The sequence below is a fragment of the Polynucleobacter paludilacus genome, assembly GCF_018687595.1.
Classification (GTDB): Bacteria; Pseudomonadota; Gammaproteobacteria; order Burkholderiales; family Burkholderiaceae; genus Polynucleobacter; species Polynucleobacter paludilacus.
Map to the genome: position 1 here is coordinate 967155 of NZ_CP061298.1, position 57671 is coordinate 1024825.

Genomic DNA, 57671 nt, shown 5'->3' on the forward strand with positions numbered 1-57671 from the left:
GCGTGAAATTTGTCGGGTAAACCGACAAAATTACTACTTAGAGTCTTGTACCAATCTAAATCCAAGGTGTGACATTGGACTATATGGATCTGCGCCACGTCTTGCACTTGGACGATAAGACTGGCAGTAATCTTCATTGCATAAAAATGATCCGCCTCGGATCACCCTCTTGGGTGCGTTTACAGGCACACCATAATCATCTGGATCATATGAGCTGCTTGGGCCTTGAGGGTTATTGACTACAACATTACCAAACTCCTTAGCTTGCATAGCAAAATAATCTGAGCGATACCAATCGGCAACCCATTGCCAAGCATTGCCAGTCATATCAAATAGGCCAAAGCCATTTTGTGGAAAGGTTCCTACTGAACTGGTACCGATTGCACCTCCCGCCTTAGGACTTAGGACTGGATTAACTACCGGAAATGCCTGCTTCTTTACATCCCAAATGTTGGCCGGTAACTTTCCTTCTTGCTCTAGTTGATCACCCCATACATAGGTTGCTTGATTCAAACCACCGCGCGCAGCAAACTCCCATTCCGCTTCGGTAGGCAATCGCTTGCCTGCCCACTTGGCATATGCCAAAGCATCCTCGTAACTCACTTGAACTACCGGATGATTCCCCTTGCCATCAATATTGCTTTTTGGGCCGGTTGGATGCCGCCAATTAGCACCAGGCACATAGGCCCACCACTGTGAGTAATCATTGAGATTGACCTTTGCTTTAGTGCCAACAAAAACCATGGCGCCAGCTACAAATACTGAAGCAGGCGGCTTAGGTGTTCCTGGTGGAAGTTGTACACGAATGGTTTCCCAATCAGGAACTTGCTCTGCAGTTGTTTTGTAATTGGTTTCTTTAACGAATTGTGCGAATTGATCATTAGTAACATGAGTGGTGTCCATCCAAAATCCAGATACTTTCACTTTATGAGTTGGCCGCTCATTGGCTTGGGATTTTTTATGATCACTGCCCATAAAAAATTCACCTCCAGGAATCCAAGCCATTCCTTTGGGCCCCTTTATCCCGTCACCCAGAAGAACTTGAGGGGCTGCCTGCTGAGGTTTTGAAAAGAAGTTACTCCAGACCAGATATGCGCCGATTCCTAAAACTGCAAGTACTGTAATCAAAACACCTGTGCGACGCATATTCATCGTCTTGCTACTTTCCCAATGGAATACTGATGGTTGAAATCATGGCATATCCCTCAACCCGATTTTGAGCCCAGAACTCTTTATATGCCCGCAGATTGATATAAGCCTGCTTTTTACCGATATTAAATAGATACCCAACTTGCGGACCAATAGCTGCAACTTGGGACTTGAAGGCACCCAACCTAGCGCCACTTCCAGAGTCAGCAGTAAGCTGATAGTAAACATATCCGGCAATGCCAACCTGCCAGTTTTGCGATACAAATTGAGAGAGTGACCAATCCATATGGGAGTCGATGCCATTCTTATAATTGGTTTGATTATTCATCCAGTTATAGGTTGCGCCCACTACGCTAGAGAATTCAAGGCCGGTAGTGTTGTTCAGATAAGTGTAGCCACCACCTGCGTCCATTGCAGCGTGACCAATACCAATACTAGAAAGACTGCTTGCACTATAGGTGCCCACTGGTATATCGCCGGTCACATAGGTCATGAAATTATTATTGCCTTTATTCCACGCCAAACTGGCCAGGGGATATATATCAGTACTTCCTGTTACCGAATTTGCTTTATTAAATTCAGTATTTAGACTTGAGACGCTTGTAAATGCTGTAGTGGTATTGGAACCAGGACCCCAGCCCACTCCAACATAGGGCTGCCCGCCTAAGATCTTTTCCTCTGCTGAGTATCCCAACTGAAATAAGAAAATGGATTCTCTGGCGCTTAAGCCAGCATTAACACTTTGGCCATGTTGAAAGTTTTTTGATTTATCTGCACTACCACTATAGACATAAGGCATCAATACCAATGACCAACCAGGTTGTGATGGAACTGCAGCCATACTAGCGTATTGACCAGACATCCAAAAGGGAACTCCACCTTCATCTGCCAATACCGATTGCGACGAAAAGAAGCTGAATGAAATCAAAAGAAGTTTAGAAAAAATTCCTAAACTTCTTTTGCAAAGCTGGCTATGCACTCAACATTCCTTCTTAACGCGCATTAAAGTTGGTTAAGTTAGCAGGTGGTGGGTTGGGGAACTTCTTAACCGAGGCAAGATACTCTTGAATTGCTTTGAATGCGTTAACTGAAATTGATTCGTAATTTACTAATTGTAAATCTTCATGCGGATCCATTTCGATGTTGTAAACCTTTGGGTAGTACATTGGAACTGAATTAGCAGCTATGCCGCCAAGCATTTGCTGACCAGTACCCGTACGATTCATATCCCTAAAATACATTCTCCACTGCTTCCAGCGAACCGCTACTAAATCTGCGCCAATAAATGACATTAAATGTTCGCGATTACCTGTTTTGCTCATACCAGTAAGCATATCTAATTGATTGACTCCATCAATGGCTCGATCTGTTGGTAGCTTAGCGCCCAAGATAGCGGCAAAGGTCGGCATAAAGTCCATGATCGAAAACATGGCATATGAAGAGGTATTTGGAGCGATATGACCGGGCCAGCGAATAAAGCAAAAAGTACGAACAGCTCCTTCCGTGGCCTCGCCTAGATCCCCTCGAAACGGCCCATTTGATCCCATGTCAGGAGCACCAAGACCCAATCGATCATAAGTCATCATGTATTGTCCGGTACTGCCATTATCAGAGGCAAAAACCAAAATAGTATTGTCCTCAATATTCATTTCTTTGAGGGCATCCATGATTTGGCCAACGTGATAATCCCCCTCCATCAATTTGTCACCGTACTGACCAATGCGGGACTTTCCAGCGAACTGCTTTGAAGAAAGATTCGGTGAATGACCCATTGAGAATGGCAGATAAAGAAAGAATGGTTTGCCAGCGGCATTCTCCTGCTTCATGAATGCAATAGATTTATCAGTCAATTCATTATCAATCTCTGCTCTGACCTCCATCGTAAATGGCTTTACACGCTCAAGCGGTCCATTTCCCTTTTGCTGAGTAACCCAAGGCCCCTTTTCATATAAAACCTTATCGGGCACATTTGGATAGGAATGTGTTTGTAAAGCTTGTGCAACGTAGGTGGCAGAATCCCAAGAGACATCCGGCGGTAGACCGTAATACTGATCGAATCCGTGAGCACCGGGCAAACTCTGAGGTGATGCACCTAAATGCCATTTTCCAAAAATTGCGGTTGCGTAACCTGCATCTTTAAACAATTGACCCATTGTGTAGGCCTTGCCCGGTAAAGTACTAGGAGTGCCAGCCTCTGCAACAAGTGACAAACCATTCCGAATGGAGTATTGCCCGGTCATTAATGCAGCACGAGATGGTGTGCATGCTGGCTCTACCAAATACTGGGTGAGCTTTAGCCCATTCTTGGCTAATTCATCAGTGCGTGGTGTAGGGGCGCCTCGTAATTCACCGCCACCGTAAGGCCCCATATCTCCATAGCCAACGTTATCAGCAAGAATAAAAACAACGTTAGGTTTCTTTTGAGCAGGAGCAGTTTGTGCAAATACGGTTGGTGCAGCCACTGAAATCGACACGAACCCGATCAGTAATCTTCGTAAAAACATTTCAATTCCTAAGCTGTTATTAATCCAACTACCTATTTATTTGCGTAACCTTTGAAATCTTCGCCAACCTTGATATTGGGATATTTTTTAATACTTGCTTCATAGCCTTCAATCCACTTAAAGCTTGGGGCATAAACCCAACCCAAGGTTAGATCGGTGTACATCAGATTATTGTCTTCATGGGGATCGCTACTCAAGTCATAAATCATTGGAATCTGAGGTTTTACATAAGGCTTTCCAATGGACTCGGGAGATTCTGCGTACCTAAAGATCGTTTTATAGATCTTCCATTTAATTGACATCAACTCCCCATCAATACCAAAGAATGGATATAAGTCTCGGCCAGTCGTTTTACTCTTCCCAAGCATGAAATTCGAGGCATCAACCCCATCGATCGGACGATCTTTAGGAACCAAATTGGATGAGCCAACCATTCCAGCAATTGTTGGCATCCAATCCACTGCGGCAAACATTTCTTCAGTAACCATGCCCGATGGGACGTGGCCAGGCCAGCGAATCATCGCAGGTACACGCATGCTTCCCTCAAATGGTGTGTTGAAGAAATTGCCACGAAATGGTCCATTGGTTGCGCCACCAATCTGAGGACTCGCACCACCTCCAGCGTTATCACTACTGAAGATAAAAATAGTATTGTCTTCAACGCCTGCATCCTTAACAGCTTGCATCACCTGCCCAACGCGATAGTCCATTTCAGCAACGAGGTCTGCAAAGAGTCCACCACGTTGTGTAGACTTACCAGCAAAGTTCGGATTAGCTATTGGTGGCTCATGCATTTCTGAATAACCAACATATACAAAAAATGGTTTATTTTCTGCAGCATTTTTCTTGATGTATTCAACCGTCTTGGGAATAATGTACTTCTCATCAATCACTGGACGAATCTTTAGATCAAGTGGCATGACGGGTTTAGATTTTTGCCCTTTCTTGCCTTCCCAGAGCATTGGAACAGGAACTCCACTCTCTTTAAATAGAGGCCACTGTGTATAGCCAGCTTGATCCCATGTATCGGGGGTACCCCACCATTCATCAAAACCCTGATCATTAGGCATACGGCCTTGCGTGTTACCTAAGTGCCACTTACCGTATAGAGCAGTGGCATAACCAGAATCGGAAAGTAGCTTAGCGATGGTGTATTCCCATGGGGCCATTCCCGCCTTTCCTTGACCGGGCCAAGGAACTGAAGTGGTTCCTGATCGTACAGGGTGACGCCCGGTCATGATTGCAGAACGAGATGGCGTGCACTGAGCTTCAACGTTGTAGTTATTAAAGCGAATGCCTTGACTTGCTAACTTATCAATATTTGGAGTTGGCACTGTGCCGCCATAAACACCAAACGATCCCCACCCCGTGTTGTCAACCAGGAAGTAAACAATATTTGGCTTTTTTTCTTTTGGGGCAGAATCGGATTGAGCAAATACTGGTCCCGCAATTATTGACATTGAAAAAAATCCAATCAAAAATCTTTTAAAGAACATTGAAGATCCCATTCATTTAATTACATATATTAATTAGATTAATTATCGTTATACAGGAATCGGTTTACGGTTCATGTGAGGCGTAGTTACCCTAATGAAAAAGCAACAAGAAACTGGGATTAAAGTGCTTTCCAAGTCAAAATTTGTCGGTTTACAAGACAAATTTACTGATCAACCTACGCCGGCCAAGCTCAGCAATGATTAGCCACAATCGAGCCAATAGATAAGCCTGAAACACTATTAATTAGGAGATTTGGCCTGCCCAGCACGATTCGAACGTGCGACCTACGCCTTAGAAGGGCGTTGTAGACCCAACGGGTCTAGGCAAAAGAAGCAACGAAAACAATCACTTAGGGAGAAATACAAATTGAGATGACGTCATTTGGTCAATTTTTGGTCAACGGAGTCATTTGTGGCAGCCATTCAAAAACGTGGAAAGAAGTACAGAGTCAGAGTTATACGTAGAGGTTTTCCCACTCAATCTAAAACTTTTATTACCCATGCCGAGGCGCTACGCTGGAGCAGAGATATTGAAATTCAGATGGATCGGGGAGAGTTCAAGTCACACGAGGCGGAGAGATCTCGCATGGTGGATAAAAGCATACCCTTTCAACAAGCCGCCCACCACTACCAAAAGACACACTCCATTCACAAGAAGATAGTGCGTTGTGAAACTTCCAGACTAAACATCCTCATTAAACGCTGGGGAGACCTAGAAGTAGGCAAGGTGGATAAACAAAGTGTCATTACTCTGCGAGATGACTTATTAAAGATGGGTCGTTCTGGCGAAACAATTAACCACTATTTCAACACCATTTCAAAGCTCTTTCAGATGCTAAAAGATGAATGGGACATAGATATTGCGAACCCTATTAAAGGCATCAAACGAATGCCGCCATCACAAGGTAGAACTAAACGAGTCAATGTTGAATTAGAGTGCCTACTTTTATCTGGTTGCGACCAACTATCACTCCCCCTACTTCGATCGATTATTCAATTTGCAATCTATACAGGAATGAGACGAGGTGAACTGATGAGACTTACTTGGGCGGATATTGACTTGCCTAATCGCAAAGCATATCTACATCAAACAAAGAATGGTGAGCCACGCCAAGTACCACTTACAAGGCAGGCAATAGCTGTTTTAGAAGCTCTTTCAAAAGATGAAGAAAGAGTATTTCCAATGGGTATGGACGCCTTACGCAGTCAATTTGGACACCTTAAAGAGTACGCAAAAGGTCGATGGAATGGTATTGGAGTAAATCCTTTTTATGACCTTCGTTTTCATGATTTAAGGCATGAAGCACTAAGCCGACTATCAGATGCTGGCCTAAATGTAATTGAGCTTTCTCACATAAGCGGACACCGAACTTTAGGAATGTTGAAACGGTATACACACCCTTCTCACGAAGCTATATTTTTGAAACTAGAAAGAGAATAAGGCTGGGATTTTATATAACAAATCTATCTAAAGATCTAACTTCATGATTTAAATAGATAAGTTCTCCATAAGATGTTTTGAGAGTATTTCTGATTTTTTACCTGGCAAAGAACAGGATAAAAATTTAAGATCTATATCGTGATGATTTATATCATATGACCTATCAAAAGGGGTGGCTGTCCCAGAATGCGTATCGCATAAGAAAAAGCCAGCGGTAGCTTAGGTGATGATGCCGAAAGCAGCGATAAAAAGATTGGTCTCCAACATGCGTTGGGGGTCGACTATTGCCTGCTGATCTCCAACATTTTTAATAATGTTTTAGGAGATTTTGATGTCTTTTGTATATTCACGGGGTATAAACAAATTTGATAATGCCCCCACTCAATTAACAGTTGCCAGCTTTAATGAATTCGCTGATGCAGTAGCAAATGATAAAAGTCTCACTAAGGGACAAGCCTATATATGCGCAGCCCTATCCAAAGGCGTGCACTACGAAAGACCTAATGACTTCATTGGAGTTGAGCACTGGCGACTTGCTAACTACGGACAGCCCCGTCGATTCCTAGCCTTTGATTTTGATGGTTTTGAGAGTCCCAGTGTATTTAACAATACCTGTGATTTTTTTAGTCAATTTAATTGCCTGATTTATACAACTGCCTCTCATACGGAAGATTCACCCAGAGCTAGAGCACTCGTTGAGTTAACCCGGGAAATTCTTCCGGCGGAGGGCGAGCAATTAGGGGCGGCGGCAGAAAAACTTATTGAATCAAGCATTGGAATCCTATTAATTAATTTCGACTCATCTGTGTATCGTGCAACTCAGCCCATATACACACCTCTAATAACATCCAAAATTATTAGATTCAAAGGAAGCTCACTATCAGTTGATGAAATATTAAAAAAATACTCTTTAAATGTAGGACCTACATACAAAAATTTAACGCCGGTGCTAGATGTACATTCATCCACTCCAGAAACCCACGAAAATATCGAAAGATTAGAATCTGCACTATCCGCAATTCCAGCCGATATTGATAGAAAAACTTGGTGCAATATTCTTTACTCTATAAAAGCGCATGGATTTCAGTGCGGAGAACAAAGGGCAAGGGATTGGTCAAAAACTGCTGGTAACTATGATAAAAAAATAAACCCACAGGGATATAGTGAAAAAGCATTTGATGACGTTTGGAAATATTCACCACAATCAATGGGCACTGGAACTCTATACCACCATGCAAAGCAATATGGCTGGAGCGGGTATCAGAAAGAATTGTTTCCATTAATCCAAAAATCCAATGATTTAGATACATTTGGCGACGTATTTAATGGGCGCTTTTTTGCAAATGAGTTTAGAGGAAAAATGATCTATTGCTACCCAAAGTCTAAGTGGCTAAAGTTCAACGAAACTCGATGGGAATGGTGCGAAAAGGGAGAGGCGCTGCAGGCAGCAAAGAATATTGCCTCAGAAATTGCTAAGCATGCGGGGATAGTATTTGGCAAAGATCCCGCTAACTCAAACTCAAAGAAACTAATCCAACACGCACAAAATTCTCAGAACATAAATCGTCTAGAGGCAATGCTACAAACTGCGGCGTCTGAGCCAGATATGGGGATTGGTAGCTTAGGAGAGCTTGATAAAGACCCAATGTTATTGGGCTGTAAAAACGGTGTGATTGATTTAAAAAGTGGTGCTCGCCTGAAACCAGTTCCCTCGATGCTCATCACAAGAGAAGTATCGGCAAATTACGATCCTAGTGCCAAGTGCCCAACATGGCTAGACTTTCTAAATCAATGCTTCCTTGGTGATGCGGATACGATCGACTATATACAAAAAGCACTTGGGTACTCTCTAACAGGATTGGTATCTGAGGAAGTTCTGCACTTTTGCTTTGGAATGGGGCGTAATGGTAAATCAGTTTTTGCAAATGTTCTAACCAAGATTATGGGCGACTATGCAATGACTGCTCCAGCAGAGATGTTGATGAGACGAGATAGAAGTAGTGCAACTAATGATATTGCCAGGCTTTGTGGAGCAAGACTTGTTTTGGCAAATGAGACCAGAAGCGACCAAAGATTTGATGACTTAACCATTAAAACCTTAGTAAGCACCGAAAGGATTTCGGCGCGATTTTTACATCAAGAATTTTTTCAATTTTGGCCAACTTTTAAAATTTGGATCCGAGGAAACCATAAGCCCGTAATTACAGATGACTCTAATGGGGCTTGGCGAAGAATCAGACTAATACCCTTTGAAAATAATATTCCAGAAGAAATGGCAGACCCTAATCTAGAGGAAAAACTGCTTGCTGAAAGGGATGGGATTTTGCTCTGGATGGTTCAGGGTGCATCCAAATGGCATGCTGAGAGACTAAAACCTTCGGCACAAATTAAAGTTGCCAGCAATCAATATAGAGCGGAGTGCGATATTTTGGGTGAATTTATTTCTGAAAAATGTATTCTCGATCCCCAACAAAAAATCTCACAGCCTCATCTCTGGGGTCAGTGGGAGGTGTGGGCACAACAGAACGGCTGCTTTCGTGGGAGTAAAAAAACATTCACTAAGCGTCTGAAAGAACGAGGTATAGGGGCAGATGGGTATATAGCTAAGGAGAGGGCTTACACAGGAATTGCAATGATTTAGCCACAACAACCACAGGATATAGGGTTATTTACATAAAACACTCTAGAGAAATAATCTTATGAGGAAATATGGAACCCCCTCCCTATCCTGTTATTTCAGTTGCCCGGCCTTTATATGAGGTGAGCGATAAATTCACTATTTTGTGCATGTGCAAGGGAACAGCAGCGCAAATTAAATACATAGGATCTAAGATGCCATTACCCAATATAAGAAACAACTGTGCTTTACAGTGTCACGCAAAGGCAAAACATACTGGAAACCAGTGCCTTAACTTAGCCGCTTATGGTGGACGGGTTTGCCGATTTCACGGTTCTAGAAAACCAAAATCAATACTAAGGGGATCCCAGCACCCAAATTACAAGCACGGGAGGGAAACGCTTGAAGCTAAAGCCAAGAGAAGCGCTGGTTTAACTCGGCTACGAAAAATTGAAGACGTTATTGTTGAAGGTAGCTTTTACAAGATCCCCCGCTCCAAAGGACGCAAACCAACCGGGTACTAACAAAAGGTCTATCCGTGTTTTAGTAAAACATCTTGAACTTTAGCCATATCCGTTACAACCTCAAATTCCCATTGACCAAAGGACTTTTGCTCATTAATTGCAGCAATTAATTTTCTGGTTACGGACCATTTAGCCTCTTCCTGCTCTGTAACTTGACCCTTCACCTCTAAAAGCAAAGTCTTTCCACTGGCTAGCTTAATTAAATAGTCTGGTATGTATTTGCGTTTTGAGCCATTCCACATGTAATAAATGAAAAATCCAAGGTGATCATTCTTTGCATATGCATCAACAACCTCCTTCATTTGCGGACTCTCAATGACATTAGCTACGTGAGCCTCCCATGCGGCATCAACGACTAAATTATTTATTTGTGACTTAGTAGTAGGTTGGCAGGGTTTAGTTGTGTACCAGGTCCTCATGTTTGCAGTTGAGCCAATAGGATTCTCTTCGTCATAAATTAACTCTAAACTTTCCTCATTCTGTTCCACCAAATAGCGCATTAAATGTTCAACAATTAAATCAATGCTTAATGCTATAAGAATTCGCTTTTTCAATGGCTCTTGATGAAAAATTGATGGGATTTCTAATTTATTAGTCTTAACAAATTCTTCAATTATCTTTATCAATTGGAATGCAAGATACTCTTTACTACCCTTGTAACCTGTGCTGGTTTGCATGAAAGCTTTTTGGGCGGCTTTGAATATCAAACGTTGTAATCTAAATTCTTCAGGAAGCTTCTCAAGGTCAATTTCACTAATCATGTCCCAGTTAGTTGCGCCACCAATTGCGGGGGCAAGCTCCACTGAAAGGGGAATCCTCGAAGGGTCTAGTTTCAAAGGAAGAACCGCATTAAAATCTACGACTAACTTAGGTTTAATTATTGAATCGACACGAAGAACGTTGGGCCATTTAATTTCTAAGTTACCTCGCTCAAGCATCGATGCGATTTGAGTTGATGGTTTTGGTGGTGGCGGAGCCGTACCGTCGCCACTATCATCTTGAAATATAGATAAAGGCACACCGAAAATATTTACATATTCAGGTGTAAATAACTGCCTCTCTACTCCATCGGGTCCTATAACAGTTTCCGTATCGTAGCCTACCCGCCTCAAACCTCGACCAATAACTTGTTCACAAAGTAGTTGGCTGGTAAATGCTCTGAGCCCCATGATATGAGTAACGTTTTTTGCATCCCAACCTTCGGATAACATTGCAACGGAGATTACATTTTGTAAATTTGAACCAGCCGTATCAGGTTTGCCAACCGTATCGACAATTTCACGCAAATATTGCTCTTTCTTTTCAGAGAGCAACTTATCTTTCTTATCAGAAGCCATTGGAGACGCATCAATAATGCTAATAAGCTTTGCTTCGTAGTCCTTATCGGCTGTGGCAGACTCTCCAATTTCTGCTTTCTCTAATACCTTACTGTCAACCCGCAATGTCTTTAGTGGTGCCTTTAATTCAGGCCAATGACAGTCGCCATTGTTAAAGAAGTATTCGATCCTTGCGGCAGTTTCAGTTTTGTTGCATACGGTGAGCATTACAGGGGGTGAGTTATGACCTGCATCACTCCATAATTTCGCCGCTTCGCGCCAATCCGCACCGAGCAATGTATATGCCTGCTGAACTAATAAGGGTAATGGCTCATGCTCTTCTGCACCACGACGAGCAAAATCGTCTTTAACTGCATCATCACGATAGAGGTGATATAGCTTGGGTTTTAAAGTAGAAGTATCAGGAATAATTCCATCACGAACTACTACGCGAGGAGTTTTAACTAAACCAGCTTCAATTGCATCATTTAGACCGAAGTCGCTTAATATCCAATCAAATAAACCCTGCTCAGTATTTGTTCTTCCCGTTGGAGCAAAAGGTGTTGCAGATAAATCAAAGCATTTTTGAATACGGATTTCTTTATTAATGCGGTCCAAGCCCTCAATCCATCGAGTAGCCTCTTCAGGATCAAAATCATCATCTTTTTTAACTTTAATATCAGCCGGAATGCGATAGGCATGATGCGCTTCATCGTTAATGACGACGATATCTTTGTAATTAAATAACTTTCCCAATACTCGTCTGCAAAATGCTTTATCACTTTCAGCGCCTTTTTTAACAACACTTTTTTCTGATTGCTTCAAAGGCATTAATGTGTGCCAGTTCTCTATAAGGACTTCCGCTTGATTGAGTTTCTGCCTTAAAGCATCATTCGGACAAAGTACAAATTCGTCATAGTAGTTATTTGGTCCACTGGGCAAGAGAACCTGTAGCCGCTCCTTTACAGTCAATCCAGGGGCGACAATAAAAATTGCTCTTGAAAAATCCTTATTGCGTTTTGGGTAAGCCAAAGCATTAAGAACTTGCCAAGTAATGATCATAGCCATTACAGTTGTTTTACCGCTTCCTGTCGCCATCTTGCTACAGAGTCTTCTCCATTCCCCGCCATCGTTAGGCAAATGAATGCCTTGCTTATAGCTATTGGGGGCCTCAGTCCACCAAATCAATGTTTCAATTGCTTCTAGTTGGCAAAAGTAAAAAGGTAACATCCGCGCAGATTTGTCATTCCAGTGCGCCAGTAAATTGCGGGTGACGCTTGTAATGCCCGCATAGTCGTCAGCACGCCACTGATCTACGCGACCACGAATTTGATTAACTAAATCTAGCGATTCAGTTCTATGCGTATTGTGGCGTGTATCAAAAATTTCGTATCCAGCAGGTCGCCTACTTGATACCAGATCTAATCCACCGCCACCACGCTTGGGTGTCCAGTAATGAGTGGGGCACTCATATGGCGAGTTAATGATTAAAGAGTTGCCCATTATTAATCCTCTAAATCGAGAACTTTTAACGACTCAATACCTCGGTCATCAACAATCTTTACAGCAATTCGCTTATTTTCACCCGCTTCAAAAGGGATCGAAATAGTGCCGCCAAATTTTGCTAAAGATGACTCATCTAATTCTGCCTTAATTTCCTTTTTCAGCTTGCCCCAACCATCTTTAGAGGCTGCCATTGGGAAAAATACTTGTCGTGGAAATAAAGAGCGGCTGTCGTAATCGGTATCAAGCATCCAAGATGCAATATTTCCCTTTCCACCGCTAATTAATTCGCCTTTGGCTGTATCAAAGTAATCAAAACCATGGACTTCTACCTGCCATAAGTCATCTTTGATTTTTTTGATCGCAACATCTGGCTGCCCCATTAACCAGAAGGACTGATTATTACTTTTCAGTTTTTTCAAGTCATCAGTTAATAAGTCGGCATTCATTTTGACCTTCAGAGCAATGATGCCTTTAGTGCTATCTATATCCTTTGCGGCCTCTGGATCAAAATCGAAGGCGCAAAAAATAATAATTTTTGGCCTTGGGAAAAGTTCCCCAGCCTCCCGCATTGCCATCTCAACATGCCGCTGCTCAAGCAATGAGTATTCAGGACCAAAACTGACAACTACTCTTTCACCGGTATCCGCTACAACGCCTGTAGCATTCAAATATTTAACATCAGGCAATGGCTCAAGATCGACAAGTTTAATTATTTGAGCATTCTTACCGCGTATTCCAGTTTTAATTAGTTCGTTACGCCAGTCATTCTGTCTCTGGCTTTCTCCTGATCTGGATATTGTTTGGTCAACATCAAGAATTGGAGCCTTCTCGTCTAGTGAGGCCACCATCGGTGAGGGGACAGCCTCCACGGTAAATGGTCCCGAGATCCGTAGTTTCGTCTTATCTATTAATGGCGAATCAATCAGTTGGTCTTGATCGGCATGGGATGAAATTGATGCATTTATTAGCTCCTGCCTTTGTTTAATGACTTTTCTTAATGCTTCAATATTTTCTATGAGCGCATTTGAGGAATTGTCTAAATCAATAGAAAAAGGATAGTCCTCCTCAGTTAATTCTTTATCTGATTTGTAGTCTGCATTTATAGCGACAAGCAATTCTTTAATTTCATTTTCATAGCGTGTATATATCTCTCTAATTTCTGGGTTGTTCGCTATTGATTTCAATGTAACGTGAGGTATCGCTTTATAAATAAACCCACCTTTTAAACCTTCGTTAGGATATTTCAACTCGAAATAATCAAAACTAGCTGTCATTAATCTTTGTTTTGCTAGGGTAAGAGCCACACGAGATGTGTCACAAGTAATCCACCGTCTACCCAATTTTTCAGCTAAGGTTGCTGTAGTTCCAGATCCACAAGTGGGGTCAAAAACTAAATCCCCAGGTTCAGTTGTCATCAAAATGCAGCGCTCAATAACCTTTTCTGCGGTTTGCACGACATACTTTCGATCAACCTCTCCACGAGTATCTGTCCATAGGTTACTCAATTCAGAGACACTGTAGTCATCCAAATATAGTTTGTAGCGTAAAGTATTTGCTTGACCAAAAATACGACCCGCCTGCTGCAGGGTCTTCATTCCATCGGGCGTAGTTGCCCAACTTTTACCAGCGGACGGTTTAAATTCCTTGCCCTTGCAAAAGACTGGAAAGTCCATGGTTTGTGAATAGCCCGACGACCTTGCGTCCATTGGCAAGAATAACTTTATTTTATTTTCATCTAGAAATTTGGAATTCATTTCTGATGGTCTTAATGATCTGGTAGAGCCATCCGGAAACTCACCCCAGTTGTATAAGCTATTTTCATCAATATTTTTATTTTTATATAGCTTATTGAATTTGACTTTTTTAATGTCTTTGCAGTACCAAACAATATAATCAGCAGGATTAAAGAGCTTTGCACCACCTAGTGGCATATTTTTTTTAGTGAACAATATCTCCGAGAAAAAGTTTTCTGCACCAAAAACTTCATCTAGTAAATTTCTTACCAAATGAACGTTTTCATCAGAGATTTGTATAAAGATACTGCCGGTATCGTGCAATAGCTCGTGCGCAAGTTTGATTCTGTCACGCAAGTAGGTGAGATAGGAATGGATTCCCAATTCCCAAGTGTCTCGAAAGGCCTTGATCATCTCTGGTTCTTGGGTTAAATCTTCATCTTTTCTATCTTTAACCTCTTTTTTGTCCACAAAAGGTTGAAAATTAGAACCATACTTAATGCCATATGGAGGGTCAAAGTAAATCATTTGAACTTCGCCCGCCATACTTTCTTTTTGAAGTAGGCTATTCATTACCAATAAACTATCGCCTGCTATTAAGCGATTTGCCCAACCTCTATCATGCTTATAAAAATCAATTGCATCGCGTAGTGGTAGATTTTCAAAAGGAGCATTAAATAGCCCTAATTGACCAGATGGTGCAGATTTTGATTTGTCTTTTTTGATTTCTTTTCGCACTGCAGACAAAATACTTGCAGGGTCTATACGTTCGTGCACATGAAGAGAAACAGTATCAACTTCAAAATTAGTTTTCTCCGCCTTTCCTGCCCATGCAAGATAGGGCGATTGCTGTCGTTTTAGCTGCTCTAGAGCTGCAATCATGACGTCATAGTCTTTTGATTGCAAAGCATCATCAATTAACTGCTCTATGTGAGAGCGATTTCCGTCGTATGAGATCGATGGATCTATATGTGGATCATATTGATACTTGGTTTTTGGCTGGTCTGGATCAGTATCTGGATTAACGACGCCAACCTCAGGGTTATTTTTGCGTCGATCCGAGTGTCTGTAACTAAGGACTTCGCTTTTCGGGGTTTCTTTTTTGGCCATAAATTCGCTATTTTTGGGTATTTCTTTAGTTTATACGGATGGTAAGGCTTATTCCGTTTACTTTAAGGCTACTATATTTCTATTATGAAAACTATATAGGAACGGATATGAAAAACCTGACCAAAACCTATTTGATGGCTTATTTAACCGCTTTCGCAGGGCTTACCTGTGCCCAAGCAATATATGACACCAATGGTCAGTACAAGGGGTATAGCCAGACCAGTCCAAGCGGGGTTACCAATGTATATAACGCTCAGGGGCAAAACCTTGGTTCTTCACAAGTTGATAATAGGCAGACTAATTACTACTCCCCCACTGGCGCCTACCAAGGTACAAATACTGCAACCCCATCACCGCCCCAGATAAACACAACCATTAACGCCCCTAGACAGGCACCCCAAGCACCATCAATCAAGGGCTGGTAACTACTTCCGCTTTGGTAAGCCCATTGGCATCTTGACCTCTTGAAATGGCCATTCCCCTGAGCCAGATTCATAAGCTTTAATTTTGGCAATCATTTCTTCTGTATACATGGGGTGCGCAATACAAGCACCCGATTCCCATGCTCGATCAATTTCTTCATCGGAGAGACATAACTTCACCTCTCGTTTGCATTCATTGCAGAAGTTAATCATGGGGTTATCTGTCTTATCAAGCAAATCCCAGTCAAGCGGGCATTGATACTCAAATTCACAGTTAATTTCACAGTTAACAATGGTAGTTACTTGAATATGATTCATTTACTATTTTTTGCACTCCCCCAAACTTTTCATCATTTTTAGAAAGTTCGTTTTTTCACCTGTTACCGACTCAAGCTCAAACGACTTAGCCCTATCATTTACATTTAGGCATGTAAAGCGCCCAACGGTGTTTTGAGAGCCGTATCCAGTACATCGAAAGCTACCCACAGACTCTGTTTTGTCTTTTCTTGCATACCCCTTTAGGGTTACCTCAATTAATCCAAAAGGTAAGTTTGACTGAACGTATGCAACTAACTTATCACCTGCAGCAGCTTCATAAGTAAGTCTATTAATGCTGGCATTAAATTCGCCATTTCCAAGATAGCCAAGAGGAGTCTCGAATCTTACAGACCCTTCTTCAGTAGACAATATCTCCTTATTTCCACACTTCACTTTTTTTGCGCTTTCCCCCTTGGGAAATTTCATTCTGCATGCATGTGCCACCATCGCAGCAGCAGCATCAGACTTTGCATCCTTCACACCTTCCAAAACACAATCTTCAAAATTATTTGGGCCAAAAGGAGACCATGCAAACGCATGATTAATACTCAGCACCACTGTAATCAGAAAGACTTTAATTAATTTTTTATACATCTTAGTTTGCTCATTCCTCGGCTTGAGTTGGCGGATTAAAGGAAACGGTTATTTCTTAACAAACTTGTCAATAATTAAACCCACTAATCCCCCAGCTATGCCAAAAGGAAGAGCAAAAGCCAAAGCAGTTTCCACAGTTCCGTGACCGTTCCCTGGATGCACTAATCCAATAACTACCCCAATAAAGAAAAGTATCAGCGTAAATTTCTTAGCACCCATTACAGCCCCATATAAATTAGTAATTGGGTATCATCTCCCGTGGTATTAAAAACGTCAATAGGCAAATATCTTGCCTATGGCCAAACCCTCACCTTCCTATAGCGGACTACAAGAACTGGTGTCATTAGGGCTTGCAATTAAGGAATTGCGCCTTAAAGCTAATCTGTCTCAAGAGGCGTTTGCGGATGAAGTGGGAATTGATAGGAGCTACATAGGAGGGATTGAGCGTGGCGAACATAACGTTGCCCTAATTAACCTTATAAAAATAGCCTCTGCATTGAATATGACACTTGCACAGCTAGCCCAGAAAGCAAAACTTTAGGTTTCGAATCGACTGCGCAAAATTCAGTGCATAGTCTAGTCTAGGTACCATTCTGAGAATTTGTGCCTATGGGTATAGCTGAATTGGCCTTCCTAGATTTTTCACCCCCCCCCCACCCCCTCCAGCATGCGCATCAAAAGCCTCTGAACTTGGTCAAATTTTGGTCAAACAGCAAGTACATCTGGTCAAAATTGGTGTATAAATTGAATCTGGTCGGCGTTATCTGTTTTTGAGATTTACACCCGCAAGCCTTTGTTTTACTTGCTTCTGGCTTTGATTTTTTGGCCTGCCCAGCACGATTCGAACGTGCGACCTACGCCTTAGAAGGGCGTTGCTCTATCCAGCTGAGCTATAGGCAGATTGCTGGTATTAGTTTATGGCTAAATAGAGAAAAGTGGTCGGAGTACAAGGATTCGAACCTTGGACCCCCTGCTCCCAAAGCAGGTGCGCTACCAGGCTGCGCTACACTCCGACGGAATCGATATTTTACACGGATATCGATAGCGCAGGTAATTTCCAGGGTTTTGTGGGATTTAGTAAATCTCGGGGACGTACATCTGAGGCGGGACGGGGCCGCGCAGGTAGTCGGGGTTATGCACTCGCTCAGGCAAATGAATCTCCGGATGCGGGATTTCGGTATAAGGAATCTGTGAAAGCAAGTGATTGATGCAATTCAGACGCGCTTTTTTCTTATCATTGGCAGCAACCACCCACCATGGAGCCTCAGGAATATGGGTTCTCTCCAACATGGTTTCTTTAGCCTTGGTATAGGCTTCCCACAAACGACGTGACTCTAAGTCCATCGGACTGAGCTTCCACTGCTTGAGAGGATCATGAATGCGCATCATGAAGCGGTTGTATTGCTCTTCATCGGAGATTGAGAACCAGTACTTAATCAAAATGGTTCCGGAGTTGATAATCATGCGCTCCAGATCAGGCACTGTTCTTAAGAAATCTTCATACTCAGCATCGGTACAAAATCCCATGACATGCTCAACACCAGCGCGGTTATACCAGCTGCGATCGAAGAGCACGATTTCTCCGCCGGCAGGCAGTTGAGAGATGTAGCGCTGAAAATACCATTGGGTTTTCTCACGCTCATTAGGTGCTGGTAATGCAACGACTCGGCATACACGCGGATTGAGTCGCTGGGTAATGCGCTTAATTGCTCCGCCCTTGCCTGCTGAATCACGACCTTCAAAAAGAATTGCGACCTTCAACTTATTGGCGACTACATAGTCTTGCAATTTCACGAGCTCGCCCTGAAGACGAAAGAGTTCTTTGAAATAGGTTTGTCTTGGAATAGAAGATGTAGTACCCGAGTCAGCGGAGAGACGCTCGTCGTCCATCTCCATCTCCAGTTCCTCATCCATGCTGTCAAGAATCTCTTCTTGCGCACGTTGATACCACTCAGCCATTTCTTGATGTTTTGCACTCATTTTTTGCCCTTTGTCCTCTGTGTTTTTTATCTGAGGAACGTGTCAATATTGTTACATACCGCATTTGTATTATTTATATAGCAGCAGAGATGGCCTGATAGCTATGCTGGCAGAGGAGCTTTCGATCAAGCACTTGATCTGCTTCGGCTTTTAAGGGCGGCAAGAAATGCAGCGTCACACCCAGATCAGGGCTTTTGAGTATCAGGGCCATCGATTCCACTAAACCCATATCACCAATGAAGGCGGTTGCTAAACTCCGCTCACCCGTCTTCCGCGAATGGTAAGAAATCGCCAATGACCAAACTGGGGTATTGGCGATTGCAGCAGGCTCAAACAGATTGGGCTTAAAGGGTAAAACTGTTTCACCACTCGATGAGGTTCCTTCCGGGAAGATGCAAACCGATTCTGTTTGCAGGACTTCAGCCATTTGAGCTACGACCTGACGGGCATGCCTTGCGCTATCACGCCGAATAAACACAGTTCCCAATTGTTTAGCCATCCAACCAAAGATTGGCCATGTGGCTACTTCAGACTTCGCTACAAAGCGCACTGGCTTAAAAGAGTTAATCACGTGGATATCGATCCAAGAGATATGATTCGAGACCAATAAGTAAGGAGTGCTTGGCAAGAGCTCACCACCCTCCACCATCAGCTGCAGACCAAAGATCTTCAGCAGCCTTTTGCACCACTGTTGGATGTGATGGTCTTTTTGCTGTCGATTGAGAAAAGGAAATAACACTGAGAGTGTCAGCACCCCCCGAATAGTGTGAAGAATGATGAGCAACCACAACCCAAGGCGCAGGATGTATGGGGTTTGCTTAGTTTGTGTTTGGAGATTCATAACAAGCAACAATATAAAGCAAGTCACAAAAGTGACATGAAACTGTCATGATCGTTTCATGAAGGGGGGGCTTAATACAACCTCATGATGCATTACCGCGCTATCTGGATTTCAGACGTGCACCTCGGAACAACTGGGTGTCAAGCTAACTACCTCCTCGATTTCTTAAAACATAACGAAGCAGACCAGTTTTACCTGGTTGGCGACATTATTGACGGTTGGCGTCTCAAGAAATCCTTCTACTGGCCGCAAGCCCACAATGACGTAGTGCAAAAACTTTTACGTAAGGCGCGTAAGGGCGCTGAAGTGATCTATGTGCCTGGCAATCATGACGAAAGCGCACGCCAGTTCTTTGGCCTATCTTTTGGTGATGTCAAGGTTGTTGAAGAAGTCATCCACACTACCCTCGACGGAAGAAAGCTTTGGGTTACCCACGGGGATTTATTTGATGGCGTGATGCAATACGCCAAGTGGCTCGCCTATGTCGGCGATACCCTGTATTCCTTCATTTTGTACGTCAATCGTTACTTCAATATGATTCGCGTCAAGATGGGTCTGCAGTACTGGTCCCTCTCCCAATACCTGAAGCACCAAGTTAAAAATGCCGTAAGTTACATCGCCGACTTTGAACACATCATGGCGCGCGAAGCTCGCCTACGCGGTTGCGATGGTGTTGTTTGTGGCCATATTCATAAAGCAGAGATTCGGGAAATCGATGGTCTGCTGTATTGCAACGATGGGGATTGGGTCGAAAGCCTCACCGCCTTAGTTGAGACACACGAAGGTGAACTCAAGATTGTGCACTGGCCCTTTATTAAAGGTGAGCCGGTAGATAGTCCTGCTGAAACCGACAATGAACCCGCTTTGGGTCAACTCATTCCTAACTTTGCTAAAGAGGCAACACTATGAAAATCATGATCATCACTGATGCATGGGATCCGCAGGTTAATGGCGTTGTTAGAACCCTGAAGCAAACTCGTGCCGAACTCATTGCGATGGGTCACGAAGTAGAGATGATCACTCCCAATGATTTCAAGACCATTCCCTGCCCTACTTACCCCGATATTTCTTTATCTTTATTTCCTGGCAAGACTGTTGCCAGAAAGATTAAAGAATTTGCACCCGATGCAATGCATATCGCGACCGAAGGTCCCTTAGGCTTATCTGCGCGCGCTTATGCAGTAAAGAACAAGCTACCCCTCTCTACCGCGTATCACACCCGTTTTCCAGAATATGTAAAAGCCCGCACTGGCATTCCACTGGCCCTAACTTATGCCTTCTTGCGCTGGTTCCATAAGCCTTCCATGGCAGTGATGGCGCCAACTGTAGTGGTTAAGCAAGATTTAGAAAAGTATGGCTTTCAGAATGTGGTGCTTTGGTCAAGAGGCGTTGATCTGGATATCTTCAAGATGCAAGAGTCAAAGCGGCTCAATTCTGCTCACCCAATCTTTCTATATGTTGGTCGCGTAGCGGTTGAAAAGAATATCAATGCCTTTTTAGAAATTGATTTGCCTGGTTCCAAATGGGTAGTTGGTGATGGCCCCGCGATGGAAGGCATTAAACACAAGTATCCCGAAGTCAATTATTTGGGCGTTCTCAATCAACATGAGTTAGCTGAGGTCTATGCAGCTGCTGATGTCTTTGTTTTCCCCAGCAAAACCGATACCTTTGGTTTGGTCTTGCTGGAGGCAATGGCTTGCGGCACTCCCGTCGCAGCCTACCCAGTGACTGGTCCAATTGATGTCTTGGGGGACTCTCCTGCTGGGGCGATGAACGAGGATTTGCGCGAGGCTTGCATGCAAGCCCTGACGATCCCACGTGAAGTCGCCCGGGCCCATGCTGAGAAATTCTCCTGGCGGGCTGCCTCTGAGCAATTTGCACGCCACCTCAAACCGGTGCCTTCCACTGAAGTGCATGTGACCGCGCTTGCCTAAGTTGTTCACCAAGCAATCAGTCCTGCATTTTCACACTCCATTTAGGGATTTGCTTTGAGTAGCTATCATATCGACCAAAACCCCCACAAGGGCAACAAAGGTTTGACTAGAGCATGGCATGCCGCCAAGAATTCATGGTGTGGAGTGGTCTACGCCTTTAAAGAGGAAAGTGCATTTAGGCAGGAATTAACGCTGCTGATTATTTGCACTCCGATTGCCCTCTTTCTGAACGTCAGCATTCTAGAAAAAGTGGCACTGATCTGCTCCATCATCATGGTCTTAGTCGTGGAGCTCCTCAATTCCAGCGTGGAAGCGGCGATTGATCGAATCTCCTTTGAGCACCACGATTTATCGAAAAGAGCCAAGGATTTTGGCTCTGCAGCCGTCATGTTGGCCCTGTTAGTAGCTGTTTTGATCTGGCTAGGGGTCTGCGCGCCCCTTGTCTCAAAACTGTAATAAAACCGTAATACGATCCTATTTACTAAACGATCAAGGTCTTCCCTATGTCCGACATTCCAAATCCACTTGCGGCCTTTGATATCTTCAATTCCAGATTTGAAGATATGCCTAAGAAATTCAGTAAGTTACGCCCTTTAAAGAAACTGTTTTCTAAGAAGATTGCCAAGAAACTCTTTGGTAAGAAATTTGCGCTCAAGCCCCGTGCCTTGACCCCAGTAACTCAAGATCACGTTGTTGCCAAGCCAGCGAGCAAACCGAAGCGCCCTGCTTTTCAAATTACTTGGGCCACTACACCTAATGAGGTTAAAGAAGCGCAAAGATTGCGCTACAAGGTGTTTGCTGAGGAGATGGGGGCTAATCTTGCCCAAAACAGCGAAGGTCTTGATGTTGATGAATTCGATGCCTATTGCGACCATTTATTGATTCGCGACCAAGAGACTTTAAAAGTAGTGGGTACCTATCGTGTTCTGCCGCCCCATAAGGCTCAGGAAATTGGTCGCCTCTACTCTGATTCTGAGTTTGATCTGACCCGCTTGAACCACTTGCGTCCAAAGATGGTGGAATTAGGCCGCTCTTGCGTGCACGCTGACTATCGCTCTGGCGCCGTCATTATGTCCTTGTGGAGTGGTTTGGCTCAGTACATGCAAAAACATCACTATGAAATCATGCTTGGTTGCGCCAGTATCCCAATGGCGGATGGCGGTCACTTTGCAGCGAGTCTTTATAACTCCCTCTCAGAAGAGCAAATGGCTCCTACCGAGAACCATGCCTTCCCTCGCCTGCCGTTGCCATTAGACAAACTCAATGGCGGCCTGGATGTTGAGCCTCCACCATTGATTAAAGGCTACCTGAAGTTGGGCGCCAAGATTTGTAGCGCTCCAGCTTGGGATCCCGATTTCAATACAGCCGACCTCTTAACCATGTTGCGTCTGTCTGAAATTAATCCGCGTTACGCTAAACACTTCCTCAATATCTAATCTAGCTTCGACCTGCTTTATTTGAGGTCAAGCTGATATGTGCGGCCGATACGTTCCCATTCGGCCGCTTCTTTTAGTAAGCTAAATTCAGTCAGGGGATGCGCACCAGCCCATTCCCGAGATAAGCTCACCAAATAAGAGCCGTCATTTTCAGAGACTTTCACTTTGGGTAGATTGGCATCACTTCTGCCACGGCAAAGTACTTGGGCGAGGCGTAGACAAAACAGCATGCGCCAATCCTGAAAACTGGCATTGCTAGCAAGCTTGCCCAACTTACCAGCATGGCCAATGAGCAAAGCAGCTAGGCGCGCCTGATCATTTTTGGAGAAGCCGGGCATATCGGCATTACCAGCAATATATGCGGAATGCTTGTGATAACCATTATGGGAGATGGATAGACCGATCTCGTGTAAATTCGCGGCCCACTGTAAGAGTGCAATATTTTCTGCACGGCTTTCTAGCTCTGGCTTGGGCAATTGATCTAAAAATTCAGCCGCTAAATTACCGACCCGGGTTGCTTGCTCACGATCGACGGTATAGCGTTGCATAAACTGCTCTACCGTGACATAGCGCATATCCGAATGCTGTGAGCGGCCCAATAGATCGTACAAGACCCCAACTCGCAAGGCAGCATCAGTCACTTCCATCGTCTCAATGCCGAGCTCATCAAAGACCGCAAGCATGATTGCCAAGCCGCCAGGCCAAACCCCGCGGCGCTCATCTTTGAGGCCACCAAGTTGGATGTCGTTTACATGCTCATATTTCAGGAGATGTTTTTTCATGGCACGCAAACCTTCACGCGTAATCAAGCCGCTGCCAGCGTTGACTCGACCCATCGTTAGGGCATCGCCCTGCCCATTGAAATTATTTTCTGCAATGATGTCGGCCAAAGCCCGTGCCGTGCCAGAAGAACCAATCACTTGCTTCCAGCCACTCTTCAAATAGTTTCCAGAAATGACTTGGATTTCTCGACGGGCTGCGAGCTCAGCCTCTTTAAAAGCGTGAGCATCAATATTGCCTCTGGGGAAAAATCGCATACTATGCGATACGCAACCAATATATAAACTCTCCATCAGTTTAGGTTCGTACCCCTTACCAATAATGAGCTCGGTTGAGCCGCCACCGATATCGACTACTAAGCGATTGCCTTGGACTGCGGAAACCTCGTGTGCGGCACCAATGTAGATCAAGCGCGCTTCTTCAACGCCTGCGATCACCTCAATCGGAAAACCTAGAGCTTCTTGCGCATCACTGACAAAGTTTTGGGCATTTTTAGCCACCCGCAAGGTATTGGTTGCGACAGCTCTGACTTTGCTGGGATCAAAACCGCGAATCCGCTCGCCAAAGCGACGGATGGCAGAGAGGCCCCGCTGATAAGCATCGTTCCCTAATAATTTATTTTCGGTCAGACCTGCCGCCAAGCGAACCGACTCGCGCAGGGTATCAATAGGACGTAGCTGGGTACCAGAAGGCGTATGAACAACTTGGGCTACCAGCATCCGAAAACTATTCGAACCTAAGTCAACCGCCGCAACGAGGTCGTTTGCGCCGGGGATAAGCTCGACTGGGTTAGCTGCCAAAGAGATTCCTTAAAGAAAAAACCTGATGAATATGTCTATTTTATGTAAAAAAATGACACATTCATGAAACTACCGCCAAGTCTACTGCATCAGGACTAGGCGGCGAGGTTTTTCTCGGAACTACTGCAATCAGTATTGCCAAAGCTGCAGAAGATGCAGCAATCGCCCGATTTGGGCTTGAGGATAGTGCTACAAGCTTTGCAGCGGTAAAGGTGCATTGATCCATCAGGGATCTCGACAGGCTCTTGAACCAAACAGCTAGGGCAAGTAATGACAGAAACAGTTGGGGCAATTAAGGTATTCACGCACCAATTTTGACCATCAAATATTGCAGGAATAAGACATCTAACTTACTTCGACTGACTACCCTTGTTTTTGGGCTGAGCTACTGGTAGACGCCCTGCTTTAACCGCTTTGCAAAAGAGCTCATAATCAGCCTGGTTTTGTTTTGAATAAGCCTTAGCAAATCGATACAAAGCCTCATCCAGCTTCTTAGACTGGCCGCAATAACCTGAAATGACTGCTGAGTCTCCTGAGCGCGCATGCCCTAATGCTAAAGCCCACCCAAACAGGCGAGCGTAATCCGGAAAATTCTTTAGCGACACTCCATCGGGACCAAAAACAATACCGCCCTTCATATCGCGTAACTGTCGAAGATAGAAACCTTGCCTACTTCCAATCTCATACTCAAGATCGCCGTAGTTCAGAAAAATATCTGGTGCTCCCTGCAACAAGCGCTGGCCAGATACCACCCGTCGACCCATATTTTTATAAACCGATTGGCCGAGATAGGGTGTCAGCACTGAATGCTGTGCTTCTTTGTATTGCAAAAACAAAGGATCGTTCGGTGAATCACCTTCAAAATAAATCACCATACAATTTGTGCCGACGCTGCCAACTCCCACCACCTTCCGCGCAAAGTCTTTTAATGAGTAACGCTCAAATAGCACTTTCTTATCGGCCAATAAGGTGCTGGAGTAATTCATTAAAGCGTTATTCACCAAATCAATCACCGGGCGCCCTTTAAATAGCGGAGAGAAGTGCTGAATCAAGGGTGGCTGATTGATGATCTTGCGATCTTTACCAACCAAGGTGGTTAATTTTTGTAGCACCTGAATCTTGGTTTGCCCTTTAGTCTGCTTCAAAAAAGCATCTAAGGTTTTTTGATGGGACTTACTAAAGTGTTTGCGGATATCCTCTTCCCCAATAAATTGCTGGGCAATTTGGATATAGGGCATCTGGGCATATTCAGCCATTCGCTTTTGATACTCAGAAGTAATTCTTTGTACCAGTAACTTACTGGTTTTTTCATCACCACCGAGTGTTTCACAAGCAATTACAGCACTCGTTACCAGGCGCTTAATGTCGTACTCCCAACTGCCAGGCAGTGTTTCATCAAAATCATTAATTCCGAAAACTAACCGGTGCTCGGTAGTAGCAAATAAACCAAAGTTGGAGACATGCATATCACCGCACAGTTGCACGGTCACATTCGTTGTTGGCTGGTTTGCCAAGTCCTGCGCCATGATGGCTGCACCACCGCGATAAAAGGCAAATGGTGACTGCAACATGCGCTCATAGCGAATCGGAATCAACTCTTTAATACGACTTTTTGCTTGTCTTTCAAGAATGATGATAGGGTCGAGGCGATGCTGCAAAGGCGTATAAATACCTTGTTGCTCAAAGCTCACTTTTTTGCGAAGCGCCTTACCATCAGAGATGCGTTTTTTAATCGATGGTCGTGGATTTTTGAATGACTCAATCGAATTGAGAATGGCTATCTTGGTTTGGGGGATTTGCTCACTGGCCTTCTTTGCTACTGACATGCGGACTCCGATAGATGGATTTTTCCCATCATACCGCTTATTGACAGCCCCAGAATGGTCTTATTGAAACTGCTGATGGATGCGATGCAAGTGATCTTTGACCTCAAGGTGATCGAGCTTATCGACTGGCAGATTGATCAGATGCTCGATACGGTTACGCAGACCCATTTCCACCTTTCTAAAGGCTTGCAGCTGAGCTTCATAGCCCTCGACTGTTGACGGGTCAGGAAAGCCCCAGTGCGCCGTGGAAGGATGGCCGGGCCAATAGGGGCACTCTTCACCAGCAGCCTCATCACACACTGTGATGATGAAATCCATATGAGGAGCGCCTTCTTGACCAAACTCATCCCAACTTTTGCTACGCAGTAAATTCAGGGGGTAGCCCATTTCCTTTACCAACTGCAAGGCAATTGGATTAACTGTACCCATTGGTTTTGAACCGGCAGAATATCCGATAAATTTTCCGTGACTGAGAGTGGTCGTAAGCGCCTCACCCAAAATTGAGCGTGAGGAATTGCCGGTGCATAAAAACAGGACGTTATAAGGTTTCATGAGTTGTAATGATTAAATGATTTCGTCAATGTTCAAAGCATAACGACTATCGACTAAAAAAGAAACGAGTCTGTCTTTTAGTAATTGGGAGCGCGTTTGCAGCATTTGTTCTTTTACATCCAGATCAGAGGCGCGCAAAAGGGCATCCTGTTTTTCTGGGTTCTGACCCAGGATGGTGTTGCTCAAATTGCTCATTACGCCCCCTCATTTTTATAGATTTGTGACATCGTACAAAGGGGATATTTCAGAATGGTGAAGCTTTGATGACAATCTTGCTGACTACATTTAATTGCAAGCCAACTGTCCTAGGGTGTCCTTCTTTTGGTAAAAATTGCTCGCCATTGCCTCAAAGCGACTGCGGATATTGTTCTTAATGAAGTATTGCGCCACAAAGGCTGGTACCAAGGTATCAATGGCAAACTCGCTCTGGTACAGCACCCTCACCCCATTATTTTCAGACCGAATTTTCCAGGTTCCCCGGTAATAATCGACATCCCCGGAAACTTGACGAAAGGTCAGTAAATTGGTGGGCGTCTCCTCGTACTCCACAATGGAGTGGAGATTAATCGGAAATAGGAGAATTCTCTCTTTGACATCCCGCTCAACCTGAACTTTATTACCCTCTCGGCTGATGACCACCGACTTCTTGATGCCCGGAATTTTGGCAGCGCTTTCGTAATCAGTCAGCATCGTATAGGTTTGGCATTCAGTAGCGGGCATCAGGAAGCTTGCTGAAACCTGAAAGGCATCGCCTGCCCTTTTTACTGTGACTTTGAGGTCAAAATCAGGATTAGCACTCTCAGCGGAAGCCATTTGAGCGCTAGCTATCGAACTCATCACACTCAAGGACATTAACAATGAATACAGCAAGCGTTTCATTCGGTTACTTTACGATTCATATAGATTAAAAAAATGCCCAGATTTCTCTGGGCAAAATTGCATAGGAACAAGCATGTGCCAAGCAGCTGACTGCCCGACCATTTCAATGTAAATGGCTTGCGTGACAGCCACATGACAAGCAAGACAAATACTGCAAAAGGCCTGAGATTGCATTATGGTAATGCTATATCTTAAATAGGATCTTTGTATGCCCCATCGTCTCGCCAATTTCATTGCCCTATCCCTGCTTTTTTTAGCCCTTGCCGCTCAAGGAGAATCGATTCGCTTTGTCGCCCTGGGTGATATGCCCTATTCCCTGCCGAAAGACTTTGTCCGTTATGAGCGCCTGATTAAAGCAATTAACGCCGATCAGCCTGCATTCAGTATTTTTGTGGGTGATACCAAGTCAGGTGACACACCCTGTAGCGATGAATATATGGAGAAGACCACGCGCTATTTCAACTCGTTTAATGCACCTCTCATTTATAGCATTGGTGATAACGAGTGGACCGATTGCCATCGCACTTTAGCAGGCAGCTATGATCCCATCGAGCGACTGGATCGCATTCGTAAAACACAGTTTGTGGATCAAAATAGTTTTGGCAAGCGTCGTATTACCCTCACTCGGCAATCTGATGTCATGCCCCAGTTTGCAAAATTTGTAGAAAACTCACTGTGGGTGAAAGGGAAATTTGTATTCGTGAGCCTGCATATTCCAGGCTCGAACAATAATTACGAGAGAACTCCGGCATCCACCCAAGAGTATCTTGAACGCAATACTGCCAATTTAGCTTGGATTGAATATGCTTTTCAGCTGGCGCAAAAGAAAAATGCTGCAGGCATTGTGTTTGCATTCCAAGCCGATATGTTTTACTCACCACCAGGCGTCGTGAATAACCAAAATAGTGGCTTTGTAGATACCTTGAATCAATTCAGATCATTAGCAGAGAAAACTGCCTTACCTATTCTGTTAATCCATGGTGATAGTCATCGCCTTAGAATCGACCAGCCGCTATTAGATAGCAGCAGACGAGTTTTAGAAAATGTCTATCGCCTTGAAGTCATGGGAGCAGACGAAGTTCAAGCTGTCGAAGTGACTGTCGACGATAGTAAGTCGAGCCCCTTTAGCTTCAGGCCACTCTTAATCCCAGAAAATCTGAACCCTCAATAGCTTGTGGCCTAGCTACCCAGTCGATGGTGTAAAAACCGATTAGCGTAATGGATGCGGGCCTCATACCAAGCTTGCCAGTACTTCAAGATCATTTTTTTCATCACAATCTCCTGCTGGGTTGAACAGGTTCTGAGTTTGACTCCTCACCATGACATTGGCGTGGCGCTTTGATGACTTCTCCGTCTTAATGCTTAAAGCCCTCTATTAACTTAAGCTAAACTCAATCAGAGTTGTATTTAATCTACACCTTGGAAGAGGCAGAAAATGGCACATTGGGATTTTTCATGGGATTTTGCCATGCGCTTAGGCTTGGCTTTAGTCGTCGGCAGTATTCTCGGACTCAACCGTTGGCTACACCACAAATCTGCCGGTATGAGAACACATGCTTTAGTGTCTATTGGTGCGGCAACAGCACTCATGCTGAATAGTCAAATACCGAATTACGATGCCCAAGCTGTCAGCCATGTATTGCAAGGTTTAATTACTGGTTTAGGATTTCTGGGTGCGGGTGTCATCATCCAGGAAGGTACTTCGCAAAAGATTCATGGTCTAACTACTGCGGCCAGTATTTGGTCTTGTGCCCTAATTGGCGCAGCCTTTGGCGCTGGTGAATTTGCAGTTGGCTTTCTTTCGCTTGGTGCCATATTGCTTGCCCTGCTCTTGGGCGGCCCCTGCGAACGCTTAGCGCGCAAGTTAACGGGTAGCAAACTCGGCTCTGAAATTCCACCAGAGCAAGAGGGTTCATGATCCCAAAACCCCTATTTTTAGGCTTTCTAGACCAAAAATAGAGTTTTTGTCATATTAGTTTGGTAGGATTTGCACATCCTTAATCATGACAGTTTTTGCTTATCCAATTTATGAGCCAATATAAGTACGAAGATGCCGTAAGACAGTTGCAAGAATCTGGGGCTATCAGCCTAGTCGATTTCAAGCAGCTCTCCTATGAGGATTTGGTTGAATTGCTGGAAGAAATCAAAGTCTGGTGTCTTTATGCCAATGGTAAACCAGAAAAGCTTGCAAAAGAATCCAAGAAAAAGAAGAAGAAGAAGAAAGACTAAGCCTGAGATTAGGCTTGGATTGCTGAGAGCAAATCTGTCTCCGTATTGGCGACCCGGTCCCTAGGGAAGCGCAAAGTAAACGTACTGCCCTTGCCTGGCGTACTTTCAATTAATAGCTGTGCCTGATGTCGATTGGCAATGTGCTTCACAATCGCCAAGCCTAACCCAGTGCCGCCAGTATCGCGTGAGCGACTACGATCCACTCGATAGAAACGCTCGGTTAATCTGGGCAAATGCTCTGAAGCAATTCCGGGCCCGGTATCGGTTACCGAAAACTCCCCCTGCCCTTGCTCATTCAAGCCCCACCGTGCACTAATCGAACCGCCATTGGGTGTGTAGCGAATCGCATTAGAAACGAGATTACTAAATGCAGAGAGCAGCTCGCGCTCATCACCAAAAAGGTTTTGGCTAGTTTTTTGTTCAAAGCGAAAACTATGACTACCCTGCGACAGTGCTTCCGCATCGTTTTTAATGAGTGCCATCAAGGTATTAAGCTGCACCACCTGTGTCGATGCAGGAACGGCATTCGCTTCCAGATTGGCCAAGGTTAAGAGGTCTTCTACCAAACTCTTCATCCGCTGAGCCTGTAACATCATCAAATCAAAATAATGGTCTTGCTGTGGCTTATCAAGATCAATTGATTGCACAGTCTCTAAAAACCCCATCAATACGGTAATCGGCGTTCTCATCTCATGCGACACGTTGGCCACGAAATCACGCCGCATCGCATCTGCTTTTTGCAAATCAGTGACATCTTGTATCAGCAATAGGTGGCGTTTCTCGCCATAAGGAAAGGCCTGAATTAATAAACTTAAATTACTATCAGGCCCCATTCTTTCGACAATGATCGATTCCTCAAACTGCCGCTTACCCAGATACTGAATAAACTCAGGCCGCCTCAACAGAAAGTTAATGCGCTGACGAGCATCGCGGCGAAAATTCAGACCGAAGAATGACTCTGCTAAGGAATTACACCATTCAATTTGATCTTCATCATCCAGCATGACAATGCCATTAGGAGATGCCTGAAAGGCCTCAATAAAGCGATTATGTTGCTGATCAATTGCTTGAGCGCGCGATTTTAGACCCTGAACCAGACGCTGCAGCCTGAAAAAGACATCCTCCCAAAAGCCGCTGGGAAGTGGCATATTTTCAATGTTGTCCGCAGCCAGATAATTACCGAGGCGGCTCAGATTGATATAGGAATAAATCAGGGGAATGGAGAGGACGGTGATTGCTGCTGCGATGCCAAAGTATGCCCCCCAATGTATTAAGGCAAGATAAGCGGCAACAATCGCCACGGCCAATAGGAGGCTAAATCGGGATAAGGCAGTTAACATGCTGCCATCTTATTGCATCCAGTAAAAAAGCCCTAAAAAGGGCTTGATTGGGGTCAGAAACCGGTTTTAGGTTTCGGTTGGGGTCTTAGTAATCCGGTAGCCACTACCCCGTACTGTTTCAATAAAGCGGTCGCAGTCTAAAGGGGCTAAAGCGGCTCTGAGGCGCTTGATATGGACGTCTACGGTACGCTCTTCAATATAGACCTCACTACCCCAGACCTTATCTAGCAGGTTCGCACGAGAATGCACGCGCTCTGGATTAGCCATAAAGAACTGTAGCAGTCGATATTCAGTTGGTCCAAGCGGAATAGGCTTAGACTCCTCGTTTGGCCTCAGCGCTAAGACCCGATGTGAAATCGGATCCAGCTTCAAGGGGCCTACACTCAATGGCCCAGCATCTTGAACGGGAGACTGGCGACGCAACAATGCCTTCACGCGAGCAACCAGCTCTTTAGGCGAAAAAGGTTTGGTCACATAGTCATCTGCACCTGAGTCAAGACCCAAGACCTTATCAGCCTCCTCACTCTTAGCAGTGAGCATCAAAATTGGTAGGGAGCGAGTCCGCTCATTTGCGCGCAATTCCTTTGCAAACTGCACGCCAGATTTGCCAGGCAACATCCAATCTAAAACAATCAGGCTAGGTAGATTCTCGCGCATGGCATTCATGGCAAGATCTGTTTGCATCGCTTTTTCTACTTCATAACCAGCATGGGACAAATTCACCGCAATCAGCTCTGCAATAGAAGGCTCATCCTCAACAATCAATATGCGGTGAGTCATCAAAGGCTCCGTGTAGTCGCTTGTTTACTCTTTTGAGGCCGCTCGCAATAAATCCGCATGCGGGATATGGCGAACGTCATCACCCTTGACGATATAAATAACAAACTCCGCAATGTTCTTGGCATGATCGCCGATACGCTCAATCGCCTTAGCAATCGTCAGCATATCCAGCCCAGTTGTAATCGTATGGGGATCTTCCATCATATAAGTGATGAGCTTACGTACAAAGCCTCTGAACTCTTCATCAATAAGACGGTCTTCATCAACTACTTCAGCAGCTGCAATCGTATCGAGGCGAGCAAAGGCATCCAAACTACGACGCAATAGCGAGATCGCCATCTGACCGGATAAGCGGATTTCTGAAACGTTAATATTGTGAGCTGCACCAGCCTCGATTAAACGTTTGGTACGCTTGGCTACGCGCTCAGCTTCATCGCCGGCACGCTCTAGGTTGGTAATCGCTTTGGATACTGCCATCACCAAACGCAAGTCACGAGCAATCGGCTGACGGCGGGCAATCAATTCAGTACAAGCTGAATCAATCTGAATCTCCAGATCATTCACGAGCTTTTCATTCTCGATTACGACATTACAGGTCTCGAGATCCATTTGAGTAAAAGCACGCATTGCAGTTGCGATTTGGGACTCAACTAAGCCACCCATTTCAAGGAGGCGACTAGACAAGGAATTTAAATCTGCGTCAAACTGTGACGATAAGTGTTTATCTGGCATGTTCATCTCCAATTAACCAAAGCGACCGGTAATGTAGTCTTCTGTTTCTTTGCGCTTAGGTTTAATAAACAACTCATCTGTCTTACCAAACTCAATTAAGCTGCCAAGATACATGTAGGCAGTGTAATCCGATACACGCGCCGCTTGCTGCATATTGTGGGTCACGATAGCAATGGTGTAATCGTTTTTCAGCTCAGAAATCAATTCTTCGATCTTACCGGTAGAGATCGGATCCAAAGCGGAGGTAGGCTCATCCAACAAAATCACAGAAGGCTTGACTGCAACACCACGAGCAATACACAGACGCTGTTGCTGACCGCCAGAAAGGGATAAACCACTTTGATTGAGCTTATCTTTCGCTTCGGTCCACAAAGCCGCTTTATTCAAAGCCCACTCGACTCGCTCATCCATTTCGGAACGATTGAGGTTCTCATAGAGACGCACACCAAAGGCAATGTTCTCATAAATGGACATTGGAAATGGGGTTGGTTTTTGGAAAACCATACCAATCCGTGAGCGCAATAGATTCAAATCCTGACCAGGATTCAAAATATTGTTGCCGTAAAAATTAATCTCACCTTCAGCGCGCTGACCTGGATAGAGGTCATACATGCGGTTCATAGTGCGGAGCAAAGTGGATTTGCCGCAGCCAGAAGGGCCGATGAAGGCAGTCACTTTACCCTCTTCGATATTCATATTGATATCTTTTAGACCCTTGAAAGAACCGTAGTAAAAATTGAGATTCCGGATTTCTAGAGCATTAACTGCATCACTAGATTGCGAACTATTTTCTGTATTCATATTCGATTTACTCCTCAAGCCTTCACTATCAATCTTATTTAAGTTGAACATTGTTTTCATATCACTCATCCTTGTGCTTTCTCACGGAATACCACACGGGCAAGGATGTTCAAGCCCAACACTGCAAACGTAATGAGTAAAGAGCCGCCCCATGCGAGGTCAACCCAGTTGTCATAAGGACTCATCGCAAATTGGAAAATCACCACTGGTAAGTTCGCCATCGGCGCATTCATATTGGTAGAGAAGAATTGATTGTTCAATGCAGTAAACAATAATGGTGCTGTTTCACCGCTGACTCGCGCAAGAGCCAACAAGATACCAGTCATGATGCCGCTCTTTGCTGCGCGTAAGGTGACGTAAAAAGCGACCTTCCATTTTGGCGTTCCCAAGGCATAAGCGGCTTCACGCAAACTGCCGGGAACCAAACGCAACATATTCTCAGTAGTACGCACCACCACTGGAACGGCAATTAAAGCCAACGCAATCGTGCCTGCCCAGCCAGAGAAGTGCTTTACTTGCGCCACAAATAAGGCATAGACGAACAAGCCAATCACAATCGATGGTGCCGATAACATAATATCGGTCACAAAACGGGTTACCGCCGCAATCTTACTGCGATCGCCGTATTCAGAGAGATACAAACCAGCAAGGACACCCACTGGGGTGCTAATCAAAGTACAAGATGCGATCAACATCAAGCTACCAATGATGGCGTTTGCCAAGCCACCCCCCTCTGAGCCAGGTGCAGGCGTACTCATCGTGAACATATTGAGGTTAACTGCAGCAAAACCTTTAATAAATAGGGTTGCCAAAATCCAAATCAAGAAAATCATACCTAAAGCCATGGCGAGCATAGACAAAGTAAGGCCAATTTTGTTGGTCCGCTGACGACGAGCGAAAACGGCTTGATTAATATTTGCAATTTGACTCATGATTTCACTCCTTTAGCTTTTTCCATACTGAGCAACATCCACTTAGCTAAAGCCAAAACCACGAAGGTAATAAAAAAGAGCGCCAAACCTAAGGCAAATAAGGAAGAGAAATGCAATCCTGCATCTGCCTCACCAAATTGATTGGCTAAGGTTGAGGCAATAGAACTGCCTGGAGCAAATAAAGATGGGGAGATGCGGCTCGCGTTACCAATCACAAAAGTAACGGCCATCGTTTCACCCAAGGCTCTGCCCAAACCGAGCATGACACCACCAACTACACCAGCTTGGGTATATGGCAAAACAATCCGTGTAACGACTTCCCAGCGTGTACAACCGATACCATAAGCTGACTCTTTTAAGACTGGGGGAACAATTTCAAATACGTCGCGCATCACAGATGCAATAAAAGGCAGGATCATCATGGCCAGAATCAGGCCGGCACACAACATACCAATGCCGTTGGTCGGACCAGAAAAAAGAATACCTAAGAGCGGGATCTTGCCGAGAGTAGCTTGAAGCACGGGTTCAATATAGTCGCCAAAAATAGGAGCGAATACGAATAAGCCAAACATACCGTAAATAATCGATGGCACTGCAGCCAACAGCTCGACAGCGGTTCCCAAGGGACGCTTCAAAAAATCTGGGCACATCTCTGTCAAAAAGACAGCGATGCCAAAACTGAGAGGTACAGCAATTGCCAAAGCAATAATCGATGAAACCAATGTTCCATAGATCGAAATTAAACCGCCAAACTGATCATTAACAATATCCCACTCGTCGTCCAAGAAAAATCCAGGGCCGAATGTCTTTAAGGCTGGCCATGCATTGATCAAAAGAGATCCGATGATTCCGGCCAAAACAAATAACACCAACATCGAGAAGAATTGGGTGATAGCATGAAAGAGAAAATCTTGGATACGCTGTCTACGGGCGATCTGAACTGCCTTAGCGCTTGGTAGACCTAGTGTGGAGGATGTCGATTGCATATTGACTTTATTTGTATTGCGTGAAGATAAAAATGGCCCCAAATTACTTTGGGGCCGAATTTATTCTATTAAGAATTACTTAACATCAACCTGTGACCAAACACTCTTACGAATGAAGTTGGTTGTTGCTTCAGGCATTGGAACGTAATCGAGTTCAGAAGCCATCTTGCCGCCATCTTTGAAACCGAAATCAAAGAACTTGATCACTTCAGCAGCGTTTGCTTTGTTATCAGGCTTTTTGTAGATGACAACGAAAGTAGCGCCAGTAATTGGCCATGAAGCAGCACCAGGAGCGTTGGTAATGAATGTTTCCATTCCTGGGAATTTAGACCAGTCAGTACCAGCAGAAGCAGCAGCGAATGCAGCAGCAGTAGGCAATACAAACTTCTCGTCCGCATTCTTCATCTGGGTGTAGCTCATGTTGTTTTTCTTAGCGTAAGCAAACTCAACATAACCGATTGAATTCTTGATACGACTTACGTTTGCTGCAACACCTTCGTTACCCTTACCGCTTACAGTAGAAGCAGCTGGCCATTTAACAGCAGCACCAAAACCTACGTTATCTTTCCAGCTCTTATTTACTTTAGAGAGGTAGTTAGTAAAGATTGCAGTTGTACCTGAACCATCAGCACGGGTTACAACAGTGATATCACCAGCCGGAATCTGAACGCCTGGGTTCAACAAGGCGATACGCTTGTCATTCCAGTTAGTTAAAGTACCTTGGAAAATATCAGAGAGAACGTCGCTGGACAATTTCAACTGACCTGGCTTAATACCGTCGATGTTCACAACAGGTACCACACCACCGATGATTGCAGGGAACTGAACCATGCCACCAGCTTGGAGCTCTTCAAAGCTCATTGGAGCGTCAGTTGCGCCAAAATCTACTGTCTTCGCCTTAATTTGCTTGATACCACCGCCAGAACCGATCGATTGATAGTTCAAGCTGTTACCAGTTTTAGCTTTGTAAGCTTCAGCCCATTTAGAGAGTACTGGGTAGATAAAAGAAGAACCAGCACCAGTCATTTCAGTAGCCATTGCAGCAGAAGATACTGATAATGCTACGGCTCCAGCAACTAAAGCCTGTTTAAAAGAGAGTTTCATTTGAGGATGTCCTTGTATAGAAATCGAGAGATAACAACACATGGACGATACGATTTACGTATGACTCTTTTATGACATTAGGTCATCAAAAAAGGCCTAAATCTGGGTTTTTGGGCCTCAGAGTAGAGTTTTAGACATTGGGGACTAAATCAGCGATGCTTTTTGCGCTCTTGAGAGCGATAGCCTGATCCTGAGCCTCAACCATGACTCTTAATACAGGTTCGGTACCAGATGGACGAATCAGCACCCTACCAGTATTTCGAAGATCAGCCTCAACTTGAGCAATTTGAGCCTTGAGCTTCTCATCGGCCCTCCAGTCGTAGCCAGGCTTCATTTTGATATTGAGCAAAACCTGAGGATAAATCGTTACTGAGTCCAAGAGTTGAACCAGGGTTTTCTTTTGCTGACTCATTGCCGCCAAAACCTGTAGGGCGGCAATAATGCCATCGCCGGTCGTGTGCTGATCGAGGCAAAGCAAATGCCCAGACCCCTCGCCGCCCAGCATCCAAGAGTTTTGCTTGAGCAACTCCAGCACATAACGATCGCCTACTGCGGCACGCTCAAATTGAATGCCCAATACTTTAATCGCATTTTCTACGGCTAAATTGGTCATTAAAGTACCCACTACGCCACCAAGTGGTGCACCACGATCGAGTCGATCCTTTGCCAATACGTACAACAATTCATCGCCATTAAATAAGCGACCGGTTTGATCTACCATTTGCAATCGGTCTGCATCACCGTCTAAGGCAATCCCAAGATCGGCCCCTACTTCTTTAACCTTGGCTATTAAAGCGTGTGGCGCAGTTGCACCGCACTGATCATTAATATTGCGGCCATTGGGCTCTACGCCAATTGAAATCACTTCAGCACCAAGTTCTCGAAAGACATTGGGGGCAATTTGGTAAGCCGCGCCATTGGCACAATCAACCACCAACTTCATACCGCGCAAATTCAGCTCGCCCGGAAAAGTTGATTTACAAAATTCAATATAGCGTCCGGCTGGAGCACTTAAACGAGATACCTTACCTAAATGTTCGGAACTAAGGCATCCCAAAGGTTTTTCCAGCTCAGCCTCAATGGCGAGCTCAAAGTCATCCGAAAGCTTATCGCCCTGCGCAGAGAAAAACTTCACTCCATTATCTTGGTACAAATTATGAGAAGCGGAGATCACGACTCCAGCAGATAAACGTAAGGCTTTAGTGAGATAAGCAACGCCTGGAGTAGGCATGGGACCACACAATAGAACATCGACTCCAGCAGAGACGAAGCCAGCCTCTAATGCCGACTCTAACAAGTAGCCTGAGACGCGCGTATCTTTACCGATCAATACCGTACAGCGTTCGCCGGGCTTAGCTTGGCGTGTAAGAACAATACCGGCAGCATAGCCAAGGCGAATCATAAAATCCGGGAGGATCGGAAACCGACCGACTTCTCCGCGAATACCGTCAGTACCAAAGTATTCTTTTTTCATAAGATGAATTATAGGACTGCTTCCCAGAGCTTGAGAGCATCGATGGTCTCGGGTACGTCGTGCACTCGTACAATCCGGGCGCCCCGATCCGCAGCCAAGATCACAGCAGCAATACTACTGGCCAAGCGATCATCCGACTCGCGCCCAGTGAGTTTACCTAGCATCGATTTACGAGAAATTCCTGCGAGCACAGGAAATCCCAACTGGGAAAAGTGTTCGAACTGGGATAGCATCCTGAGGTTGTGTTCCAGGCTTTTACCGAAGCCGAAACCAGGATCAAGCGCGATTCGATCTGCTGATACGCCTTGGTGAATTAAAACATTTGCCCTCTCCATTAAGAAGGTGCTCACTTGCGCAATGACATCATCGTAATGTGGATCAAATTGCATAGTCTGAGGATCTCGCTGCATATGCATCAGAACAATGCCACATTGGGGATGATTCGCTACCACCTCAATAGCCCCCTCTTGGCGTAGCCCCCAAATATCATTAACGCAATCCACACCAGCGTTAAGCGCTGCCTGCATCGTTGCAGACTTGTAGGTGTCAATCGAGAGCGCCACTCCGCAATCGCGCAACAACTCAATCACCGGCATAACACGATCAAGCTCTTCTTGAAGTGCAATAGGTTCTGCACCAGGCCTAGTAGACTCACCACCAATATCGATGATGTCCACTCCACTCTCAATCATCTGCTCAGCATGGATCAAGGCAGCCTTAGCCGATTGGAACTGGCCACCATCAGAAAATGAATCAGGTGTCGTGTTCAGAATACCCATCACTAATGGGCGTTTGCGAGGCTCAAAAAGAAAACGCCCGCAACGCCAGGTTGCGGGCTGAACTACGGACTCAGAATTACGCAGTTGCTGGCGCACTTCCCGATGCTGGTCCGCTACCAAATGCAGTAGAAGCTGTACTTTCCACTACTGGCGCAGTTGTCCCAGCCGAATTACCAAAGACAGTCGTTACGGGTGGTGGCTTAGGCGTGCGTGGTGGACGACCTTCCATGATGTCGGTAATCTGATCAGCGTCTAAGGTTTCCCACTCAAGCAAAGCAGCAACCATCGCCTCAACCTTGTCGCGATTCTGTTCAAGAATCGAACGTGCCAAAGCATATTGACTATCAATCAAGGCCCTAATTTCTGCATCCACTTTTTGCTGAGTGAGTTCAGAAACTGTTTTAGAACTGGTACGACCAAAAATACTCTCAGACTCAGTGTCGACATAGACCATCGTACCCAAGCTATCACTCATACCAAAACGGGTCACCATGTCGCGGGCCATTTTAGTAGCACGCTCAAAGTCGTTTGATGCCCCAGTACTCATCGAGTGCAAGAAGATTTCTTCTGCAGCTCGACCACCAAACAAAATGGCCAACTCTTCCAACATGCGATCTTTATACAGATTGACGCGATCAAACTCTGGCAACTGCCAAGTGACGCCCAATGCCATACCGCGCGGCATGATGGTGACTTTGTGCACTGGATCCGCTTTAGGCAATACCTTAGCGACCACAGCATGGCCAGACTCGTGATACGCGGTGTTACGCCGCTCTTCTTCTCGCATCACTGCAGACTTACGCTCAGGACCCATGTAGATTTTGTCCTTAGCGTCTTCAAAGTCTTTCATATCGACTGCACGCTTATTGCGACGCGCAGCAAACAAAGCGGCTTCGTTAACTAAGTTTGCTAAATCGGCACCGGAGAACCCAGGTGTACCACGCGCTAAGACGGCAGCATTGACATCTGGATCAATCGGCACTTTGCGCATATGCACTTGCAGAATTTGTTCGCGACCCCGAATGTCAGGCAAGCCAACATGGACTTGACGGTCAAAGCGGCCTGGACGAAGTAAAGCGCGATCCAGCACATCCGAACGGTTGGTAGCAGCAACGACGATCACGCCGCTATTACTTTCAAAACCGTCCATCTCCACCAGCATTTGATTCAGGGTTTGCTCACGCTCATCGTTACCACCGCCCATACCAGCGCCACGATGACGACCTACTGCATCGATCTCGTCAATAAAGATGATGCAAGGTGAATTTTTCTTGGCGTTCTCAAACATATCACGCACGCGTGATGCGCCAACCCCGACAAACATCTCAACAAAGTCAGAGCCTGAGATAGAAAAGAACGGTACCTTAGCTTCACCTGCAATAGCACGGGCTAACAGGGTCTTACCGGTTCCAGGAGGTCCTACTAGCAAGACACCATGGGGAATTCGGCCACCCAGTTTCTGAAACTTCTGCGGATCTTTTAAGAAGTCGACTAACTCAAACACTTCTTCTTTAGCCTCATCGCAACCCGCGACATCAGCAAAGGTGACGGTATTACTATTTTGATCAATCAGGCGCGCTTTGGATTTTCCAAATGAAAATGCCCCACCCTTACCACCGCCTTGCATCTGACGCATCATGAAAAACCAGAAACCAATAATGAGTAGCGTAGGTCCAAGGTAGTACAAAGCAGAAACAAACATATTGGGTTCATCGTCGGCTTTACCGGTTACTTGAACACCGTATTTCATTAAGTCACCCACCATCCAAATATCGCCAGGAGAAATAATGGAATACTTGGCACCATCATTTGGTGTCACTTGTAATGTTCGACCCTGCACATCAACGCGTTTAATCTTGCCCGCTTTGGAATCTTCCATAAATTGCGAGTAAGTCACTTGCGGCTGATCTTTGGGCTTATCAAATTGCTTGAACACTGTAAATAGGACGAGGCCCACAACGAGCCAGATACCCACTTTTTGGAACATATTGCTATTCAAAACGAGGCCTTTGCCGGATTAATCCGGGAGTAATTGCATTGCTGATACCTAAGTATTTGATTCTACTACCAGGCTTTTTCAAGGGCTTGGAGTGGGTTTATTTAATAAACCCATGTAAATCGGGGGGTTATTGCCCTATTTAGGAGTCTTTAGTGTGCGTCCAAGGAGAAAGGTTTCGGAGGAGCGATCCCGGGAAGCCTTAGGCTTACGGGAGGCTACCGTTTTGAAAACCTTTTTAAAGGTCTCCACAATCTGGCTATAGCCACTGCCATGGAAGCACTTGATTAACAAAGCCCCATCAGGCTTAAGGTGATTTACCGCAAACTCCAAAGCAATTTCAGCCAAGAAAGCCATGCGGGCTGAGTCTGCCACGCCAACACCAGATAGGTTTGGCGCCATATCAGAAAGAACCAAGTCCACTCTGCCATGATCGGCGGCGGGCAACAATGCCTCTAAGGCTTTTAGCCCCTCGTCTTCCCGAAAGTCCCCCTGTATAAAGCTCACATCAGCAATATCTTCCATTGGCAATAAATCAATCGCAATGATGGTGCCATCGGGCTTGCCAGATTCAATAGCGGGATTGCTCTTGCCGAGCTCAGTCAGGCGATTGCGAGCGTACTGAGACCAACTACCTGGCGCACTGCCAAGGTCAACAATGGTCATGCCAGCCTTAATGAGATGATCTTGTTCGTCAATTTCAGAGAGCTTGTAAACCGCACGTGCGCGATAACCCTCTTTTTGGGCCATCTTCACATAGGGATCAGTTAGATGATCTTGTAACCAACTTTTATTAAATTTATTTTTTGCCACAGCTTGTCCACTTTCAGAGGGCTATTTTCCTTGTTTATAGATCACAAGGCAAAGAATCTGTACAAAATCGGCTCAAATAGCCTCATCTAAGCTCAATTCGGGGCTGCATGCTCTATCATCCACACCATGACTGCTCTTACTCTCACCCCAGCCCAACGTAAAGCCCTCAAGGCTGAAGCCCATAGTCTTAGTCCCGTCGTCATGATTGGCAATACTGGTTTAAGCCCTGCGGTCATTAAAGAAGCCAAATTAGCCATTGCAAGCCATGGCTTGATTAAAGTGCGCGTATTAGGCGATGATCGTGAGGCGCGTATCGCAATGTACGAAACTTTGTGCGACCAATTAGGTGCCGCTCCAGTTCAACACATCGGCAAACTATTCGTGCTCTGGAAGCCCAAACAAGAAATCGATGAACACCTTTTGCATTTAGGTCGTTCTAGCAAGCAAACTAAAAAGACTTTGCAAGCACCTCGCAAATCAACTGCGGGTAAACGTACGAGCACTTCTGAAAGATCTGACCGTCGCTCAAGCGCCAGTAAATCTCCTTTCGCACGTGCGGCTGTTGTCAAGACAGCGAGCAAAACACCCAAGAAGCGAGTCTTACGTTCGGAAGCTGCTGAATCCAAAATTGGCTGGTCATCACCTGGCTACCGCAAAGCAGCTGCGGCTCCAGCGCCAATCAAGAAACGTAAAGTCAGAATGAGTAGCACCAAGAAAAAACTCTTAGGCTAAACGCTGAATACCGTTATTTGGTGGCATCCCAGACGAGCTTGATACCCAAGAGGCTTTGAATCAGATAAACGATGCTGGAAGCACCATGGAGGCGACCAAACATGGTAGCCGCAGGTGATTGCATGACAGGCATCCCTTCAAGCAAGGCCTGATCTCTTAAAGCACTCATCCAAGGTAATAAGACAACACTACCAATCAGGCTGCAAATTAGCATTGCCAATAAAAGCCAACGCATGGATTGGTACTGGAATTGCCCCTGATTCACGAAGCGGTTGGCCATGACCAAGAGCACCAAGCAAACTACAAAACTCAAGTAGGCTTCGATTCTGAAAATATCGCCAGCAATCATGCCGGCCACCTGATGGTCAGTCAGAATGGTAAACAATGCTGGCGCAACGAGATAGCCGGCTGCCAACATGCTGCCAACCCAGAGGCCAGCGACGACAGTGAAAAACCTTGGTGCTTTAGATGCGGACACTGATGACTGAGAGGCTTAGATATATCGAATCGCCAAGATTTCAACTTCCCGATTTCCACCAGGAGCTTGCACTGCAACCACATCGCCCTCTTCTTTACTAATGAGTGCACGCGCGATTGGTGAGCTGATCGAAATCAAGTTACTAGCGATATCAGCCTCATCGTCGCCCACAATTTGATAAGTAAATTGAGTGCCGTCTTCTAAATCTTCAAGATCAACTGTTGCACCAAAGACTACTCGACCGTTGACATCTAATGAAGCAGGATCAATCACTTGAGCAGCAGACAACTTGCTTTCTAATTCTTGAATGCGCCCCTCAATGAAGCCCTGCTTTTCTTTGGCTGCATCATATTCAGCATTCTCAGAGAGGTCGCCTTGTGCGCGCGCTTCAGAGATTGCATTGATGACGGAAGGACGCTCAATATGTTTGAGGCGATGTAACTCCTCTTTCAGAAGTTCTGCACCACGCTTAGTAATGGGAATTGTGCTCATACCGCTAACCTAAATAAGAATCGATTGCCTTGCGCAAATCGCGCAAGGCCTGATTTTAGATTAATTCAGCAGTAGATGTAAATTCTGTAAAGAGTACACCTCAAGCGACTCATTTCCGCCATGCTGAGATGCAAGCAAACCATCCATCACCGCACGCGCAGCACTAATCGTGGTGTAGTAGGTAATCCCTTGCGCCTGAGCACTGGTCCGAATCGAACGTGAATCCGCAATGGCAGCCCGGGTTTCATCCACTGTAGTAAATACCAGGGAGATTTCACCGTTCTTAATCAAATCCACAATATGTGGACGACCATCTTTTACTTTATTCACTACTCGAACAGGCAATCCAGCCGCTTCAATTGCTGCTGCGGTGCCTTTGGTAGCAACCATTGGGAAGCCCAGTTGATGTAATAACTTAGCGACTTCAACTGCCTTCGCCTTGTCACTATCCTTGACAGTCAGAGCAACCGTGCCCGTCTTAGGCAACTTCGTTCCAGCACCCAGTTGAGATTTGAAGAGCGCCTCACCAAAGGTTTTACCGACACCCATAACCTCACCTGTGGAGCGCATCTCTGGCCCCAAGATTGGATCAATGCCAGGAAATTTATTGAATGGGAAAACGGCTTCCTTGACAGAGAAATACGGTGGCTTCACTTCAGCCTCAATACCCTGCTGGTCGAGTGATTGCCCCACCATGCAACGGGCAGCAATCTTAGCCAGCTGCAAGCCAGTAGCTTTAGAGACAAAAGGAACGGTCCGGGAGGCGCGGGGATTAACTTCAAGCACATAAATCACATCCAGACCATTGACATTCTGAATCGCAAACTGGACGTTCATTAGACCAACTACATTCAAACCTTTTGCCATCGCAGCAGTTTGACGCTTGATCTCACTTACAGTTTCCTCAGAGAGAGAATACGGTGGCAAGGAACATGCAGAGTCACCAGAGTGAACTCCAGCCTGCTCAATATGCTCCATCACTCCGCCGATAAATACCCGCTTACCGTCGCTGATGCAATCCACATCACACTCAATCGCGTCATTCAAGAAGCGATCTAAAAGCACAGGAGAATCATTAGATACTTTGACAGCTTCACGCATATAGCGTTCGAGATCTCTGCCATCGTGCACGATTTCCATTGCACGACCACCCAAAACATAAGAAGGACGAACTACCAATGGATAGCCAATTTCTTCAGCGAGCTTGAGTGCCTCATCTTCAGCGCGTGCGGTGCGGTTAGGTGGTTGACGTAAGCCCAAATCTTGCAGAAGTTTCTGGAAACGCTCACGATCTTCAGCCGCATCAATCATGTCAGGCGAAGTACCAATAATAGGCACACCATTCTTCTCAAGATCCAATGCCAACTTCAAGGGGGTTTGACCACCATACTGGACGATGACGCCCTTAGGCTTCTCTTTAGCGACAATCTCTAAAACATCTTCAAGCGTCAATGGCTCAAAGTAGAGACGATCAGAAGTGTCATAGTCAGTAGAAACAGTTTCTGGATTACAGTTCACCATGATGGTTTCAAAACCATCGTCACGCATGGCCAGCGCAGCATGGACGCAGCAGTAGTCAAACTCAATACCCTGACCGATGCGATTGGGTCCACCACCGAGCACCATGATCTTGTCACGATTCGTTGGATTTGACTCGCACTCACCATGCTCAGCTTCATAGGTGGAATACATATAAGCAGTATTAGTAGCGAATTCTGCTGCGCACGTATCTACCCGCTTATAAACAGGGGTGACTTTGAGACGATGACGTGCAGAGCGAATGGATGATGCATCGACGCCGAGTAATTTAGCGAGTCTGCGATCCGAGAATCCCTTCTGCTTTACAAAACGCAGTTCTGCTGCTGACAGGCTATCGATCTTGCGCTGCTTAAGCTCAGTCTCCATGGTAATGAGCTCTTCAATTTGCTCTAAGAACCAAGGATCGACTTTAGTTTCAGCGTAGATCTCATCTAAACCCATTCCCATCCGGAAGGCATCAGCCAAATACCAAATACGATCAGGGCCAGGCTCACCAATTTCTTGAATGATGTCGTCTAAATCAGTAGACACTTCATCTAAACCATCTACCCCCACCTCAAGACCACGTAGGGCTTTTTGGAAGGACTCTTGGAAGGTGCGGCCAATCGCCATCACTTCACCAACGGATTTCATCTGAGTAGTTAAACGTGAATCTGCTTGCGGGAACTTCTCAAAAGCAAAGCGAGGAATCTTGGTCACGACATAGTCGATTGACGGCTCGAAGGATGCAGGTGTTGCACCACCTGTGATGTCATTCTTGAGTTCATCTAAGGTGTATCCGACTGCCAACTTGGCAGCAATCTTCGCGATTGGGAAACCAGTCGCTTTAGAAGCCAATGCAGATGAGCGAGATACCCGTGGGTTCATCTCAATCACAATCATGCGCCCATCAGCTGGGTTAATCGAGAACTGCACGTTTGAACCGCCAGTATCTACGCCGATCTCGCGCAAGACCGCAATCGATGCATTACGCATGATTTGATATTCTTTATCGGTCAAGGTTTGAGCAGGTGCGACCGTAATCGAGTCACCGGTATGAACGCCCATCGGATCTAAGTTTTCAATCGAGCAAACAATGATGCAGTTATCAGCACGATCTCGCACCACTTCCATCTCAAATTCTTTCCAACCCAAGAGCGACTCTTCAATCAGCAGTTCGTGGGTCGGTGAGAGATCTAAACCGCGTTTGCAGATTTCTTCAAACTCTTCGCGGTTATAAGCAATACCACCGCCTGATCCACCCATGGTGAATGATGGACGGATCACTACCGGGAAACCGGCGCTACCAGTTTCTTGTTGAATGCGTTGCTGTACTTCATGAGCTTCATCTAGCGAATGGGCAATCCCAGACTTGGCAGAGCCTAGACCAATTTTGGTCATCGCCTCTTTGAACTTTTGACGATCTTCTGCCTTATCAATTGCCTCAGGTGAAGCGCCAATCAATTCACAGCCGTATTTTTCTAATACACCGTGGCGATGTAAATCCAGTGCACAGTTCAATGCGGTTTGACCACCCATCGTTGGGAGAATCGCATCTGGCTTCTCGGTAGCGATGATGCGCTCTACCACTTCCCAAGTAATCGGCTCGATGTAGGTTACATCCGCCATCTCGGGGTCGGTCATGATGGTCGCAGGGTTGCTATTGACCAAAATCACTTTGTAGCCCTCATCACGCAATGCCTTACAAGCCTGCGCTCCGGAATAGTCAAACTCACAAGCTTGACCAATCACAATCGGGCCAGCACCAATAATCAGAATGCTCTTAATGTCGCTACGCTTAGGCATTATTTGCCTCCTTTGTTGCTGGCATTCATGAGCTCCACAAATCGATCAAACAAATACGCAATGTCATGTGGTCCAGGCGAGGCTTCTGGGTGGCCTTGGAAGCACAAAGCGAGTTTATCTTTCCAAGCCAGGCCCTGTAATGAACCATCAAATAATGAAATGTGTGTAACGCGCACGGTATCGGGCAAGGTATTGGGATCTACCGCAAAGCCATGATTCTGCGAAGTGATTGCAACGCGCCCACTATCTAAATCTTTAACGGGATGGTTAGCGCCATGGTGACCAAACTTCATCTTCAATGTCTTAGCGCCAGCGGCCAATCCCATAATTTGATGTCCTAAGCAAATACCAAAGGTTGGCACGCCCTTCTCAATGATTTCTTTGGCAGCCGCAATCGCATAATCGCATGGGCCGGGATCGCCAGGGCCATTAGAGAAGAACACGCCATCGGGATTCATAGCCAATACCTCTGCAGCACTGGTTTGTGCAGGAACTACAGTGAGGTCGCAACCACGTTCAGCTAGCATGCGCAAAATATTGAATTTCACACCAAAGTCATAGGCCACTACTTTTTTGAGAGGCTTACTTTGCTCTAAGCTGCGATAGGCTGGCTTGCCATCAGGGCCATGCAATTCCCACTCGGCTTCACGCCATGGGTAGGATTTCTTAGTTGTAACTACCTTTGCTAAATCTAAACCAGACATCCCTGGGAAGGATTGCGCCAACTGCAAGGCCTTTTTACCTAGGGCCTCAATATCGTCGCCCAACTTGCCAGCCACAATGGCACCAGATTGAGCGCCCTTATCACGCAAGATGCGGGTGAGCTTCCGAGTATCAACGCCGGAGATGCCCTGTACCTTGGATTTGGTCAGATAGTCTTCGAGACTACCTTCAGAACGGAAGTTCGAGACCCGTCTGGATAAATCTTTAACGACTAGACCAGCAGCATGAATTTGGGTTGACTCCGCATCTTGAGCATTGACTCCGACATTACCAATATGCGGGTAAGTCAGCGTGACAATTTGACGCGAGTAACTGGGGTCAGTAATGATTTCTTGATAGCCAGTGAGTGCAGTATTGAAGACTACCTCCCCAACGGTTTCGCCGGGAGCGCCAATACTATGGCCTGGAAATAAAGTGCCGTCGGCTAGAGCCAACACGGCGGGAGGAAAAGAAGGAAGCAAGGGTGACAAACCATCTCCAGTCCCTGCTCCATCCGACGCTCAACACCTCACAAAAGACTACCCCGAGGCTGTTTTTGCGGGAGGTGAGTGTCTTTAAGCGCTAGGGTAATTATTGAGTTTCGAACCTTGCAATGATACCAGCTCGTTCACCCCAAAAGCAGAACTGCGCCCCTCCTCCCCTGGTCATTAGGCTGGCAGGCACCTTAATTAGGACTTAATAGGATTTTGCTCAATAATTTGCTTGATTTGCGCCAAGACCGTTTGGTCTTCCATGGTGCTGATATCTCCAGGATCCCGACCTTCAGCAACCGCTTGTAGTGCACGACGAACTATTTTTCCTGAACGGGTTTTAGGCAAAGCCGTCACGATATAGACCCTGGCTGGACGCGCAATGGCTCCCAACTGCTGATCTACTGTCTTCATTAACTCCGCCTCTAGCGTCGCCACATTAGAAGCATCTTTTGGGATCGCAAAACCAATCGCAACTTGACCTTTTAGCTTGTCCTCAACACCCACCACGGCCACTTCAGAGATATTCGGATGGCTAGAGAGCGACTCTTCAATCTCACGCGTGCCTAGCCGATGTCCAGCCACATTAATCACATCATCGGTTCGACCCAGGATAAAGAAGTAACCGTCTTTATCTTTGATGCCCCAGTCAAAGGTGGAATATATTGTCTTACCCGGAATCGTTTCCCAATACGTGCTGACAAAGCGCTTATCGTCGCCCCAAACCGTTTGCATGCAACCTGGAGGCAAAGGCCCTTCAATCGCAATCACCCCTTTTTGGTCGGGACCGAGCTCTGCAGAGCTCGCATCATCGAGCAACTTCAGGTTATAGCCAAAGGAAGGGACGCCCGGCGAGCCAAACTTATGGGGCATCACTTCAACGCCACGTTGTATAGCCAGCATGGGCCAACCTGTTTCGGTTTGCCAGTAGTTATCCACAATCGGCTTCTGAATCGCATCATGAATCCAGCTTGCGGTTGGCTCATCCAAAGGCTCGCCTGCCAAAAACAGGGCACGCAAACTCGAGAGATCATATTTACTCAAAAATGCGGGGTCTTGCTTCTTCAGAACCCTCACTGCGGTTGGCGCAGAGAACATCACTGAAACTTTGTATTTCTCAACCAACTGCCACCAGATACCAGCATCGGGACGCAACGGTGTGCCCTCATACAAGATGGTTGCCATGCCATGAATCAGTGGCGCATAAATAATGTAGCTATGCCCCACTACCCAACCAATGTCTGAGGTACAGAACATGGTCTCGCCGGGCTTGCCACAAAAGATGTGGTTCATGGTGGAAGCCAACGCAACGGTATAGCCGCCGGTATCGCGCTGCACACCTTTAGGTTTACCAGTAGTGCCCGAGGTATACAAAATGTATGAAGGGTGAGTCGAGTCAACCCACTCGACCGGCACGATATCGTTCACATGGTTTTGACGCTCTGTGGCGTAATCTAAGTCGCGTCCTGGAACGGGTATGAAATTCACCAAGCCTCGATTCACAATCAACACCTTTTCAGGTTTGGCGGTTGCTAAGGCAATCGCCTCATCTAGTAATGGCTTGTACGGCACCGCTTTACCACCACGCATTCCTGCCTCAGCAGTGATGATCATTTTGGGTTTAGCGTCATCAATTCGAGAAGCTAAGCTATGTGAGGCAAAGCCACCAAAGACCACAGAGTGAATTGCACCGATACGAACACAAGCCAGCATTGCAAAGCAAGCTTCGGCAATCATCGGCATGTAAATTAATACACGATCGCCCTTCTTCACACCATTGGCCTTCAGAATCGCGGCGAGCCGATTGACCTCTTCATACAACTCTTGGTAGGTATAGGTTTTTTCGATATTCGTTTCAGTAGACACTGCGACCAAAGCAGTTTGGTCGGCTCGATCTTTTAAGTGACGATCTACTGCGTTGTAGCAAAGATTGGTTAAACCGCCTTCAAACCATTTTGCAAATGGTGGGTTTGCATAATTGAGAACGGACTGAAATGGCTTTTCCCAATGAACTAATTTGGCCTGCTCTCCCCAGAAACCATCCGGATCTTGAATAGAGCGTTCATGATGCGCTTTGTAGGACATGTTTAACCTGACAGTAAAAAAATTCCTGACACTCAGACTAACAAGAGGGTTCTCTTAGTTGCTAGAGGTCTTAATGGAATCTTTTTTCGCAGATTTTGCAAGTCCTGTCGATGCGGATTTATGCTGAGTTGCAGCCTGATTGGAGGAGGAATTACCCTTAGACGCCACTTTAGTATCCTTGGCGTTTTTAACTGCTCCCTTACCGGCTACACCTTTCTTGGTCTTTTTAGGGGGTGGCGGTGGCTTCTCCAAGCTCAGGCTGGCAGTCTCTGCAAGAGCAACCGAAATATCACCTGGGCGACGGCTTGTCTTAGGAATGATGACGGTAGACCCCGCCTTAATTCTCATCCCCTTGGGAATGCCATTGATCTCCCGCAAGGTAGCCAAATCCACGCCCAAACTTTGCGCAGTAGCCTCAGCGCTTTGGGTTTGCGCCACCTTCACAGCCGTCCATGTGGACAGGGGCTTGTTGTATTTTTTGAGGTTCTCTTGATAAACCTCTGCATGTCCGAAAGGCAAGAGTATTTGCTGATTGGCTGCACTGAGAATCACGGGCTTATTAAAAGAAGGATTGAGCGTCTTAAATTCATCGACAGACATTTCAGCCAACTTGGCAGCAAGCGCAACATCAATATCGTTATTGACATCGACCGCAATAAAGTAAGGATGATTCTCCAAGGCAGGCAACGTTACCCCAAATGCACTTGGGTCTAAAACCAGAGCGCGATAAGCCATCAACTTAGGCACATAGGCTCTGGTCTCTAGAGGCATCGTTAAGCTCCAATAGTCTGTTGGCAAGCCAGCAGCCAGATTTCTTTTTTGGGCCTTGAGAATATTGCCCGACCCCCAGTTGTAGGCTGCCAATGCCAGCTCCCAACTGCCAAATTGAGTATGCAGACGATTTAAGTAATCAAGCGCTGCATCGGTTGATTGCAAAACATCGCGTCGTTCGTCACGGAAGACATTCTGAGTTAACTGAAAATCTTTTCCAGTCTTAGGCATAAATTGCCAAATGCCCATGGCCTTAGCGCCTGACTTGGCTTGCGGATTAAAAGCACTCTCTACAAATGGCAGTAAGGCCAGTTCAGTCGGCATATTGCGCGCATTGACTTCCTGAACGATATAAAACAAATAAGGTGAGGACCGCTTCATCGAGCGTTGCACGTAATCTGGCCGACTAGCTAACCAAACCGTTTGATCAACAATCAGTGGTGAATCCACTGGCTCCATTTGAAAACCATCTCGAATGCGAAGCCAAAGATTGTCTGAAGGTGCACCTAAGTCACTGACGTTTTGCTTATTTAAATTGACGCGGGTTGCTCGGGATAGCTTGGTGCCTCCTTTGGTGGGAGTATCGGAGGACCAATCACCCGTAGCGCAACCTGTCAGCACAGCAACCATCAAGATTGCCACATAGGGCCAACGGATCAAAACCGATCCTTCCAAGCTCGAATCACCGCTAATACATGGGCCGGACTCGGTAAGTTTGTCTCACCAGAAATCGCCATCGCTGAAGCAACTACCTCAGCCTGGTTACAGCGCATGAAGGGATTGACTTGTAATTCATGGCCAATGGTTGTTGGCAAGGTAGGCAAGCCTTTCGCTCGCAAGGCTTTTGCCCTCTCAGCCCAATCGATCAAGTTGGTATTGTTTGGCTCTACAGCCAAAGCAAAACGGATGTTCGATAAGGTGTACTCATGGGTACAAAACACGAGCGTGTTTTTTGGCAAGGCCGCAAACTTGGCAAGTGACTCACTCATCTGGGTAGGAGTGCCCTCAAACAATCTCCCGCAACCCGATGCAAACAAGGTATCGCCACAAAACAGCATGGGCTCAAGCACATTGGCCTGCATGTTCGCAAAGTAGGCAATGTGGCTCAAGGTATGTCCTGGCACTTCAAAGACCTTGAGACTTAAGCGTGGATGGGCAATCTCTACCTTATCCCCTTCTAAAAGTCCTTCGGTTCTACCTGAGATATCAATGCTCGCTGGACCATAAACCGGAATTGGATGCGGCTTCATGGCGTCAATTAATTGCAATACACCGCCAGTATGATCAGCATGATGATGGGTAATGAGGATGCCTGTTAAATGCAATTGCTTTTCAGTCAGGTAATCTAAAACGGGTGCTGCATCACCTGGATCAACCACCAATGCTGAGTGACCATCATGGATACACCAAATATAGTTATCCTCGAATGCAGGGATGGGCCAAACCTGTAATAAAGTATTCTTGTCCATAGACTCATGATACCAACCCCGACCCCCCCTTCCCAAGCCCCCGCACCACCATGGAGTTCATGGGAAAAATGGCTTGAATCACCCCCGGGAAAGTATGTCCTAAACTGGGAGCAGCGCTGCTTTGATCAAATCGTGGCCGACGTTTTTGGTTTTCATGCTGTCCAAATTGGGTTACCGCAGATCAACTCCCTAGCAGAAAATCGCATGCCATTGCATGCCTTATTGATTGGTCGTCATGACACTCAAGAAAACTTACCTTCGGCGCAATGGCACATCATTGAAGGTGAAAATCATGAGCTCCCTTTTGCCAGCGAGAGCATTGATTTATTAATTCTTCCGCATGTGCTCGAATTCGCTGCAGACCCTCATCAAGTTCTGCGTGAAGTAGAACGCGTGCTTCGCCCTGAGGGTCGACTGATTATTTCTGGATTCAATCCGGCCAGCATTTGGGGAGTGAGGCAGTATCTCAGTCGCCTAATTGGCAATCCTTACCTGCCTCGAGACGGGCAGTTCATTGGGCTGATGCGGATTAAAGACTGGCTGCAATTACTCAATTTCTCTTTAGACCGCGGTCACTTTGGCTGCTATAAATGGCCGCTCCAGAGCAAGAGCGGTATGGCACGCATGGATTTCTTGGAGTTGATGGGTAACCGTTGGTGGCCTATTTTTGGGGCCGTATTCTTAATCTCGGCGATCAAAAGACAAGCTGGCATGCGTTTGATTGGTCGAATCCCCAGCAAAATTCTGCCGGCAATCCAGCAATTGAGTCCGGCTGCAGAGCGAAATCAGCTAAAGTCCAAATAAACCTCATCAGCCAACCATGTCAGATACTAAACACGCTCACCACATTGTCATTTATACCGACGGAGCATGCAAAGGCAATCCTGGCCCCGGAGGCTGGGGAGCAGTGCTGCGCTCGGGCGGTCATGAAAAACACTTACATGGCGGTGCAGAGCACACTACCAATAATCGCATGGAAATTAGCGCTGTCATTCATGCGCTCAAAGCCCTGAGGCAGGCTAGCTCAGTAGAGCTCTGGACGGACTCCCAATACGTCCAAAAAGGGGTAACCGAATGGCTAGAGGGATGGAAAAAGCGAGGCTGGAAAACCGCTAGTAAAGAGCCCGTTAAGAACGCTGACCTGTGGCAAGAGTTGGACGAATTACTACCCAAACACCAAATCTCATGGCATTGGGTCCGGGGACACAACGGCGACCCCGGCAATGAACTGGCTGATCAGCTCGCGAATCGTGGGGTCGAAGAGTACCTGCCCTAGCTAGCCCCTAGCTTAGAAGCCTTTTTTAAGGGGTTTATGAGAGAATGGTCGGATTCTGAGAACTACTAAAACTGCCTTCGAGACCGTGTCCAAAATTCAACTATTCGTTAGCAAACTTCCCCCCAAGCTTCAGCCCATTGCCCAGAAATGCGTTGAGCAGTTGCAAAGACTTCAATCTCAGGTCGAGGAAAAACTGCGCCCCTACTGGGAAAAGTATTCGCCCCAAATAAAGCAACTGGATTACGCTCAAATCAAGGCCTTTGTTCTCAAGTACAAATGGCGCATCATTGGGGTTCTATTTGTGCTTTACGCTGGCTCGAAGATCGTCAATTATTTCTTCCCCGCTGCTGACAAAGTCGGCGGACCAGTCACTGTCACGACGGTCCTAGTGGAGCCCAAAGACGTGCCCCTAGTCATTGAAGCCACCGGCACGATTGTTTCAAACAATATCGTTGATATTCGCCCCATGATCACCAATACGGTTGCGAAAATTTTGGTCAAAGATGGTCAAGAGGTGAAAGCAGGTGACTTGCTGTTTCAATTGGATGATCGCAATGACAAAGCCAATTACGACAAGCTCAAAGCACTGGCAGATGACGCTCAAAGCCAGTATTTACGAGCCAAGGAACTGGTTGCCAAAAACTTTATTTCTAAAGCAGGTTTAGAAACCTCGAACGCTAACGCCAAGTCCGCCCTTGCCGCTGCTAAAGCCGCTGAAGTCCAGCTGTCTTTTGATTACATCCGCTCACCGATTGATGGTCGTGCTGGTATTGTGAACGTCTTCCCTGGCTCCTTGGTACAAGCAGGTAATGTGGTTTCCACCGCCACGAATTCAACTGCTACTTCTAGCGTTGGCTCCATGGTCACCATTACCCAACTGAACCCCATCAATGTGCAGTTCATCATCCCAGAAAAAGATATCCCCACGGTCTTAGAAAATCAGCTTGATGGAGACGCGCTCACTGTAAAAGTCACAGTAGGCGATGCTAGCAAGCGCATTTATGAGGGCAAGGTATTGGTGGTAGATAACCAAGTGGATCCATCAATTGGTGCCGTGCGGGTCAAGGCTCAGATCCCCAACGATGCAATGACCTTGCTCCCAGGCCAGTTTGCCCGCGTATTTTTAGAAGCCAGCACCCTCAAAGGGGCTCTGCAAGTTCCTTCTCAGGCCATCATTCTGAGTCCCAATGGCAAAACGGTTTACATCGTAGATCAAAACGATAAAGCGGTTGCTAAGCCTGTCAAGGTTCTCTATGAATATCAAGGTCAAGCAGTGGTGGATGGTATTGCTGCGGGGGATCGGGTTGTCGTTGAAGGCAAACAAAATCTGCGTCCTGGTAGCAAGATTAGAGAATCTAAGCTTGCTATCCAACCAGTCAATCCTAGCTAAATAGAGGTCACATGACGTTATCCGAATTATGTATTCGGCGTCCCGTAATGACGGTACTGCTCTCAGTATCGACCGTCATCGCCGGTGCTGTTGCCTATCTCCATATTCCTGTTGCTGCGCTTCCTAGCTTTAACTCTCCCGTTATCTCGGTTAGCGCATCTCTACCAGGCGCATCACCAGAGAATATGGCAGCCTCGGTTGCCCTGCCCTTAGAAAAAGAGTTCTCAACGATTGATGGCATTACGGTGATTAGCTCAAGCAACTTTCTGGGCACAACCAGCATCACTCTCGAATTTAATAACGATCGAGATATCGACAAAGCCGCAGTAGACGTTCAAGCTGCGCTCTTGAGAGCTCAAAAGCGTCTGCCGATTGAGATGACATCTCCACCGTCTTATCGAAAAATTAATCCTGCTGACACACCCGTTCTGGTGGTGCGGATGAGCTCACCCTCCATGAATCTCTCTGACCTCAACGACTACGCAGAGAATTTACTATCACCCAATCTTTCTACTATCAGCGGTGTTGCACAGGTCATTGTGTATGGCGCCAAACGTTATGCCGTTCGCATCCGCGTCCATCCAGATGCATTAGCGAACCGCAACCTGACGATGGATGACGTGGCTACTGCTGTGAATAAAGCCAATACCAATAGTCCGGTTGGCGTTCTAGACGGCCCTCGTCAGTCCATCACCATTTACGCCAACCCACAACTGGTCAAGCCTGAAGAATTTGGCAACCTCATCATTAGCCAAAAAAATGGCTTGCCAATTTATCTGCGTGATATCGCAGAAGTCAGCCAGAGTTATGAGGACGTCAAGACCTGGGCAACCTCTGGCGGCGAACGCTCGATCGCGATTGCTGTATTACGTCAGCCAAATGCCAATACGGTCGATGTTGTCAATTCGATTAAAGCCCTGCTTCCTCAATTGCAAAAGCAGATGCCCAGCTCAATCAAATTAAGTCTTTTAAACGACCGCTCAATATCCATCTTGGAATCAATTCATGATGTGAACTTCACATTGGGTCTGACAGTCCTGCTAGTAGTGCTGGTGATTTTCCTGTTTCTAAAACATATCTCGGCGACCATCATCCCAACGGTTAGCATGCCGATCTCTTTGATAGGCGCCTTCTTCCTGCTCTACTTTATGGGTTATAGCCTGGATAACATTTCACTACTAGGTATTACGCTAGCAGTAGGCTTGGTGGTCGATGATGCGATCGTAGTACTTGAAAACATCATGCGCTATGTCGAAGAAGGCATGGATCCACTCAAGGCATCCCTCAAGGGCAGTAAAGAGGTGGGGTTCACCATCATCTCGATCTCGATTTCATTGGTTGCTATTTTTATCCCCCTCTTCTTCATGGCGGGTCCAATTGGTTTGCTCTTTAGGGAGTTTGCTGTAATCGTAACCCTGTCGATTTTGGTATCGGCCGTTGCTTCCCTGACGATCGTCCCCCTGATGTGTAGCCGCTTCCTGCCAAAACCGGGTGAGCACCCTAAAGAGTTTGAAATTAATAAAAAGTTTGATCGTATTTTTGATTGGATGCTCAAAACCTATATCCACTATCTCGACATGGCTCTTCGCAATCGCAAGAAGGTCCTGTGGGGGGCTATCTCTACTTTTGTGATCACGATTGTTTTATTCATCTATACACCTAAAGGCTTCTTCCCCGAGGAAGATATTGGGCAAATCTTTGCCACTACCGAGGCCTCAGAGGATATCTCCTTTACCGCAATGCTGGCACTCCAGGATCAGGCCGCTGCAATTGTGAATTCCGATCCCAATGTAGATAGCTCCATCTCTGTGATTGGTGGTGGCGCTAGCTCTGGCACAAATACAGGCCGTATTTTTATTATTCTTAAACCAAAGGGTGATCGACAAAAAATGGCACAGGTCTTAGAGGGCTTGCGTGCCAAATTCAAAGAGCTGCCTGGCCTTCAGGTCTATATGCGCCCAACTCAAAACCTTCAGCTGGGAGGTAAAAGTAGTAAGAGCCGCTATCAATTTACCTTGCAAAGCGTTGGCTTTGAAGGTGTCAATGACTGGGCTGAGAAGCTCATGCAAAAGATGAAAGCTGACCCCTTATTTCGTGATGTGACCAGCGACTCTCAACTGAAGGGCTTGGATATTCAGATTGAGATCAATCGAGAAAAGGCTGCTAATGCTGGTGTGACGATTGCTGATATTCGGACTGCGCTCTACTCTTCATTTGGCGAGCGTCAAGTTTCGACTATCTATACACCTGTCAATACCTACTACGCCATCTTGGAAACAGCCGCTGAAGACCGTCAATACGAAACCGATTTGAATAAAGTCTATGTTCGTGGTCGCGCTACCGACAAATTGGTGCCACTATCGAGCGTTGCTAGCTTTGTGCGCAAAGTTGGACCCACTGCGGTTAACCATCAAGGCCAGATCCCTGCGGTCACACTCTCCTTTAACCTGGCGCCAGATGTTTTCTTGGGCGATGCCACTAAAAAGATTGAGTCTTACTGCCGCGAAATTGGTTTACCCCCTTCTATCATCACCAGTTACGGCGGCGATGCTGCAGTATTTAAGAGCAACCAATCGGGTCAAATTATTTTGATTCTGGCTGCCTTGGGTGTGATTTACATCATCCTCGGTGTTCTATACGAGAGCTACATTCACCCCTTAACCATTTTGGCAGGATTACCCTCGGCAGCGATTGGTGCCATCCTAGCGCTGCGTCTCTTTGGCTTTGAGCTCACCGT

51 protein-coding genes and 3 tRNA genes (1 of these 54 only partly in view) are annotated in these 57671 nt (G+C 45.9%); 16 read left to right on the forward strand and 38 right to left on the reverse strand.

Features of this window, described 5'->3' with window-relative positions; genetic code table 11:
• Window positions 1-33 precede the first annotated feature (33 nt).
• The 5 genes from AOC06_RS05155 to AOC06_RS05175 all read right to left on the reverse strand — a co-directional run bounded on the left by AOC06_RS05155 (window position 34) and on the right by AOC06_RS05175 (window position 5477).
• A complete protein-coding gene (locus tag AOC06_RS05155) occupies window positions 34-1146 on the reverse strand; it encodes a formylglycine-generating enzyme family protein (protein ID WP_439650698.1) in 1113 nt (370 codons plus the stop codon).
• Window positions 1147-1159: 13 nt separating this feature from the next.
• Complete coding sequence (locus AOC06_RS05160; RefSeq protein WP_215379180.1) at window positions 1160-2077, reverse strand: SphA family protein; 918 nt, start codon at window positions 2075-2077, stop codon at window positions 1160-1162.
• 64 nt (window positions 2078-2141) lie between these two features.
• Complete coding sequence (locus AOC06_RS05165; protein ID WP_215379182.1) at window positions 2142-3653, reverse strand: arylsulfatase; 1512 nt, start codon at window positions 3651-3653, stop codon at window positions 2142-2144.
• A 32-nt stretch (window positions 3654-3685) separates the two neighbouring features.
• The gene (locus AOC06_RS05170) at window positions 3686-5113 is read right to left on the reverse strand and encodes an arylsulfatase (protein ID WP_215379183.1); all 1428 of its coding nucleotides are present in this window, start codon (window positions 5111-5113) and stop codon (window positions 3686-3688) included.
• 290 nt (window positions 5114-5403) lie between these two features.
• A tRNA-OTHER gene (locus tag AOC06_RS05175) sits at window positions 5404-5477 on the reverse strand.
• 84 nt (window positions 5478-5561) lie between these two features.
• Here AOC06_RS05175 and AOC06_RS05180 point away from each other — a divergent pair.
• Window positions 5562-6590, forward strand: coding sequence for a site-specific integrase (locus tag AOC06_RS05180; protein ID WP_215379185.1), 1029 nt, complete (start codon window positions 5562-5564; stop codon window positions 6588-6590).
• 331 nt (window positions 6591-6921) lie between these two features.
• Complete coding sequence (locus tag AOC06_RS05185; RefSeq protein WP_215379187.1) at window positions 6922-9231, forward strand: DNA primase family protein; 2310 nt, start codon at window positions 6922-6924, stop codon at window positions 9229-9231.
• 508 nt (window positions 9232-9739) lie between these two features.
• Here the strand turns inward: AOC06_RS05185 and AOC06_RS05190 are convergent.
• Together AOC06_RS05190 and AOC06_RS05195 are read right to left on the reverse strand one after the other, a co-directional pair.
• Window positions 9740-12550, reverse strand: coding sequence for a BPTD_3080 family restriction endonuclease (locus tag AOC06_RS05190; protein ID WP_215379189.1), 2811 nt, complete (start codon window positions 12548-12550; stop codon window positions 9740-9742).
• A gap of 2 nt (window positions 12551-12552) precedes the next feature.
• Window positions 12553-15396, reverse strand: a complete 2844-nt coding sequence (locus AOC06_RS05195) for a site-specific DNA-methyltransferase (protein WP_215379192.1) — start codon at window positions 15394-15396, stop codon at window positions 12553-12555.
• A gap of 107 nt (window positions 15397-15503) precedes the next feature.
• Here AOC06_RS05195 and AOC06_RS05200 point away from each other — a divergent pair, with 107 nt between their 5' ends.
• Complete coding sequence (locus AOC06_RS05200; RefSeq protein WP_215379195.1) at window positions 15504-15821, forward strand: hypothetical protein; 318 nt, start codon at window positions 15504-15506, stop codon at window positions 15819-15821.
• On the opposite strand, the gene AOC06_RS05205 is transcribed toward AOC06_RS05200, so the two are convergent.
• Genes AOC06_RS05205 through AOC06_RS05215 form a run of 3 tightly spaced genes read right to left on the reverse strand, consistent with a single transcriptional unit; the run spans window position 15822 to window position 16949 of the window.
• Window positions 15822-16136: a hypothetical protein gene (locus tag AOC06_RS05205; protein ID WP_215379198.1), complete on the reverse strand. Its 315-nt coding sequence runs from the start codon at window positions 16134-16136 to the stop codon at window positions 15822-15824.
• A gap of 3 nt (window positions 16137-16139) precedes the next feature.
• Window positions 16140-16730 (reverse strand): hypothetical protein, encoded by a 591-nt coding sequence (locus AOC06_RS05210; RefSeq protein WP_215379201.1) that lies wholly within the window; start codon window positions 16728-16730, stop codon window positions 16140-16142.
• Window positions 16731-16778: 48 nt separating this feature from the next.
• A complete protein-coding gene (locus AOC06_RS05215) occupies window positions 16779-16949 on the reverse strand; it encodes a hypothetical protein (RefSeq protein WP_215379204.1) in 171 nt (56 codons plus the stop codon).
• A 76-nt stretch (window positions 16950-17025) separates the two neighbouring features.
• Here AOC06_RS05215 and AOC06_RS05220 point away from each other — a divergent pair, with 76 nt between their 5' ends.
• The gene (locus AOC06_RS05220) at window positions 17026-17271 is read left to right on the forward strand and encodes a helix-turn-helix domain-containing protein (RefSeq protein WP_215379206.1); all 246 of its coding nucleotides are present in this window, start codon (window positions 17026-17028) and stop codon (window positions 17269-17271) included.
• A 282-nt stretch (window positions 17272-17553) separates the two neighbouring features.
• Here the strand turns inward: AOC06_RS05220 and AOC06_RS05225 are convergent.
• From AOC06_RS05225 to AOC06_RS05240, 4 genes are all read right to left on the reverse strand, one after another.
• A tRNA-Arg gene (locus AOC06_RS05225) sits at window positions 17554-17630 on the reverse strand.
• A 36-nt stretch (window positions 17631-17666) separates the two neighbouring features.
• Window positions 17667-17743: transfer RNA gene (locus tag AOC06_RS05230), tRNA-Pro, on the reverse strand.
• A gap of 61 nt (window positions 17744-17804) precedes the next feature.
• A complete protein-coding gene (gene ppk2, locus AOC06_RS05235; RefSeq protein WP_215379208.1) occupies window positions 17805-18710 on the reverse strand; it encodes a polyphosphate kinase 2 in 906 nt (301 codons plus the stop codon).
• 73 nt (window positions 18711-18783) lie between these two features.
• Window positions 18784-19551 carry a lysophospholipid acyltransferase family protein gene (locus tag AOC06_RS05240; protein ID WP_215327935.1) on the reverse strand — a complete coding sequence of 256 codons (768 nt, stop codon included), beginning with the start codon at window positions 19549-19551 and terminating at the stop codon, window positions 18784-18786.
• 84 nt (window positions 19552-19635) lie between these two features.
• Between AOC06_RS05240 and AOC06_RS05245 the strand changes: the two genes are divergently transcribed.
• From AOC06_RS05245 to AOC06_RS05260, 4 genes are all read left to right on the forward strand, one after another.
• Window positions 19636-20460, forward strand: a complete 825-nt coding sequence (locus tag AOC06_RS05245) for a UDP-2,3-diacylglucosamine diphosphatase (protein WP_439650651.1) — start codon at window positions 19636-19638, stop codon at window positions 20458-20460.
• Window positions 20457-21485 (forward strand): glycosyltransferase family 4 protein, encoded by a 1029-nt coding sequence (locus tag AOC06_RS05250; RefSeq protein ID WP_215379210.1) that lies wholly within the window; start codon window positions 20457-20459, stop codon window positions 21483-21485. The genes AOC06_RS05245 and AOC06_RS05250 overlap by 4 nt, the downstream gene beginning before the upstream one ends.
• A gap of 54 nt (window positions 21486-21539) precedes the next feature.
• A complete protein-coding gene (locus AOC06_RS05255) occupies window positions 21540-21941 on the forward strand; it encodes a diacylglycerol kinase (protein WP_215379211.1) in 402 nt (133 codons plus the stop codon).
• A gap of 107 nt (window positions 21942-22048) precedes the next feature.
• Window positions 22049-22921, forward strand: a complete 873-nt coding sequence (locus AOC06_RS05260; protein ID WP_215381834.1) for a GNAT family N-acetyltransferase — start codon at window positions 22049-22051, stop codon at window positions 22919-22921.
• 17 nt (window positions 22922-22938) lie between these two features.
• Here the strand turns inward: AOC06_RS05260 and AOC06_RS05265 are convergent, their stop codons facing one another.
• The 6 genes from AOC06_RS05265 to AOC06_RS05290 all read right to left on the reverse strand — a co-directional run bounded on the left by AOC06_RS05265 (window position 22939) and on the right by AOC06_RS05290 (window position 27758).
• A complete protein-coding gene (locus AOC06_RS05265; protein WP_215381835.1) occupies window positions 22939-24420 on the reverse strand; it encodes a Ppx/GppA phosphatase family protein in 1482 nt (493 codons plus the stop codon).
• A gap of 176 nt (window positions 24421-24596) precedes the next feature.
• A complete protein-coding gene (locus AOC06_RS05270; RefSeq protein ID WP_305120694.1) occupies window positions 24597-24719 on the reverse strand; it encodes a GDCCVxC domain-containing (seleno)protein in 123 nt (40 codons plus the stop codon).
• Between the two features lie 132 nt (window positions 24720-24851).
• Window positions 24852-26327 carry a DUF2252 domain-containing protein gene (locus AOC06_RS05275; protein ID WP_215379216.1) on the reverse strand — a complete coding sequence of 492 codons (1476 nt, stop codon included), beginning with the start codon at window positions 26325-26327 and terminating at the stop codon, window positions 24852-24854.
• A 60-nt stretch (window positions 26328-26387) separates the two neighbouring features.
• Window positions 26388-26879, reverse strand: a complete 492-nt coding sequence (locus AOC06_RS05280; protein ID WP_215379219.1) for an arsenate reductase ArsC — start codon at window positions 26877-26879, stop codon at window positions 26388-26390.
• A gap of 12 nt (window positions 26880-26891) precedes the next feature.
• Entirely contained in the window at window positions 26892-27074 is a 183-nt protein-coding gene (locus AOC06_RS05285) for a hypothetical protein (RefSeq protein WP_215379222.1), read from the reverse strand.
• Between the two features lie 90 nt (window positions 27075-27164).
• Window positions 27165-27758, reverse strand: a complete 594-nt coding sequence (locus AOC06_RS05290) for an SRPBCC family protein (protein WP_215271602.1) — start codon at window positions 27756-27758, stop codon at window positions 27165-27167.
• 208 nt (window positions 27759-27966) lie between these two features.
• On the opposite strand from AOC06_RS05290, the gene AOC06_RS05295 reads away from it, so the two are divergent.
• The 3 genes from AOC06_RS05295 (at window position 27967) to AOC06_RS05305 (ending at window position 29987) form a co-directional block, all read left to right on the forward strand.
• The gene (locus tag AOC06_RS05295) at window positions 27967-28929 is read left to right on the forward strand and encodes a hypothetical protein (protein WP_215379225.1); all 963 of its coding nucleotides are present in this window, start codon (window positions 27967-27969) and stop codon (window positions 28927-28929) included.
• A gap of 264 nt (window positions 28930-29193) precedes the next feature.
• Window positions 29194-29676 (forward strand): MgtC/SapB family protein, encoded by a 483-nt coding sequence (locus AOC06_RS05300; protein ID WP_215379229.1) that lies wholly within the window; start codon window positions 29194-29196, stop codon window positions 29674-29676.
• A 110-nt stretch (window positions 29677-29786) separates the two neighbouring features.
• The gene (locus AOC06_RS05305; protein WP_112204274.1) at window positions 29787-29987 is read left to right on the forward strand and encodes a hypothetical protein; all 201 of its coding nucleotides are present in this window, start codon (window positions 29787-29789) and stop codon (window positions 29985-29987) included.
• An 8-nt stretch (window positions 29988-29995) separates the two neighbouring features.
• Here AOC06_RS05305 and phoR read toward each other — a convergent pair whose 3' ends face one another.
• The 11 genes from phoR to AOC06_RS05360 all read right to left on the reverse strand — a co-directional run bounded on the left by phoR (window position 29996) and on the right by AOC06_RS05360 (window position 41724).
• A complete protein-coding gene (phoR, locus tag AOC06_RS05310; RefSeq protein ID WP_215379232.1) occupies window positions 29996-31327 on the reverse strand; it encodes a phosphate regulon sensor histidine kinase PhoR in 1332 nt (443 codons plus the stop codon).
• A gap of 66 nt (window positions 31328-31393) precedes the next feature.
• Window positions 31394-32107: a phosphate regulon transcriptional regulator PhoB gene (phoB, locus tag AOC06_RS05315; RefSeq protein WP_215379235.1), complete on the reverse strand. Its 714-nt coding sequence runs from the start codon at window positions 32105-32107 to the stop codon at window positions 31394-31396.
• Window positions 32108-32131: 24 nt separating this feature from the next.
• Window positions 32132-32839 (reverse strand): phosphate signaling complex protein PhoU, encoded by a 708-nt coding sequence (phoU, locus tag AOC06_RS05320; RefSeq protein ID WP_215379239.1) that lies wholly within the window; start codon window positions 32837-32839, stop codon window positions 32132-32134.
• Between the two features lie 12 nt (window positions 32840-32851).
• Window positions 32852-33640: a phosphate ABC transporter ATP-binding protein PstB gene (pstB, locus tag AOC06_RS05325; RefSeq protein WP_255880097.1), complete on the reverse strand. Its 789-nt coding sequence runs from the start codon at window positions 33638-33640 to the stop codon at window positions 32852-32854.
• A 65-nt stretch (window positions 33641-33705) separates the two neighbouring features.
• Window positions 33706-34572 (reverse strand): phosphate ABC transporter permease PstA, encoded by an 867-nt coding sequence (gene pstA, locus AOC06_RS05330; RefSeq protein WP_215379245.1) that lies wholly within the window; start codon window positions 34570-34572, stop codon window positions 33706-33708.
• A complete protein-coding gene (gene pstC, locus AOC06_RS05335; RefSeq protein ID WP_215379248.1) occupies window positions 34569-35558 on the reverse strand; it encodes a phosphate ABC transporter permease subunit PstC in 990 nt (329 codons plus the stop codon). The genes pstA and pstC overlap by 4 nt, the downstream gene beginning before the upstream one ends.
• A gap of 75 nt (window positions 35559-35633) precedes the next feature.
• Window positions 35634-36662 carry a phosphate ABC transporter substrate-binding protein PstS gene (gene pstS / locus AOC06_RS05340; RefSeq protein ID WP_215379250.1) on the reverse strand — a complete coding sequence of 343 codons (1029 nt, stop codon included), beginning with the start codon at window positions 36660-36662 and terminating at the stop codon, window positions 35634-35636.
• A 130-nt stretch (window positions 36663-36792) separates the two neighbouring features.
• The gene (gene glmM, locus AOC06_RS05345) at window positions 36793-38136 is read right to left on the reverse strand and encodes a phosphoglucosamine mutase (RefSeq protein ID WP_215379253.1); all 1344 of its coding nucleotides are present in this window, start codon (window positions 38134-38136) and stop codon (window positions 36793-36795) included.
• Window positions 38137-38144: 8 nt separating this feature from the next.
• Window positions 38145-39011, reverse strand: a complete 867-nt coding sequence (folP, locus tag AOC06_RS05350; RefSeq protein ID WP_255879888.1) for a dihydropteroate synthase — start codon at window positions 39009-39011, stop codon at window positions 38145-38147.
• Complete coding sequence (gene ftsH, locus AOC06_RS05355; RefSeq protein WP_255879889.1) at window positions 38992-40914, reverse strand: ATP-dependent zinc metalloprotease FtsH; 1923 nt, start codon at window positions 40912-40914, stop codon at window positions 38992-38994. The genes folP and ftsH overlap by 20 nt, the downstream gene beginning before the upstream one ends.
• Window positions 40915-41049: 135 nt before the next feature.
• Complete coding sequence (locus tag AOC06_RS05360; protein WP_215335751.1) at window positions 41050-41724, reverse strand: RlmE family RNA methyltransferase; 675 nt, start codon at window positions 41722-41724, stop codon at window positions 41050-41052.
• A 126-nt stretch (window positions 41725-41850) separates the two neighbouring features.
• Between AOC06_RS05360 and AOC06_RS05365 the strand changes: the two genes are divergently transcribed.
• Window positions 41851-42456 carry a YhbY family RNA-binding protein gene (locus AOC06_RS05365; protein WP_215379256.1) on the forward strand — a complete coding sequence of 202 codons (606 nt, stop codon included), beginning with the start codon at window positions 41851-41853 and terminating at the stop codon, window positions 42454-42456.
• A gap of 13 nt (window positions 42457-42469) precedes the next feature.
• On the opposite strand, the gene AOC06_RS05370 is transcribed toward AOC06_RS05365, so the two are convergent.
• The 7 genes from AOC06_RS05370 to gloB all read right to left on the reverse strand — a co-directional run bounded on the left by AOC06_RS05370 (window position 42470) and on the right by gloB (window position 52268).
• Window positions 42470-42934, reverse strand: a complete 465-nt coding sequence (locus AOC06_RS05370; protein ID WP_255879890.1) for a DUF4149 domain-containing protein — start codon at window positions 42932-42934, stop codon at window positions 42470-42472.
• Between the two features lie 15 nt (window positions 42935-42949).
• A complete protein-coding gene (gene greA / locus AOC06_RS05375) occupies window positions 42950-43426 on the reverse strand; it encodes a transcription elongation factor GreA (protein ID WP_215379259.1) in 477 nt (158 codons plus the stop codon).
• Between the two features lie 60 nt (window positions 43427-43486).
• Complete coding sequence (gene carB, locus AOC06_RS05380) at window positions 43487-46750, reverse strand: carbamoyl-phosphate synthase large subunit (protein ID WP_215379261.1); 3264 nt, start codon at window positions 46748-46750, stop codon at window positions 43487-43489.
• The gene (gene carA / locus AOC06_RS05385; RefSeq protein ID WP_215381841.1) at window positions 46750-47934 is read right to left on the reverse strand and encodes a glutamine-hydrolyzing carbamoyl-phosphate synthase small subunit; all 1185 of its coding nucleotides are present in this window, start codon (window positions 47932-47934) and stop codon (window positions 46750-46752) included. The genes carB and carA overlap by 1 nt, the downstream gene beginning before the upstream one ends.
• 207 nt (window positions 47935-48141) lie before the next feature.
• On the reverse strand, window positions 48142-50028 hold the full coding sequence (locus AOC06_RS05390; protein WP_215379264.1) for a propionate--CoA ligase: 1887 nt from the start codon (window positions 50026-50028) through the stop codon (window positions 48142-48144).
• Window positions 50029-50082: 54 nt separating this feature from the next.
• Window positions 50083-51459, reverse strand: coding sequence for a transglycosylase SLT domain-containing protein (locus AOC06_RS05395; RefSeq protein ID WP_255879891.1), 1377 nt, complete (start codon window positions 51457-51459; stop codon window positions 50083-50085).
• A complete protein-coding gene (gloB, locus tag AOC06_RS05400; RefSeq protein WP_215379267.1) occupies window positions 51456-52268 on the reverse strand; it encodes a hydroxyacylglutathione hydrolase in 813 nt (270 codons plus the stop codon). Before gloB ends, AOC06_RS05395 begins: the two co-directional genes overlap by 4 nt.
• Before the next feature lie 132 nt (window positions 52269-52400).
• Between gloB and AOC06_RS05405 the strand changes: the two genes are divergently transcribed.
• From AOC06_RS05405 to AOC06_RS05420, 4 genes are all read left to right on the forward strand, one after another.
• Window positions 52401-53072, forward strand: coding sequence for a class I SAM-dependent methyltransferase (locus AOC06_RS05405; RefSeq protein WP_255879892.1), 672 nt, complete (start codon window positions 52401-52403; stop codon window positions 53070-53072).
• Window positions 53073-53088: 16 nt separating this feature from the next.
• Complete coding sequence (gene rnhA / locus AOC06_RS05410) at window positions 53089-53544, forward strand: ribonuclease HI (protein ID WP_215331060.1); 456 nt, start codon at window positions 53089-53091, stop codon at window positions 53542-53544.
• Between the two features lie 85 nt (window positions 53545-53629).
• A complete protein-coding gene (locus AOC06_RS05415; protein ID WP_255879893.1) occupies window positions 53630-54934 on the forward strand; it encodes an efflux RND transporter periplasmic adaptor subunit in 1305 nt (434 codons plus the stop codon).
• 11 nt (window positions 54935-54945) lie between these two features.
• A protein-coding gene (locus AOC06_RS05420) for an efflux RND transporter permease subunit (RefSeq protein ID WP_215292499.1) crosses the window boundary here: on the forward strand, window positions 54946-57671 show its 5' portion. 373 nt of this gene lie beyond the right edge of the window; 2726 of the gene's 3099 nt are visible here — the first part of the coding sequence; its start codon is at window positions 54946-54948; its stop codon lies beyond the right edge, outside the window.

Excerpts from the sequence above, each read along its gene's own strand:
- AOC06_RS05300 (WP_215379229.1), top strand. The coding sequence starts at position 29,194 with ATGGCACATTGGGATTTTTCATGGGATTTTGCCATGCGCTTAGGCTTG.
- pstB (WP_255880097.1), bottom strand. The coding sequence starts at position 33,640 with ATGAATACAGAAAATAGTTCGCAATCTAGTGATGCAGTTAATGCTCTA.
- AOC06_RS05195 (WP_215379192.1), bottom strand. The coding sequence starts at position 15,396 with ATGGCCAAAAAAGAAACCCCGAAAAGCGAAGTCCTTAGTTACAGACAC.
- glmM (WP_215379253.1), bottom strand. The coding sequence starts at position 38,136 with ATGAAAAAAGAATACTTTGGTACTGACGGTATTCGCGGAGAAGTCGGT.
- phoB (WP_215379235.1), bottom strand. The coding sequence starts at position 32,107 with ATGACTCACCGCATATTGATTGTTGAGGATGAGCCTTCTATTGCAGAG.
- ppk2 (WP_215379208.1), bottom strand. The coding sequence starts at position 18,710 with ATGAGTGCAAAACATCAAGAAATGGCTGAGTGGTATCAACGTGCGCAA.
- AOC06_RS05210 (WP_215379201.1), bottom strand. The coding sequence starts at position 16,730 with ATGTATAAAAAATTAATTAAAGTCTTTCTGATTACAGTGGTGCTGAGT.
- AOC06_RS05285 (WP_215379222.1), bottom strand. The coding sequence starts at position 27,074 with ATGAGCAATTTGAGCAACACCATCCTGGGTCAGAACCCAGAAAAACAG.
- AOC06_RS05185 (WP_215379187.1), top strand. The coding sequence starts at position 6,922 with ATGTCTTTTGTATATTCACGGGGTATAAACAAATTTGATAATGCCCCC.
- pstS (WP_215379250.1), bottom strand. The coding sequence starts at position 36,662 with ATGAAACTCTCTTTTAAACAGGCTTTAGTTGCTGGAGCCGTAGCATTA.
- AOC06_RS05170 (WP_215379183.1), bottom strand. The coding sequence starts at position 5,113 with ATGTCAATAATTGCGGGACCAGTATTTGCTCAATCCGATTCTGCCCCA.
- AOC06_RS05190 (WP_215379189.1), bottom strand. The coding sequence starts at position 12,550 with ATGGGCAACTCTTTAATCATTAACTCGCCATATGAGTGCCCCACTCAT.
- carB (WP_215379261.1), bottom strand. The coding sequence starts at position 46,750 with ATGCCTAAGCGTAGCGACATTAAGAGCATTCTGATTATTGGTGCTGGC.
- phoU (WP_215379239.1), bottom strand. The coding sequence starts at position 32,839 with ATGCCAGATAAACACTTATCGTCACAGTTTGACGCAGATTTAAATTCC.
- pstC (WP_215379248.1), bottom strand. The coding sequence starts at position 35,558 with ATGCAATCGACATCCTCCACACTAGGTCTACCAAGCGCTAAGGCAGTT.
- AOC06_RS05265 (WP_215381835.1), bottom strand. The coding sequence starts at position 24,420 with ATGCTGGTAGCCCAAGTTGTTCATACGCCTTCTGGTACCCAGCTACGT.
- AOC06_RS05155 (WP_439650698.1), bottom strand. The coding sequence starts at position 1,146 with ATGCGTCGCACAGGTGTTTTGATTACAGTACTTGCAGTTTTAGGAATC.
- AOC06_RS05215 (WP_215379204.1), bottom strand. The coding sequence starts at position 16,949 with ATGGGTGCTAAGAAATTTACGCTGATACTTTTCTTTATTGGGGTAGTT.
- AOC06_RS05165 (WP_215379182.1), bottom strand. The coding sequence starts at position 3,653 with ATGTTTTTACGAAGATTACTGATCGGGTTCGTGTCGATTTCAGTGGCT.
- AOC06_RS05220 (WP_215379206.1), top strand. The coding sequence starts at position 17,026 with ATGGCCAAACCCTCACCTTCCTATAGCGGACTACAAGAACTGGTGTCA.
- greA (WP_215379259.1), bottom strand. The coding sequence starts at position 43,426 with ATGAGCACAATTCCCATTACTAAGCGTGGTGCAGAACTTCTGAAAGAG.
- AOC06_RS05290 (WP_215271602.1), bottom strand. The coding sequence starts at position 27,758 with ATGAAACGCTTGCTGTATTCATTGTTAATGTCCTTGAGTGTGATGAGT.
- phoR (WP_215379232.1), bottom strand. The coding sequence starts at position 31,327 with ATGTTAACTGCCTTATCCCGATTTAGCCTCCTATTGGCCGTGGCGATT.
- gloB (WP_215379267.1), bottom strand. The coding sequence starts at position 52,268 with ATGGACAAGAATACTTTATTACAGGTTTGGCCCATCCCTGCATTCGAG.
- rnhA (WP_215331060.1), top strand. The coding sequence starts at position 53,089 with ATGTCAGATACTAAACACGCTCACCACATTGTCATTTATACCGACGGA.
- AOC06_RS05280 (WP_215379219.1), bottom strand. The coding sequence starts at position 26,879 with ATGAAACCTTATAACGTCCTGTTTTTATGCACCGGCAATTCCTCACGC.
- AOC06_RS05295 (WP_215379225.1), top strand. The coding sequence starts at position 27,967 with ATGCCCCATCGTCTCGCCAATTTCATTGCCCTATCCCTGCTTTTTTTA.
- AOC06_RS05200 (WP_215379195.1), top strand. The coding sequence starts at position 15,504 with ATGAAAAACCTGACCAAAACCTATTTGATGGCTTATTTAACCGCTTTC.
- AOC06_RS05260 (WP_215381834.1), top strand. The coding sequence starts at position 22,049 with ATGCCTAAGAAATTCAGTAAGTTACGCCCTTTAAAGAAACTGTTTTCT.
- AOC06_RS05240 (WP_215327935.1), bottom strand. The coding sequence starts at position 19,551 with ATGAATCTCCAAACACAAACTAAGCAAACCCCATACATCCTGCGCCTT.
- AOC06_RS05245 (WP_439650651.1), top strand. The coding sequence starts at position 19,636 with ATGATGCATTACCGCGCTATCTGGATTTCAGACGTGCACCTCGGAACA.
- AOC06_RS05270 (WP_305120694.1), bottom strand. The coding sequence starts at position 24,719 with ATGCACCTTTACCGCTGCAAAGCTTGTAGCACTATCCTCAAGCCCAAA.
- AOC06_RS05250 (WP_215379210.1), top strand. The coding sequence starts at position 20,457 with ATGAAAATCATGATCATCACTGATGCATGGGATCCGCAGGTTAATGGC.
- AOC06_RS05365 (WP_215379256.1), top strand. The coding sequence starts at position 41,851 with ATGACTGCTCTTACTCTCACCCCAGCCCAACGTAAAGCCCTCAAGGCT.
- AOC06_RS05275 (WP_215379216.1), bottom strand. The coding sequence starts at position 26,327 with ATGTCAGTAGCAAAGAAGGCCAGTGAGCAAATCCCCCAAACCAAGATA.
- AOC06_RS05305 (WP_112204274.1), top strand. The coding sequence starts at position 29,787 with ATGAGCCAATATAAGTACGAAGATGCCGTAAGACAGTTGCAAGAATCT.
- AOC06_RS05205 (WP_215379198.1), bottom strand. The coding sequence starts at position 16,136 with ATGAATCATATTCAAGTAACTACCATTGTTAACTGTGAAATTAACTGT.
- AOC06_RS05390 (WP_215379264.1), bottom strand. The coding sequence starts at position 50,028 with ATGTCCTACAAAGCGCATCATGAACGCTCTATTCAAGATCCGGATGGT.
- pstA (WP_215379245.1), bottom strand. The coding sequence starts at position 34,572 with ATGAGTCAAATTGCAAATATTAATCAAGCCGTTTTCGCTCGTCGTCAG.